46 protein-coding genes, 1 tRNA gene and 1 riboswitch are annotated in these 42,738 nt (G+C 69.9%); of the genes, 21 read left to right on the top strand and 26 right to left on the bottom strand.

From position 1 onward, the window contains the following. Positions 1–111: 111 nt before the first annotated feature. Positions 112–948 carry a dimethylargininase gene (ddaH, locus tag Vau01_RS45765; protein ID WP_204006722.1) on the bottom strand — a complete coding sequence of 279 codons (837 nt, stop codon included), beginning with the start codon at positions 946–948 and terminating at the stop codon, positions 112–114. Positions 949–1,010: 62 nt separating this feature from the next. On the opposite strand from ddaH, the gene Vau01_RS45760 reads away from it, so the two are divergent. The 3 genes from Vau01_RS45760 (at position 1,011) to Vau01_RS45750 (ending at position 4,278) form a co-directional block, all read left to right on the top strand. Beyond that, positions 1,011–1,442, top strand: coding sequence for an Lrp/AsnC family transcriptional regulator (locus Vau01_RS45760; protein WP_204006719.1), 432 nt, complete (start codon positions 1,011–1,013; stop codon positions 1,440–1,442). Positions 1,443–1,485: 43 nt separating this feature from the next. After that, complete coding sequence (locus tag Vau01_RS45755) at positions 1,486–3,396, top strand: beta-propeller domain-containing protein (protein ID WP_239152377.1); 1,911 nt, start codon at positions 1,486–1,488, stop codon at positions 3,394–3,396. A gap of 126 nt (positions 3,397–3,522) precedes the next feature. Further along, entirely contained in the window at positions 3,523–4,278 is a 756-nt protein-coding gene (locus Vau01_RS45750; RefSeq protein WP_204006717.1) for a hypothetical protein, read from the top strand. 4 nt (positions 4,279–4,282) lie between these two features. Here Vau01_RS45750 and Vau01_RS45745 read toward each other — a convergent pair whose 3' ends face one another. The 3 genes from Vau01_RS45745 to mobA form a co-directional block, all read right to left on the bottom strand. Then, the gene (locus Vau01_RS45745; RefSeq protein WP_373320409.1) at positions 4,283–5,395 is read right to left on the bottom strand and encodes a T3SS (YopN, CesT) and YbjN peptide-binding chaperone 1; all 1,113 of its coding nucleotides are present in this window, start codon (positions 5,393–5,395) and stop codon (positions 4,283–4,285) included. A 180-nt stretch (positions 5,396–5,575) separates the two neighbouring features. Further along, positions 5,576–5,824 (bottom strand): DUF6457 domain-containing protein, encoded by a 249-nt coding sequence (locus Vau01_RS45740; protein ID WP_204006715.1) that lies wholly within the window; start codon positions 5,822–5,824, stop codon positions 5,576–5,578. Next, positions 5,821–6,513 carry a molybdenum cofactor guanylyltransferase gene (gene mobA, locus Vau01_RS45735; RefSeq protein WP_444546051.1) on the bottom strand — a complete coding sequence of 231 codons (693 nt, stop codon included), beginning with the start codon at positions 6,511–6,513 and terminating at the stop codon, positions 5,821–5,823. The genes Vau01_RS45740 and mobA overlap by 4 nt, the downstream gene beginning before the upstream one ends. A 458-nt stretch (positions 6,514–6,971) precedes the next feature. Here mobA and fdhD point away from each other — a divergent pair, with 458 nt between their 5' ends. Next, positions 6,972–7,823: a formate dehydrogenase accessory sulfurtransferase FdhD gene (fdhD, locus tag Vau01_RS45730; protein ID WP_204006711.1), complete on the top strand. Its 852-nt coding sequence runs from the start codon at positions 6,972–6,974 to the stop codon at positions 7,821–7,823. Here the strand turns inward: fdhD and Vau01_RS45725 are convergent. Then, a complete protein-coding gene (locus tag Vau01_RS45725; protein ID WP_204006709.1) occupies positions 7,807–8,832 on the bottom strand; it encodes a DUF4192 domain-containing protein in 1,026 nt (341 codons plus the stop codon). The two genes, fdhD and Vau01_RS45725, sit on opposite strands and share 17 nt — an antisense overlap. 80 nt (positions 8,833–8,912) lie before the next feature. Beyond that, entirely contained in the window at positions 8,913–9,431 is a 519-nt protein-coding gene (locus tag Vau01_RS45720) for a GNAT family N-acetyltransferase (protein WP_204006707.1), read from the bottom strand. An 81-nt stretch (positions 9,432–9,512) separates the two neighbouring features. Between Vau01_RS45720 and Vau01_RS45715 the strand changes: the two genes are divergently transcribed. Further along, complete coding sequence (locus tag Vau01_RS45715; RefSeq protein WP_204006705.1) at positions 9,513–10,946, top strand: hypothetical protein; 1,434 nt, start codon at positions 9,513–9,515, stop codon at positions 10,944–10,946. Here the strand turns inward: Vau01_RS45715 and Vau01_RS45710 are convergent. Beyond that, entirely contained in the window at positions 10,920–11,810 is an 891-nt protein-coding gene (locus Vau01_RS45710) for an NAD(+)/NADH kinase (protein WP_204006703.1), read from the bottom strand. The genes Vau01_RS45715 and Vau01_RS45710 overlap by 27 nt on opposite strands. Next, positions 11,807–12,853, bottom strand: coding sequence for an SPFH domain-containing protein (locus Vau01_RS45705; protein ID WP_204006701.1), 1,047 nt, complete (start codon positions 12,851–12,853; stop codon positions 11,807–11,809). Before Vau01_RS45705 ends, Vau01_RS45710 begins: the two co-directional genes overlap by 4 nt. Positions 12,854–12,926: 73 nt before the next feature. On the opposite strand from Vau01_RS45705, the gene Vau01_RS45700 reads away from it, so the two are divergent. Beyond that, entirely contained in the window at positions 12,927–13,589 is a 663-nt protein-coding gene (locus tag Vau01_RS45700; protein ID WP_204006700.1) for an NUDIX hydrolase, read from the top strand. Here Vau01_RS45700 and Vau01_RS45695 read toward each other — a convergent pair. Together Vau01_RS45695 and Vau01_RS45690 are read right to left on the bottom strand one after the other, a co-directional pair. Next, positions 13,562–14,170, bottom strand: a complete 609-nt coding sequence (locus Vau01_RS45695; protein WP_204006699.1) for a GNAT family N-acetyltransferase — start codon at positions 14,168–14,170, stop codon at positions 13,562–13,564. The two genes, Vau01_RS45700 and Vau01_RS45695, sit on opposite strands and share 28 nt — an antisense overlap. A 9-nt stretch (positions 14,171–14,179) precedes the next feature. Next, positions 14,180–15,037, bottom strand: coding sequence for a hypothetical protein (locus Vau01_RS45690; protein ID WP_204006698.1), 858 nt, complete (start codon positions 15,035–15,037; stop codon positions 14,180–14,182). 227 nt (positions 15,038–15,264) lie between these two features. On the opposite strand from Vau01_RS45690, the gene pdhA reads away from it, so the two are divergent. The 4 genes from pdhA to Vau01_RS64830 all read left to right on the top strand — a co-directional run bounded on the left by pdhA (position 15,265) and on the right by Vau01_RS64830 (position 18,964). After that, positions 15,265–16,404 carry a pyruvate dehydrogenase (acetyl-transferring) E1 component subunit alpha gene (gene pdhA / locus Vau01_RS45685; protein ID WP_373320408.1) on the top strand — a complete coding sequence of 380 codons (1,140 nt, stop codon included), beginning with the start codon at positions 15,265–15,267 and terminating at the stop codon, positions 16,402–16,404. Continuing rightward, positions 16,401–17,372, top strand: coding sequence for an alpha-ketoacid dehydrogenase subunit beta (locus tag Vau01_RS45680; protein WP_204006696.1), 972 nt, complete (start codon positions 16,401–16,403; stop codon positions 17,370–17,372). The genes pdhA and Vau01_RS45680 overlap by 4 nt, the downstream gene beginning before the upstream one ends. A gap of 14 nt (positions 17,373–17,386) precedes the next feature. Further along, positions 17,387–18,730: a dihydrolipoamide acetyltransferase family protein gene (locus Vau01_RS45675; RefSeq protein ID WP_204006695.1), complete on the top strand. Its 1,344-nt coding sequence runs from the start codon at positions 17,387–17,389 to the stop codon at positions 18,728–18,730. A 105-nt stretch (positions 18,731–18,835) separates the two neighbouring features. Next, positions 18,836–18,964 carry a hypothetical protein gene (locus Vau01_RS64830; protein WP_275424020.1) on the top strand — a complete coding sequence of 43 codons (129 nt, stop codon included), beginning with the start codon at positions 18,836–18,838 and terminating at the stop codon, positions 18,962–18,964. 1,181 nt (positions 18,965–20,145) lie between these two features. On the opposite strand, the gene Vau01_RS45670 is transcribed toward Vau01_RS64830, so the two are convergent. Further along, on the bottom strand, positions 20,146–20,328 hold the full coding sequence (locus Vau01_RS45670) for a hypothetical protein (RefSeq protein WP_204006693.1): 183 nt from the start codon (positions 20,326–20,328) through the stop codon (positions 20,146–20,148). 273 nt (positions 20,329–20,601) lie between these two features. Then, on the bottom strand, positions 20,602–21,003 hold the full coding sequence (locus Vau01_RS45665) for a hypothetical protein (protein WP_204006691.1): 402 nt from the start codon (positions 21,001–21,003) through the stop codon (positions 20,602–20,604). Between the two features lie 505 nt (positions 21,004–21,508). Between Vau01_RS45665 and Vau01_RS45660 the strand changes: the two genes are divergently transcribed. The 3 genes from Vau01_RS45660 to trhA all read left to right on the top strand — a co-directional run bounded on the left by Vau01_RS45660 (position 21,509) and on the right by trhA (position 24,264). Continuing rightward, positions 21,509–21,760 (top strand): LppU/SCO3897 family protein, encoded by a 252-nt coding sequence (locus Vau01_RS45660; protein ID WP_204006689.1) that lies wholly within the window; start codon positions 21,509–21,511, stop codon positions 21,758–21,760. Beyond that, the gene (locus Vau01_RS45655) at positions 21,757–23,559 is read left to right on the top strand and encodes an NHL domain-containing thioredoxin family protein (protein WP_204006687.1); all 1,803 of its coding nucleotides are present in this window, start codon (positions 21,757–21,759) and stop codon (positions 23,557–23,559) included. The genes Vau01_RS45660 and Vau01_RS45655 overlap by 4 nt, the downstream gene beginning before the upstream one ends. An 81-nt stretch (positions 23,560–23,640) precedes the next feature. Further along, positions 23,641–24,264, top strand: a complete 624-nt coding sequence (gene trhA / locus Vau01_RS45650; RefSeq protein WP_204006727.1) for a PAQR family membrane homeostasis protein TrhA — start codon at positions 23,641–23,643, stop codon at positions 24,262–24,264. Positions 24,265–24,307: 43 nt separating this feature from the next. Here trhA and Vau01_RS45645 read toward each other — a convergent pair whose 3' ends face one another. Continuing rightward, a complete protein-coding gene (locus tag Vau01_RS45645; protein WP_204006685.1) occupies positions 24,308–24,583 on the bottom strand; it encodes a DUF6458 family protein in 276 nt (91 codons plus the stop codon). Positions 24,584–24,716: 133 nt separating this feature from the next. Here Vau01_RS45645 and Vau01_RS45640 point away from each other — a divergent pair, with 133 nt between their 5' ends. Next, positions 24,717–25,223, top strand: coding sequence for a SixA phosphatase family protein (locus Vau01_RS45640; RefSeq protein WP_204006683.1), 507 nt, complete (start codon positions 24,717–24,719; stop codon positions 25,221–25,223). 4 nt (positions 25,224–25,227) lie between these two features. On the opposite strand, the gene Vau01_RS45635 is transcribed toward Vau01_RS45640, so the two are convergent. Beyond that, positions 25,228–27,087 carry an acyl-CoA dehydrogenase gene (locus Vau01_RS45635; RefSeq protein ID WP_204006681.1) on the bottom strand — a complete coding sequence of 620 codons (1,860 nt, stop codon included), beginning with the start codon at positions 27,085–27,087 and terminating at the stop codon, positions 25,228–25,230. A gap of 100 nt (positions 27,088–27,187) precedes the next feature. Next, complete coding sequence (locus Vau01_RS45630; protein ID WP_204006679.1) at positions 27,188–28,297, bottom strand: PP2C family protein-serine/threonine phosphatase; 1,110 nt, start codon at positions 28,295–28,297, stop codon at positions 27,188–27,190. Positions 28,298–28,491: 194 nt separating this feature from the next. On the opposite strand from Vau01_RS45630, the gene Vau01_RS45625 reads away from it, so the two are divergent. After that, positions 28,492–28,842, top strand: coding sequence for a hypothetical protein (locus tag Vau01_RS45625; protein WP_204006677.1), 351 nt, complete (start codon positions 28,492–28,494; stop codon positions 28,840–28,842). 188 nt (positions 28,843–29,030) lie between these two features. Here the strand turns inward: Vau01_RS45625 and Vau01_RS45620 are convergent, their stop codons facing one another. From Vau01_RS45620 to Vau01_RS45610, 3 genes are all read right to left on the bottom strand, one after another. Then, positions 29,031–29,207 carry a hypothetical protein gene (locus Vau01_RS45620; protein WP_204006675.1) on the bottom strand — a complete coding sequence of 59 codons (177 nt, stop codon included), beginning with the start codon at positions 29,205–29,207 and terminating at the stop codon, positions 29,031–29,033. Positions 29,208–29,555: 348 nt separating this feature from the next. Beyond that, a tRNA-Gly gene (locus Vau01_RS45615) sits at positions 29,556–29,626 on the bottom strand. A 9-nt stretch (positions 29,627–29,635) separates the two neighbouring features. Beyond that, positions 29,636–30,121, bottom strand: coding sequence for a pyridoxamine 5'-phosphate oxidase family protein (locus Vau01_RS45610; protein WP_204006673.1), 486 nt, complete (start codon positions 30,119–30,121; stop codon positions 29,636–29,638). Positions 30,122–30,198: 77 nt separating this feature from the next. Between Vau01_RS45610 and dcd the strand changes: the two genes are divergently transcribed. Next, a complete protein-coding gene (dcd, locus tag Vau01_RS45605; RefSeq protein ID WP_204006671.1) occupies positions 30,199–30,780 on the top strand; it encodes a dCTP deaminase in 582 nt (193 codons plus the stop codon). Position 30,781: 1 nt separating this feature from the next. Here the strand turns inward: dcd and Vau01_RS45600 are convergent, their stop codons facing one another. The 5 genes from Vau01_RS45600 to Vau01_RS45580 all read right to left on the bottom strand — a co-directional run bounded on the left by Vau01_RS45600 (position 30,782) and on the right by Vau01_RS45580 (position 36,155). Continuing rightward, positions 30,782–31,702 (bottom strand): C40 family peptidase, encoded by a 921-nt coding sequence (locus Vau01_RS45600; RefSeq protein ID WP_204006669.1) that lies wholly within the window; start codon positions 31,700–31,702, stop codon positions 30,782–30,784. Between the two features lie 51 nt (positions 31,703–31,753). Then, positions 31,754–31,895, bottom strand: a riboswitch (cyclic di-AMP (ydaO/yuaA leader). A gap of 88 nt (positions 31,896–31,983) precedes the next feature. Beyond that, positions 31,984–32,433, bottom strand: coding sequence for a LamG-like jellyroll fold domain-containing protein (locus Vau01_RS45595; RefSeq protein WP_204006667.1), 450 nt, complete (start codon positions 32,431–32,433; stop codon positions 31,984–31,986). A 331-nt stretch (positions 32,434–32,764) separates the two neighbouring features. Then, positions 32,765–33,748, bottom strand: a complete 984-nt coding sequence (locus Vau01_RS45590; protein WP_204006665.1) for a C40 family peptidase — start codon at positions 33,746–33,748, stop codon at positions 32,765–32,767. 95 nt (positions 33,749–33,843) lie between these two features. After that, on the bottom strand, positions 33,844–34,860 hold the full coding sequence (locus tag Vau01_RS45585) for a hemolysin family protein (RefSeq protein WP_373320406.1): 1,017 nt from the start codon (positions 34,858–34,860) through the stop codon (positions 33,844–33,846). Beyond that, complete coding sequence (locus Vau01_RS45580) at positions 34,860–36,155, bottom strand: hemolysin family protein (RefSeq protein WP_204006725.1); 1,296 nt, start codon at positions 36,153–36,155, stop codon at positions 34,860–34,862. The genes Vau01_RS45585 and Vau01_RS45580 overlap by 1 nt, the downstream gene beginning before the upstream one ends. A 130-nt stretch (positions 36,156–36,285) precedes the next feature. Between Vau01_RS45580 and Vau01_RS45575 the strand changes: the two genes are divergently transcribed. Further along, complete coding sequence (locus Vau01_RS45575; RefSeq protein WP_204006661.1) at positions 36,286–36,516, top strand: hypothetical protein; 231 nt, start codon at positions 36,286–36,288, stop codon at positions 36,514–36,516. A 13-nt stretch (positions 36,517–36,529) separates the two neighbouring features. Here the strand turns inward: Vau01_RS45575 and Vau01_RS45570 are convergent, their stop codons facing one another. After that, the gene (locus Vau01_RS45570) at positions 36,530–38,641 is read right to left on the bottom strand and encodes a (Fe-S)-binding protein (RefSeq protein WP_204006659.1); all 2,112 of its coding nucleotides are present in this window, start codon (positions 38,639–38,641) and stop codon (positions 36,530–36,532) included. 90 nt (positions 38,642–38,731) lie between these two features. Continuing rightward, positions 38,732–38,995, bottom strand: coding sequence for a cell division protein CrgA (locus Vau01_RS45565; protein ID WP_204006657.1), 264 nt, complete (start codon positions 38,993–38,995; stop codon positions 38,732–38,734). 100 nt (positions 38,996–39,095) lie between these two features. Between Vau01_RS45565 and Vau01_RS45560 the strand changes: the two genes are divergently transcribed. The 4 genes from Vau01_RS45560 to Vau01_RS45545 all read left to right on the top strand — a co-directional run bounded on the left by Vau01_RS45560 (position 39,096) and on the right by Vau01_RS45545 (position 42,083). After that, positions 39,096–39,899, top strand: coding sequence for a DUF881 domain-containing protein (locus tag Vau01_RS45560; protein ID WP_204006724.1), 804 nt, complete (start codon positions 39,096–39,098; stop codon positions 39,897–39,899). Between the two features lie 67 nt (positions 39,900–39,966). Next, complete coding sequence (locus Vau01_RS65430) at positions 39,967–41,160, top strand: class E sortase (protein WP_373320404.1); 1,194 nt, start codon at positions 39,967–39,969, stop codon at positions 41,158–41,160. A gap of 3 nt (positions 41,161–41,163) precedes the next feature. Beyond that, a complete protein-coding gene (locus Vau01_RS45550) occupies positions 41,164–41,433 on the top strand; it encodes a hypothetical protein (RefSeq protein WP_204006653.1) in 270 nt (89 codons plus the stop codon). Between the two features lie 2 nt (positions 41,434–41,435). Further along, positions 41,436–42,083, top strand: a complete 648-nt coding sequence (locus tag Vau01_RS45545) for an aminodeoxychorismate/anthranilate synthase component II (RefSeq protein ID WP_204006651.1) — start codon at positions 41,436–41,438, stop codon at positions 42,081–42,083. A 5-nt stretch (positions 42,084–42,088) separates the two neighbouring features. Here the strand turns inward: Vau01_RS45545 and Vau01_RS45540 are convergent. Further along, positions 42,089–42,738: PASTA domain-containing protein (locus tag Vau01_RS45540; protein ID WP_204006649.1), on the bottom strand; the 650-nt coding region annotated here is incomplete at its 5' end.

Here is a 42,738-nt window from a genome sequence, read left to right as displayed (position 1 = left end):
ATGAGCGCCGCACCACCGAGACGGACGACCGTGAAAGAGATTCTGGTCATCGGGTTCCCCCTTCCTGGTGCGGCGGGTGTACCCGAATGTCGCAATACCTAATCGCTGAAACTAGGCCGATCGCAGCTCCGCGATGCAGCAGCGGACGCTGCCGCCGCCCTTCTTCAACTCACCGAGCTCGACCGGCACCGGCTCGTACCCGGCCGCGCGCAGTTTCGCCGCGAGCCCCGTCGCCTCGCTGTTCAGGACCGCGTGGCGGCCGTCGCTGATCAGGTTCAGACCGAACGCGAGCGCGTCGTCCTCGTCGGCGATAACGGCGTCGGGGAACGCGTTGCGCAGGATCTGCCGCGTCGGCGCCGTGAACGCACCGGGGAAGTAGGCGACCGTGTGGTCGTCGAGGGCGGCGAGCGCGACGTCGAGGTGGTAGAACCGCGGGTCGCTGAGGTGCAGCGACAGCACCGGACGCCCGAGCACGCTCTGTGCCTCGGCGTGCGCGGCCGGATCGGTGCGGAACCCGTGTCCGGCGAGCACCAGCCCACCGAGCCGGCCGGGCAGGTAGGCGAAGTCGCCCTCGCCCTCATTGATCACGGTCGGCGCAACGTATCGCCAGCCCTGTTCGAGATAGAAGGCGCGATGGCGGTCGGCCTCCGCCGACCGCTGCGGGTAGCGGAACCTCGCGCCGTAAACGACACCGTGGACGCTGAACGCGCCGTTCGCCGCGTACACCATGTCGGGAAGCTCCGGCCCGGGCGGCAGGACGTGCACCGTGTGGCCGAGCCCGAGCAGGGTGTCGCGCAGCACCGTCCACTGCTTGACGGCCAGTTCGACGTCGACCGGCGTGCCCGGCGCCATCCACGGGTTGATCGCGTACCCGACCGCGAAGTACTCGGGCGGACACATGAGATATGTCCGCTTTCGAGGCTTACGCTCCACGACTCTCACGATCACAAACGGTAAGTTGACGGCGGTGGTCTTGATAGCCGGGAATCTTGCGAGGCAGGAGCGGTTCGTTGCGTGTTGACGACATCGATCAGCGGATCATTGCGCTGTTGCAGGAGGATGCCCGCTATTCGTATGCGGAGATCGGCTCGCGGGTCGCGCTCTCGGCGCCGGCCGTGAAGCGCCGGGTCGACCGGTTGCGGGCCGGCAAGGTCATCCGCGGATTCACGGCCGTCGTCGACCCGGTGGCGATCGGGTGGACGACCGAGGCGTTCGTCGAACTCTTCTGCACCGGCCGCACCAGCCCGGCCCAGTTGTCGGCGGCCGCGAAACGGCATCCGGCGGTGGTCGGGCTGTTCACCGTTTCGGGTGAGGCCGACGCGCTGGTGCACCTGCGGGCCGCCGACATCGCCGGCCTGGAGCAGGCGCTGGAACGGCTGCGCGCCGAGCCGTTCGTCACCTCGACGCGGAGCATGATCGTGCTGTCCCGGCTGATCGACTGAAATTCGCCGGGAACCCGCTCCCGGTCCGCCACGTCGTAGGGACATGAAGCGTCACGCAGTCACCGTGTTGGCCGCGGCGGTGTGCCTGGTGGCCGCCGGATGCACGTCCGACAAGCCCCCGGCCTCCGAGCGGCCGGTCGACACCGGTGCGGAGTTCCGGTTGGCGTCGTACGAGAACTGCGACGCCGCCCTCGAAGGCCTTCGGGAGGCCGCGCGGAAGAACGTGGCGGCGTGGGGCATGCGGTATTCGCACAACTTCGAACCCGCCCAGGCGACCCGGGCCGACTCCGCGGCCGGCGCGGCGGACTCCGCGGCGGGTGCGCGGGAGGCCGCAGGCGCGAAGACGGCGACCGGCGAGTCCGGCGGCTACTCCGGAACGAACAACCACGAGGCCGGTGTCGACGAGCCCGACCTGGTCAAGACCGACGGCAAGCGGATCGTGACGGTCCAGGCCGGCGTCCTCCGGGTGGTCGATGCGGTGACGCGGGCGCAGGTCGCCCGGGTGGTCGTCGCCTCCGGTCAGCAGAGTGACTACGACCTGGGCGAACTGCTGATCAACGGCGACAAGGTGCTGCTGATCGGCTCGCGCTACGGCGGGATGTACCGGGGCAACCCGGCGACGCCGCAGGTGACGCTTGTCGACCTGGCCGGCACCCCGCGCGTGATCGGCCGGTTCGCCCTGACCGGTTCCGTGGTCGACGCGCGGCAGGTCGGCTCGACGGTGCGGGTCGTGGTGAGGTCGAGCCCGGAGATCGACATGCCCAGCGACACGGGCACGCCGGAGGCGTACCGGTTGGCGCTGCTCAAGGCGATCGGCGAGGCCGACCTGGCCGACTGGCTGCCGGCGTACTCGATCGACGACAACGGATCAGTTTCCACCGGCCGGATCGACTGCTCGCGGGTGGCGCACCCGACCGACTTCACCGCGGCGGCGATGCTCACCGTGCTCACGTTCGACCTGGCCCGCGACACGATCGGCAACGGCGACCCGCTCACTGTCGCGGCCGACGGCGACACCGTGTACTCCAACGGCCCGAGCCTCTACGTCGCGAACGACCAGCGCTGGCGCACGATGAGCCGCGCCGAGGACGGGTCGACCGCGCTGCAGCAGCGCACCGAGCTCTACAAGTTCGACACGTCGAAGCCCGGCCGGCCGGCGTTCGTCGCCGGTGGCGCGGTCGACGGGTGGCTGCTGAACCAGTACTCGATGTCGGACTGGAACGGGCACCTCCGCGTGGCGACCACCACCGGCACCACGACGTGGGGCGGCACCGGCGCCAGCGAGTCGACGGTGTACGCGCTGCGGCAGGACGGCCGCCGGCTTTCCGTCGTCGGCAAGGTCGGCGGGCTCGGGAAGGGCGAGCGCATCTATTCGGTGCGGTTCGTCGGCCCCACCGGCTACGTCGTGACGTTCCGGCAGACCGACCCGCTGTACACGGTCGACCTGCGCGATCCGACGAAGCCGACGGTCACCGGCGAACTGAAGATCACCGGGTACTCGGCCTACCTGCACCCGGCCGGCGACGGGCTGCTGCTCGGCATCGGGCAGGAGGCCAGCGAGCAGGGGCGGGCGCAGGGAACGCAGGTCTCGCTGTTCGACGTCCGCGATCCGGCCGCTCCCAAGCGTCTCGCGCAATATCACGTACGGGGCGCGCATTCCGAAGCCGAGTTCGACCCGCACGCGTTCCTGTACTGGCCGGCGACCGGCCTGCTGGTGGTGCCGCTGACCGGGAAGGGCGGCGGCGACCGGGTCGGCGCCCTGGCCCTGAAGGTGACCGGCACCTCGATCACCGAACTCGGGTTCATCGCGCATCCGGCGACCGACAACGGTTACCCGGCGATGATCCGCCGGTCGCTGTTCATCGACGGGACGCTGTGGACGGTGTCACCGCAGGGCCTGCTCGCCAGCGACGCGGGCACCGCGGTCCAGCGGGCGTGGGTGCCGTTCACGTAACTCCTTCGGGTCTTTCCGGCCTCGCGAACCACCCGTTCGCGTGAAACCTCCGAGCTGAACTCACACCCCGGCAGGAACGGTGGTCACCTCGATAAGCGACATTCGGCTAAAAACGGGGGGAACCGGATGGACTTCGAGCTGGCCAACAATCGTGGACGCACACCGCCGGGAATGGCACTGGCCGCCGCTGCGATCGTCGCCGCCGGCGTCACCGGGATGGCCGTCGCCGGTCTCACCTGGGCGCTCGATCGGCCGGCCGGGACGCCGCACGACGTGGCGGCGGTCGGACCGACACCGTCGCCCTCGGCCACGTCGCCCATCGACACGCCCGGCTGGGCGGAGGCATTGGGGCTGCCGGCGCCCGCACCGGTCACGTCTGGCGGGGACGCCGTGCCGGTCGACGGGGTGGGACCGGCGGCCCGGCCCGTGGTGCCGGGAACGGAGGAGGCGACGCGTCGGGCCGCTGCTGCTCGGCGTCCCGTTGCCGGACCCACCGCGTCCGCCGTCCGCTTGACGCCGACCGCGACCAACGCGGCGGCCGCACCGGCGCCGGCCCCGACCTCTGCCTCTTCTTCTGCCGCTTCCGATCCTGGCGCTGCTGATCCCGGCGCCGCTGATCCTGGCGGTGCTGGTGATCCCGGCGCTTCCGATCCTGGCGCCGCTGATCCCGGCGCTGGTGATCCCGGCGTTCTTGATCCTGGTCTCGCCGATCCCGGTGCCGATGACCCGACCGCGACCGAGACGACCGCGCCGGACACGGATCGCCGGAACTGGGAGGCGCCCCGCCGCCAGTGGCGTGACCAGCCCAGGCAGCAGCCGGCCGACCCCGCACCGTGGAACGGCCCGTTCGGTGACTTCCCGCGCCTGTTCCCGTGGGGCTGACCGGCTACAGGTACATGCCGGTGCGCTCCTCCGCCGGGCCCGACGACTTCTCGGCGTCGCCGTAGAAGCGCTTGCCGCCGAACTCGCCCTGGAGGCGGTCGTCGAGTTCGTCGGCGAGGCCGGTCATCACCTGTACGGCGAGCATCAGGTGCGACGCCTGGAAGTCGCGACCCATCACCGGCACCGAGGCCCAGACCGTATCGTTGCTGCAGTACAGCCGGCCGATCGGCATGCGGTTCGTAAGCTCGGAGAGCTTGCGGTAGAGCCGTTCGGTCGGCTCGATCTCGGTGAGCACCGGCGAGAAGACGTCGACGAGCGGCGGGTTGTCGCGCACCCGCACGAACACCATCGCCGATCCGGCCCGGATGCCGATGTCGCCGTCGGCGTCCACCTGCAATTGTTCGGGTTTGGTCTTCAGGAGCTTGGCGACCACGAGCTGAACCCGCTCGGCCAGCGGCAGCAGCACCGACGGATCGGCCAGCAGCCCAGCCGTATCGTCGGCCGGGTCCGACCCGGTCGCCTCGGTCTCGGTGTCTGAGTTTTCCGCTTCCGGCGCCGCCCCTTCCGAAGCGGTGACCGCGGGCGGAGGAAGCGGTCCACCGAGCACCGCCCGAGCGGTGCCGAGCGCCGGCAACTCGACCGGCGTGGCATCGGCACCGGTGACGGCGTAGGTGAGAAACGCCGGGTGCGGCGCCCCGTACACGTCCCGCATGGTGCGGGTGACCACCACGGCGAGCGTCGCCGCGTCGACGAGCGGCAACTGCAGGCCGAACGAGTCGCCCGACCCGTCCACCACCCCCGGCGGCGACCAGCCCAACGCCACCAGGTCGCCCACCGCGGCCCGGCTCAGCCGGTAGGCCACCGGCAACCCGGAGTTCCCGACCGCGAAGGCCGTGAAGTTCGTCTTGCTGGCCGTGACGTCGACCGAGTACACGGCGTCGTCGGTGCCCGAAGCCGTCGGGTCGAGCGTCAGTTCGACGCTGGCACCGGCCGGCAACACGGGAAGGGCGGCCGCGAGGGAACGGCCGAACTCCTGCCACGCCTCCCCGACCTTGGTTCGCAGGTCGGCCGTCAGGTCGTTGAGGAGCGCCGCCTCGGGTAGGCCGCCACCCACCAGGGCCGAATCGGTTCGGGTCTGGCCAGACGGCGCCGGATCGGTCGTCACGCCGCCCACCCTACGATGCCCACCCACCGCCGAGACGACGCGTGTACCCCGCGACCTCAGCCACCACCCGACGCGTCCGCGCCGTGGCGCTGCGCAAGCCCGCCGCCGCGGCGACGTGTGTACCCCGCGACCTCAGCCACCACCCGACGCGTCCGCGCCGTGGCGGTGCGCAAGCTCGATCAATGCCCCGGTGGCCTCGGCCAGCGAAGCACCCCGCCCGACCGCGAGCCCCACCAGGTAAGCGGACACCGGCGCCCCGGGCCGCACCGTGTTGTGGGCAACCTCACGCGCAAGATCGAGGACCAGTCGCTGATCATCGGTCGGAAGTGCGTCGAGGCCGAGTTCGGCTGCCGCCAATGCGGCCCACTCGTCCAGGGTCACGTCAGTCTCCGTTCGGCGTCGGCCAGATCGGCAGGGGTGTCGCAGTCGTACCACGGTGGCCGCCTCCCACCACCGACCGGCACGCCAACCACCCGCAACGGCGCGACAAGCTCCCGCATCGCCCGCCCACCAAGCGGACCGCTGGCCGCGAGCGCGGCGAGGCGCTCACTGAGCGCCGCCGATCGCCAGACCCCACAAAGCCACTGCCGCCGCCCACCATCATCGACGAACACCGCCCCATCATGATCACCGAGCGCGAGAAGGAGCGCCTCGACGGCTTCTTGGGTGAGCAGGGGGAGATCCGCCGCAAGCACCACCACGACATCGGGTTCCGCCGTGCCAGGCCCTGCCGTGCCAGGCCCCGCCGTGCCAGGCCCCGCCGTGCCAGGCCCCGCCGTGCCAGGCCCCGTCATGCCTGTTCCCGCCGTGCCTGTTCCCGCCGTGCCGGCGGCGAGTTCCGCGAGTCCCGCGGCCAGGGCCGCGACCGGACCACCACCCGCCGGCTCCTCCTGGATCACCCGGACGCCCGGCGGGACGATCAACCCGAGCGAGCCCGGCCCGACCACCACCCGCCCATCGGCATCGTCGACGGCCGCCAGAACCCGCGCGAGCATCGGCGTCCCACCAACGGCGAGAGTGGGCTTGGCCGCTCCCCCAAGGCGGCGCCCCGCTCCCCCCGCCAGAACCACCACGCCGAACCGGGTCATGACGGCTCCCCACTTCGTGGTGACCCGCCCTGACGGGGAGGGCTCTCCGCGCTGATGCCCTCGCACAGGTGCTCGGTCATACGCCCACCGTAGGCCCGCCCGCCCCACGCCGCCCCGACACCGGCGAGCGCACGACACCCACGCATCATCGGCTCGCGGGACCTCCAGCCGGTGGGTGAAGTCCATCCTGTGATCCTGCGACGTTGTTGCGGGCAAATCAGACATAAAAGAGCGACAACGTCGCAACGTCCCATGATCTTGAAGGCTCTACCCGGCGAGACCGGGTGCTTCCGAACGACAGCGGACGCGCGTAAATGCCCAGCCGGGCCATCAACACGGACCAGGTTTCCCGCAAGATCCAATCAGGACTCCAAGACTGCCACGAGGACAGTTGCCGAGCCCCGAATCGCGATCGTGAGAGAAACGCATACGCTCGACCGATGGGACGCGTAACCGCCCGCCGGCGCATCACCCGCGTCGACCTGGATTCGCCCCAGCCGCGACTGACGAGGCCCGACACGCTGGCCGCGGAGGAACCGCTCGAGATCCGGGTGGGGCCGGCCGGTGCGCGGCGGCCCGCGTTAGCGGTCACCATGCGGACGCCGGGCAACGACATCGACCTGGCGATCGGCTTCCTCGTGACCGAGGGGATCATCGCCTCGTCGGACGACGTCGTGACGGCCCAACTGTGCGCCGGCGACAACGAGCCGAACACCTACAACGTCGTCGACGTGGCGCTCGCGCCCGGCGTGGCGCCGCCCAGCACCGATCCGGCGCGGCATTTCTACACCACCTCCTCGTGTGGGGTCTGCGGTAAGGCGAGCATCGACGCGGTGCGGGTGCGGTCGCGGTACGACATCGCCGCCGATCCGGTGACCGTGGACGCCGAGGTCCTGACCTCGCTGCCCGACACGTTGCGGGCGGCGCAGAAGGCGTTCGACGCCACCGGCGGGCTGCACGCGGCCGGCCTGTTCACGCCGGGCGGCGAGTTGGTGTGCGCCCGGGAGGACGTGGGTCGCCACAACGCGGTGGACAAGGTGGTCGGCTGGGCGGCTCGCGCCGGCCGGCTGCCGGCCACCGGGCATGTGCTGATGGTCAGCGGACGGGCCAGCTTCGAGCTGGTGCAGAAGGCGACCCTGGCCGGGGTGCCGGTGCTCGCGGCCGTCTCGGCACCGAGCACGCTCGCCGTTGAGCTGGCGGCGGAATCGGGACTGACGCTCGTCGGGTTTCTCCGCAGCCGCGTGTTCAACCTCTACAGCGGCGAGCACCGAGTCGTCATGCCGCCTCGCTGAGGCGGGGTGCCCGCCGCCGGCGGCGAGGTGCCGCCGGCATGTCGTCGAGGGCTGACGGCGGAAAACCGCGGCGCAGGGCGTGCAGCAGCAGGTTGGCGAGGCGATACGACGGGTCGGCCGCCAGTGCGCGCTCGGCGGCGACAACGGCCAGGACGCCGTCGCCGGACCGCCACGCCACCAGGGCCAGCAGTGTCGCGGGCGCCGGAACGTAGCGGAGCGGCACCCGCCGAACCACGTCTAGCCAGATCTTCGCGTGCTCGGGCACCGTGGGGCCGGACAGGATGCGGGCCCACGTGTCGTCGCGGATCAGGACGTCGGCCAGCAGGACCGCCAGCCACGCGATCTCGTCATCGTCGAGCCGGCCGCCGTTCATGTACCGCTCGAACGCCTGCCGGACGGCCACCCGCGCCGCCGCCTTCAACCCGCGCTGACCGCCCGACAACCGGCCGATCCGTTCAAGCGCACGGGCGATTTCCGGCTCGATGCCCGCACCCGCGACGGGATCGAGGGTTGCCGCGAGCGCCGCACGATCGGGATGGACGACGAGGCCGGCGAACGTCGCGCCCGCCGCGGCACCGGTAACGGCGGGATCGAACGGCAGGCCCTCGGGCGGGCAACAACCCGGGTCGTCGCACAGCAGGTTCCAGTACCGACCCTCGTCGGCGCGCAGGATGTCGACGACCGGCAGGCCGCGCCGCGTAAGTTCGCCGTGCACCGCGTCGGCCAGCGGCAGGAACCTGGACGCCGTGCCGTACCCGATGAGCCCGATGCCGACCGGGCCGTCGCGCTCCGCGGCCTCCCTCGCCGGAAGGCTCCGCGCGGTGGTCTTGACCAGGTACCTCGCCAGGTCGTCGACCTCGTCGGGCGGCGGTAGGTCGACCCGGACCTGGAGAACGACATGTTTCCCGTGGAACACCAGCAGCACGAGGCTGTTGGTGGGCTGGAACCCGAGCAGGTACGGCACCGCCGCGAGGAGATCGGCGTGTGAGCGGAGAGCGAGATTTGGCATGAGCCAAGGCTTGCGGAGCCGACCCCGCGAAGGGAACAGTCAATTCCCGCCTGTGGATAACGGCGAGTTATCCACAGGGCCTAGCAACGGAAGTCGCGGTCGTGCAGACTTGGGCCCGGCTGGAGGTCGTCCGCCCGTCCATCCAGTCGCATCGCCAAGGTGACGTTGGTGAGAACGTCGAAACCCGCCGCATTCAGGCAGTGGATCGCCTCCACATTGCGCCAGGCCGGCGAGATGGTCAGTTCACGAAGTTCCCTCATGCGGGCCTGCTCAGCCACGTGAGACAGCAACGCGCGCCCGATTCCTTCACTGCGACGGCCCCCGGCCACCACCACCGGGTCCACCGCACCACCGGCATCACCCAGGACCAGTCCGATCAGGCCCACGACCCCGTTGTCGTCGGCCACCCACATCCCTGCGAGGTCGAGACGTGTGAGGTACTCCTCGAACCCGGCACCCGGATCGCTGCCGTCATGGCCGCCGTAAAACTCCCACTGCTGCTCCACCAGTTCGGCCCACAACCGGCGGCAGGCGTTGTGATCGGCGGCCCGGTACGGGCGAACACCGACCGCAAGGCGCGGAGCGAGAGTCTGCGTCATGTTTTCATGCTGGTGGCCGCCGACGCTCCGCGTGGCCGATTGGCCCGAACTGCACCAGGGTTGCGACGTAGACTCGCGCGCATGCCCACCCCCGAGGCAGCAGACGACGGCGACAGGCCCGCCGAAAACGGCAGCATGCCTGCCGAAGGCAGCGGCTCAGCCGAAAACGGCGGCCCCGACGGAAACGGCAACCCCGACAACGGCAAGAACGACAACGGCAAGAACGACAACGGCAAGAACGACAACGGCAAGAACAACGGCGACGGCAACAGCAGCGAGCAGGACAGCGGCAGCGAGCAGGACAGCGGCGACAGCGACAAGAACGGTGGACGCGGCTACCACGACGTCCCAGCGCAACGGCTGGCTGCCGACCTCGCCGCGTCCCGGTACGAACTCTTCCTCTCCGTCGCCGGTGACCTTGACCGGGTCGGCACCGCCTACGATGCGGAACTCGTCGTGTCGACGATGCTCGGTGCCGCCTACGCGATCGCCGACGGGAACCGGGGCGCCGTGCTCACCGAGACCACCGAGGGCCTGCGCGAGCACCTCGCCCACCGGCACACCCGTCCCGCGGAGCTGCTGAAAGCCGTCCTCGCGACGCACGACACCGGGGGTCACACGCGTCCCGCGCCGCCGGCTGACCCGCCGAGCTGGGTGGAGCAGCTTGACACGGTGCGGCCCACCGGCTCGCACGCCTTCGGCGACCGTGGCGGCACACAGGTCACCTACCTGGCCTCGTTCGCCTATGCCGAGCCGACCGCGGGGGGTCCCGAACACGTCGTCGCCGCGGTGGTCGACCACGATCTCGGCCACGTGCGTGACCTGTTCGTGGCGGCGCCGGCCGGTGCGCTTCTGGCCCAGCTCGAAGCGGCGGCGGCAACCGACCCGACGATGCGGATGGACGAGGTCGACCCGGGCGAGTTGCGCGGCGTCGTCGAGCGTTACCTCGATGCCACCGACGCGCTCGCCGAGTTGCCCGAGGCGCGCTCGCTCACGAGCGACCGCGCGCTTGCCGCGCAACGGTTGCGGCTGCTGCCAGAGCCGGAGGAGTTGCTCACGGTCAAGGACTTCCTGGTCGCTCCCGAGGCGGCGCGCATCGCGAAGTCCGACGGGGAGTCGCGGGACTTCGCGTTGAAGCTCATCAGTGGTTTCGCCGCGAGCGATCCGTTGCGGTGGAACCCCGACACGGTCAAGGAATTTCTGCTGGACTGGTTGCCGGCGCAGGCCCTGCTCGACCGCGCCGACATCGAGATAGTCCCGCGGGTGCTCTCGGCGTGGGTGCGGTGGGCCGGCCGGATGAGCGGGCTACAGGCCCGCGAGGTGGCGCAGAACGTCGCCGCGGTAGCCACGAACCGCGCCGAGTTCGCGGAGCGGGCCCGGAGCGGGTCGCACCGCAGCGAAGCGGCCACCGCGATGATCGAACTGCTCAAGGACGGCGTCGACCTCGACGACGAGCAGGCCGTCGCCGACTGGCTGACCGGCTACAACCTACGAGGCGACAACCAGGCTGAGTGACCGGTCGGAGAGCCCGATGCGCACCCGCTGCCCCCACGACAGGTCCAGGTGATCGGGCTCCAGCCCGTCGGCGAACACCACGAGTTTCTCGCTCTCACAGGTGATCTCCAACCGCTGGTCGCCGGTGAGCCGGCCGGCCACCGCCGACACGCCCGTGGCCGGCGACGACCACGCCTCCCGCACGAACCAGCACAGGGCCGCCTCGTCGGGCTTCGGCAACTCCGGCGGGTTGCGCACGGCGCGGGCGATCGACCCGCACCAACCGGTGGCGCCGGTGCCGGTGCCCACCACCACACCCGATGACGACTGCCGTTCGCGCTGACCGTCCGGTGTGGACAGTACATACCGGCTCGACTGGTGCGTCGTGTGTCCACAGTAGACCTCGTTGAGCCCGGCCAGTTCCTGCCCGTCGTCGAGCGAGGCGGTCACCATCGGCCGCTGCGTCACGGCCAGCATGCGGCTCCGAAGCATGCCGGCCACCGCCGACGGCTCGTGCTGGACCAGCACCCCCGGGATCACCCCACGGGAAGGATTGACGCCGATGACCGGCTGCCCGTCGAGGTACTTCGCGACGTTCGCCACCAGGCCGTCCTGGCCAACGGCGATCACCACGTCTTCCGGGCCGAACAGGAACCGCGGCAGGTCGGCCCGGTCGACCCGGCCCTGCCGCCAATCGGGCGGGATCGCCGACCCGACGGCGGTGAGCGCCCGCCGCTGCGCCTGGTGCCGATCGTCCACATCGGACAGATCGCGCCCGCGCTGACGGAGGAAGTACGCGGCGGCCGCGCGGGTGCCGTGGCGGGCGAGAAGCTCGTCGAGCTCGCTGCGCCGCGACACGACGACCGCGCGAGGGGCGAGAGTCATGAGCTGAACCGTCCGATCAGTTTCGTCAGGACGTCGGGCGTGATGGTGAGTTCACCGATCTGCGGCGGGTTGGCGGCGAGCTTCTCCAGCGCGATCGCGTACAGCACCTCGGCCGGCATCTCGCGATAGGCCCCGAGCCGGGCCACCTCCGTCTCCGCCGACGCCAACCCGACCGCCCGCACGCCGTCGGCCCGGGCCGAATCCTTGGCCCGCTCGGTTTCGGCGGCGAGCCGCGACCGCTCCAACGAACCCTGGCTCGCCACCAACTTCGCCGCCGAATCCAACTCGGCCACCCGGCGATCGTTGGCGCCCTTCTGCTCCACCAGTTGCTGCTCGCGACGGGCGAGTTCGATGCGGCTCTGCAACTCGTTCTCGGCGATCGCCCGCTCCTGCTCGACGGCCACCGCGCGCCGCGCGTACGTGGCCCGGTCGGCCTCCTGCTGCACGGCCTCGCGGGTGGGCGTCTGCAGCGCGCGTTCCAGGTCGGGCTCCGGCCGGATCGCGACCACCCGCGACGACACGACCGTCACACCGGTCTCGACCAGCCGCGGATCGTCGGCGAGCGCGGCCGCCAACGCCGACCGCACCGGCGCGATGCCGGCGGTGAGCGCCCCGTCGCCTCTTTCGGCGACAGATCGGCTGCTGCCTGTCAATGGCAGGCGGCTCAACAGGTCGAGCGCGGGCTGCTGAGCCAGCTCGGCGAGCAGCGTGGCCACCTGGTCGAGCGGCTGGCCGCGCCACTCACCGCGCTGCGGGTCGATCGCGAAGTCGAGCCGCTCGGCCGCGAGCCCCGGGTCGCTGAGCCGGTAGGTGACCGTGGCCTGCACGGTGACGTCGGCGAAATCGGCCGTACGCGCGTGGAACAGCAGCGGCAGCTCGCGATCGTCGACCGGAACCTCGGACAGCACCGCCGTCAACGGCCGGTACCAGAACGACTGGCCGACGCCCTCGTGCCGGACCCGGCCGCGCACCGTGTGCCGCACGAACGTCGTCGGCTCCCCGCGCAGGTGACGGAGGAAGAACCGCCTCGTGATGTCGGCCATGTCCACCCTCGCCCTCTGTTATCGTCACATCGACGATATCCTCGACCGACCTTTATCGTCAAGGTGGTGATAAGTGGTGGACGTCGCAGTCGACCTCGTTGTGCTGACCATTCGCGGCGGTGAGTTGTGCACGCTGCTGATCCGGCGCGGCGTCGCGCCGCACAAGGGACGGTGGGCGCTGCCCGGCGGATTCGTGCTCGCCGACGAGGATCTCGCGGCCGCCGCCGGGCGCGAGCTCCGCGAAGAGACCGGCGTCGCGTCGGTCGCCGGTCATCTGGAACAGCTTCGAACGTATGGCGCGCCGCGTAGAGATCCGAGGGGACGCGTGGTGAGCGTCGCCTATCTCGCGCTGCTACCGGACCTGCCCGTTCCGACGGCCGGCTCCGACGCCGCGGTCGCCCACTGGCGGCCGGCGCACACGGCCACCCGCCTCGCGTTCGACCACGACACCATCCTCCGCGACGGCATCGAACGCGCCAGCGCGAAGCTGGAGTACACCTCGCTCGCCGCGGCGTTCTGTCCGCCGGAGTTCACGATCGCCGAACTCCGCGCGGTCTACGAAGCGGTCTGGGGCACCGACCTCGACCCGCGCAACTTCCATCGCAAGGCGACCACCACCGACGGCTTCGTCAAGGCCACCGGCCGGCGCCGCGCGCAGGCGGCGGGCCGTCCCGCCGAGCTCTTCCAGCGGGGGGACGCCGAGGTGCTCTACCCGCCGCTGCTGCGACCGAGGTAGGTGCCACCGGGATCCGACGACACCGCGATCGGCTCGAAGCCGAGCCGTTCGTAGAACGCCCGCGCGTCGACGTTCTTCGGGTCCATCGAGAGGTGGAACTTCTCGATCCCCCGGCTCACCAGCTCGCCGCGGAACGCGTCCATCAGCTTCCGGCCGAGGCCCTGGCCCTGGTAGCCGGGCAGCAGGTCGATGTGCAGGTGCGCCGGGTACGGGGCCAGGTCGTCGTGCACCATCCGGGCCGGGTTGTACATCAGCTCGCGGATGAGACTCTCGAAGTCGGTGACCTCGGCCGGCCGGCCGGCGTGCCGCGGCGCCACCAGCGGCAGCCAGGTGGTCTGGAACCAGCCGGCGAACGCGGCCGTGTCGGCGGTGCCGAGGATGTATCCGACCGCCCGGCCGCCGTCGTCGGCCACGAACGCGAGCAGCGGGTCGTAGACCAGGTACGGCTCGGCGAACGTGTCGGGCAGCAGCGCGGTGTCGGTCATGCTGCCGCGGGCGTCGCGTCCGGTGTGCCCGGTGAGAATGCAGATCTCCCGGAGCGTGTCCAGATCGGTCGGCTCGTATCGGCGTACATGGGCCACGCCGGAACACTAGCCGACCTTGATACCCAGCCCTTCCAGCACGTTCTCGATGAAACCGGAGCCGGTGGAGCCGCCGGAACCGCTCGACCCGCCGGAACCCGAGCCGGAACCATGGCCCCCGGAGCCGGTGGAGCTGCCGGAGTCGTGGCCGGAACCGGAACCGGAACGCGAACCCGAACCGCCCGGACCGCCGGGGGCGGGCGCGGCCGCCTGGCCACCGGAACCGTGATCATCGTCCGACGGCTCGTCGGGTCCCACGTTCTGGTCCGTCGCGGTCGCCGGGGGGACGCTCACGGCGTCACCGGAACTGCCGGGACCCGCCGGAGCGCCGGCGGCCGGAACACCGCCAACACCGACAGCCTGGGCCCCGCCGGAGCCGGGCCCGGCGGCGACGGAACCGGCCGCGGTGGCACCGGCCGCGGTGCCCGCGGCCGGGGTCGGGCAGGGACTCGACTCGGGCCGCCGCCCGGCGGGGACCGCGCCACCGGCCAGGCCGTCCGCGGCGGACGGCGCGGCGCCGCCCGACACGCCGCCCTCGGGAGCGACGGCCGCGGGCGGATGCGGCGGCGCGATGTGCGGACCCGGCGCCACGACGACCGGCTGGCCGCCATCGGCGCGATAGCCGTCCGGAGGCTCTTCGTAACGCAGAGCCGCGCGCCCGGCGAGGAGCACGACCAGCGTCGGCAGCGCGGTCAGCGCGATGAGCAGGCCGACCGCGATCCAGGCCCGGCGGCTCGGCGAGCGGACCGGCGCCTTGTGCGTCGCCGGCGAGTAGGACGTCCGGGCGGCGGAGAGCGCCGCCTCGATTACGGGATGTGACCTGACGCTCGGAGTGGCGTCCTCGGGTGCGCGCGGGGGGAGGGGCACGCTGACTCCAACGCGGATATACCGGGGTCGGACGCGAACATGAGATTCCTTGAACGTCTTGCCCGTGGTTCCGGGGCAAAGTAATGCGAGACTGGACGCGGCGGCACCGGGGCCGCGGCCTTCGCACACCCTGCGTGGCTCGGCGCCGGCGTCCACTCCCGCCGCGAGCGCCACCCCGATCGGGCGGAGCGCGCGGCACCACCCCGCTGCGCGGCAGGGTCACCCCACTGCCGTTGCGAGACACGACAGGGAGAACACGAATGGCCAAGGGAGGTCCGGGGCACGACCCCGACTTCGTACAACTACTGAACGCCGACGGCGAACGGGTGGAACACCCCGAGTACTCCGTCGAGTTCACCGACGAGGAGTACCGCGGCCTCTACCGCGATCTCGTCACCGTCCGCAAGCTCGACGCCGAGGCCACCGCCCTGCAGCGGCAGGGTGAGCTGGGCATCTGGGCCAGCCTGCTCGGCCAGGAGGCCGCCCAGGTCGGTTCCGGCCGGGCGCTGCGCCCGCAGGACATGGCGTTCCCGACCTACCGGGAACACGGCGTGCTCTACTGCCGCGGCATCGACCCGATCATGCCGCTGGGCCTGTTCCGGGGCGTCGACCAGGGCGGATGGGACTCCCAGGCGTTCAAGTTCCACATGTACACGATCGTGATCGGCGCGCAGACCCTGCACGCCACCGGCTACGCCATGGGCATCACCATGGACGGCAAGGTCGGTACAGACGAGGGCGAAGCGGTCATCGCGTACTTCGGCGACGGGGCCTCCAGCCAGGGCGACGTCAACGAGGCGTTCGTGTACTCGACGGTCTTCAACGCGCCGGTCGTGTTCTTCTGCCAGAACAACCAGTACGCGATCTCCGAGCCGCTCGAACGCCAGACCCGCGTGCCGCTCTACCAGCGCGCCAACGGCTTCGGCTTCCCGGGCGTTCGGGTCGACGGCAACGACGTGCTCGCCACCTATGCGGTCACCCGCAAGGCCGTCGACCAGGCCCGGCACGGCCAGGGTCCGACCCTGGTCGAGGCCTACACCTACCGGATGGGCGCGCACACCACGAACGACGACCCCACGCGGTACCGCATCGCCAGCGAGGTCGAGGCCTGGCAGGCCAAGGACCCGATCAAGCGGATGCGTCTCCTGCTTTCGAACGAGGGCATGGCAGATGACGCGTTTTATGCGGATTGCGACGAATCTGCCGCTGCGCAAGCGCAGGATCTGCGCGAACGGGTGCTGGCGATGCCCGACCCGCAGCCGCTGACGCTCTTCGACAACGTCTATCCCGGTGGCTCACCGGAGCTCGACGAGCAGCGCGAGCAGTTCGCCGCCTACCAGGCCTCGTTCGAGGGGAGCCACCGATGACCACCACGCTGGGTAAAGCCATCACCCTTGGCCTGCGCCGCGCCCTCGAGAACGACGACAAGGTCATCATCATGGGAGAGGACGTCGGCAAGCTCGGCGGCGTCTTCCGCATCACCGATGGCCTGCAGAAGGACTTCGGTGAAGAGCGCGTGATCGACACCCCGCTCGCCGAGTCCGGCATCATCGGGACGGCGGTCGGCCTCGCGATCCGCGGCTACCGCCCGGTGTGCGAGATCCAGTTCGACGGCTTCGTCTACCCCGCCTACGACCAGATCGTCTCCCAGGTCGCGAAGATGTACTACCGGTCGCAGGGCCGGGTGACGATCCCGATGGTGATCCGGATCCCGTTCGGCGGCGGCATCGGCGCGGTCGAGCACCACTCCGAGTCGCCGGAGGCGTACTTCGCGCACACGGCCGGCCTCAAGGTCGTCGCGTGCTCCAACCCGAACGACGCCTACTGGATGCTCCAGCAGGCGATCACCAGCGACGACCCGATCGTGTTCCTGGAGCCGAAGCGGCGGTACTGGGAGAAGGGCGAGGTCGATCTCGACGCACCCGCTGGGCCGCTGCACGCGTCGCGCGTCGTGCGGCCGGGCACCGACGTCACGGTCGTCGCCTACGGCCCGATGGTGCGCACCTGCCTCGACGCGGCTGCCGCCGCCGACGAGGACGGCCGCTCGATCGAGGTGATCGACCTGCGCACGATCTCCCCGCTCGACCTGGAGCCGGTGTACGAGTCGATCCGCCGCACCGGCCGCTGCGTGGTGGTGCACGAGGCGCCGTCGAACCTCGGTATCGGCGCCGAGGTGGCCGCCCGGGTCACCGAGAAGTGCTTCTATTCCCTGGAGGCGCCCGTCCTGCGGGTCACCGGCTTCGACACGCCGTACCCGGCGTCCCGGCTCGAGGAGGACTTCCTGCCCGACCTCGACCGGGTGCTCGACGCCGTCGACCGCTCGTTCGGGTTCTGAGGGGGGTTCACACGATGACGCGCATCAAGGACTTCGCGCTGCCCGACCTCGGTGAGGGCCTGGTCGAGGGCGACATTCTGAAGTGGCTGGTGTCGGTCGGCGACACCGTCACCCAGAACCAGCCGATCGTCGAGGTCGAGACCGCGAAGGCGGCGGTGGAGATCCCGGCGAAGTGGCCCGGCCAGGTCACCGCGATCCACTGCTCGGAGGGTGACACGGTCGCGGTCGGCACGCCGATCATCTCGATCGACACCGACCCGGGTGCGGGGCCGGTGCCGTCGGCGGCGGCGCTGGCCGCGGTCGACGTGGCCGGAGACGCGCCGGTGGAACCGGGGATGACCGGTAGTCCGGCACCGAACGCGGTGCTGGTGGGGTACGGACCGCGGGCGGGTGCGGTGAAACGCCGTCCCCGGTCTTCTGCCGTTGCCCCTGCCGCTGCTCCGGTTTCTGCTGCTCCGGTTTCTGTTGCGCCGGCGCCAGTTGTGGTTTCGCAGGCCTCGGTCGCCGTGCTGGCCAAGCCGCCGGTGCGGAAGCTGGCCAAGGACCTCGGGGTCGACCTGACCACCATCACGGGCACCGGGCCGGCGGGCTCGATCTCGCGCGCCGACGTGCTGGGCGCGCAGGCTGTGCCGAGCGTCACGCCGGCAATCGACGAAACCGCCCGTGAGCAGCGCATACCCGTCAAGGGTGTCCGCAAGTTGACCGCCGAGAACATGGTCGCGAGCGCGTTCACGGCGCCGCACGTGAGCGTGTTCAACACGGTCGACGTCACCCGCGGTATGCGGGCGCTGGCCCGGCTGCGGGAGCAGCGCGAGTGGCGGGACGTCCGGATCTCGCCCCTGCTCCTGGTGGCGAAGGCCGTGCTCACGGCGCTGAAGCGGCACCCGATGATCAACTCGTCGTGGGCCGGCAACGAGATCGTGGTGAAGAACTACGTCAACCTCGGTATCGCCGCTGCCACCGACCGCGGGCTGATCGTCCCCAATATCAAGGACGCGCAGGCGATGCGCCTCCGCGAACTCGCCGACGCCATGAACGCCCTGGTCAGCACGGCTAAGACGGGCAAGACGACACCGGCCGACATGTCCGGCGGCACGTTCACGATCACCAATGTGGGCGTGTTCGGCGTCGACACCGGAACGCCGATCCTGCCCCCGGGCGAAGCGGCGATCCTGGCGGTCGGCTCGATCCGCGACGCGGCCTGGGCCCACAAGGGCAAGATCAAAGTGCGTCAGATCACCACGCTCAGCCTGTCGTTCGACCACCGCATCATCGACGGCGAGCAGGGCTCCAAGTTCCTACACGACGTCAGCGGATTCCTCAGCGATCCGGAGGCCGCACTCCTGTCCTGGACCTGAACCGCAACCGAATATTCGTCGGGGTGTGCGGCGCGTCACCTTCAAATCGTTGGAATATCCCCGCCTCTACGCCGTTAACTAAGGTGTAGAGGAAGGGATCCCATCATGAGCATCGTCCAGCGTTACCGCGTCCGCCGCGACGCCAACCGCCGCCGTGCGGCCATCGCCCGCGCGATCAACACGTACCCGTCGCACGCCCTGCGCCAGGAACTCGAGGCGATGGCCTCCCGGTGACCGGCCGGAACCGACGACACCTGAAGAGCACCACCGATCACGGCCCGACCGGCCCCGCCGGTCGGGCCTCTTGCATCAGCTCGGGTTTTCCGAGATCACCCGGGGCACGGTGGGGTTTTGCAGGGGACGTGTGGGCAGCGGGTAGGTTGTGCTGATGCGACCGAGGAGGCGCGCATGACGGCCGAGACCCACGAGCCAGGCGAATCCACACCGCCGACCGACGGACCGCCCCCCACGCGGGCCCGCGCTTCAGTGCCGCCCCCGAACCGGGCCAGCGGTTCGGTGTACGGCACCCCGGCCAGCCGCCAACCAGACCCCGACGATGACGACGAGCCCCGCTTGGGCCCGTTCCCTCCGTCCGGGCCGGTCGCACCGCCGTCGGCGTCGCCCACCTCCGGGCCACCCACTTCCGGGCCACCTGCACCACCGCCCGCCGGCACGGCCGCATTCCCGCCGCCACCGGGGGGCTCGGCCGCATTCCCCGCGCCACCGCCCGGCACGGCTGCGTTCTCCCCACCGCCCGGCACGGCTGCGTTCTCCCCACCGCCCGGCACGTCCGCGTTCTCCCCGCCGCCGGCGAGCGCGTTCCCGCCGCCAGCTGGCGCGACCGCGTTCCCGCCGCCGGCCGGTGCGATGCCGCCCTCACCGGCGCCCAACGAGTCGGCGCCGTTCCCGCCGCCGCCCGCGGCGGGCGCGACTGGGTTCGCGCCGGGCTCGGCCGCACCTATCTCCGGGCCGGCTTCGGGACCACCAGCGCCGCCGTCCGCCAGCGCGCCGTCATCGGGTCCGCCGTCGGAAACGCCGTTCGGCGGCGCGCCGTCATCGGGAGCGCCGTTCTCGGGGGCGCCGTCGTCGCCGTTCGCGAGCCCGCCATCATCAGGGCCGCCGTTCGGCGGTGCGCCGTCATCGGGGGCGCCGTCGTCGCCGTTCGCCAGTGCGCCGTCATCCGGGCCGCCGTCGGCGCCGGCCTTTGAGGCACCGGTCTTTGAGGCACCGCCCGCCGGTGGGTCGCCGTTCGAGTCGCCTGCGGGGGCTTCGCCGTCTGGGGCTTTGGGTGCGCCGTTCAGCGCTCAGCCGCCGCCGGCAGAACCGCCTGCGGCACCGCAGTTTCCCCCGCCGGCCGGAGCGCCGCCGCTGCGTCCGGCTGGGGCGGGACGGGCCAGCGTGCCGGGGCCGACGGTTTACGGCTCACCGGCGTCGGCGGGTGGATCGCCAGCGGCACCGGCAAACCCGGTCACCCCGAGCAGCCCCGCCGCACCCGGCAGCGCATCCGTGCCCGGCAGCGCATCCGTGCCCGGCAGCGCATCCGTGCCCGGCAGCCCTGCCGTGCCTGGCAGCGCGTCCGTTCCTGGCGGCGCGTCCATCCCCGGCAGCCCGGCCGTGGCAAGCCAGCCGGAATCGGCTGCCGGTGTCTACGGGCGGCCGCCGGCGTCCAGCCCGGCGCGGGGTGCGGTCTACGGCCGGCCCAGCCAGCCGCCGCCCGACGACGAACCTGACACGCCGGAGCCCGGTTCGAGCTTCGGTCAGCCGGGGACGGCCTTCGGCGCGCCCGCCCCGGACTTCGGGCAACCCGGCGCTGGTCGACCCGGCGCGGGATTTGGGCAGTCCGCTCCCCCGTCGGGGGCGGGTGCTCGGGGCTACGAACCCGGTGGCGTACCGGGTCCGGCGGGGTCGTTCCCGGGGTTCCAGCCGGTTGGTTCCCCGGCTGAGGCGGAGCGGACTCCGCCGGTGTCGTCCGGGCCGCCGTCGTACCAATCGCCGCCGGCCGGTGACGAGTCGGCGTTCGGCGCGCCGCCGGCCAGCGGGCCGCCCGCCGGATTCGGTGCGGCGCCCGCCAGCGGAGCAGGGTTCAGCGCACCACCGGCCAGCGGCGCAGGATTCAACGCACCGCCCACGAGTGGCGCGGGGTTCAGCGGGGCAGCGCCGGCCAGCGGCGCGGGATTCGACGCACCGCCCGCGAGTGGCGCAGGATTCAGCGCACCACCGGCCAGCGGCGCAGGGTTCAGCGCACCGCCGGCCGGCGGCACAGGATTCGGCACGGCAGAATCGGCCAACGAATCAGCCTTCGCAGCCCCACCCGCCAGCGGAGCAGGCTTCGGCACGGCAACACCGGCCAGTGGCGCAGGATTCGGCACGGCAACACCGGCCAGTGGCGCAGGGTTCAGCGGCGCGGCACCAGCCAGCGGAGCAGGATTCGGCACCGCGGCACCCGCCAGCGGCGCAGGATTCGGTGCAGCACCGGCGAGCGGACCAGGCTTCGGCACGGCAGCACCCGCCAGCGGCCCCGGCTTCGGCACGACGTTCGGAGCACCGCCCGGCGGTGGCGCGGCCCCGGCCAGTGGACCACCGTCACCGTATGGAGACTCGGCGTTTGGCAACGAACCGGCTTCGGGGCCGCCCGGATTCGGGCATGCCTACGGTGACGCGCAGCAGCAGCAGGGCGGCGGCGTCTACGGCGCACCCACACCGGCGACAGGGACGAGAACAGGGACATCGTCCGGCGGCAAGAAGAAACTGCTCATCATCGGGCTGATCGCGGCCGCGGTGATTCTGCTCTTGGCCACGGGTGGGTTTGTCGCGTTCAGGGTGCTCGGCAGCTCCAACAATTTTGCCGTCGGGTCGTGTGTCAAGCAGGACGGCAACGAGGCGAAGCAGGTCGACTGCAGCGAGAAGGGCGCCTTCTCGGTTGTCTCCAAGGAGACCAAGCGGGAGGACTGCGCCGACCAGGCCCAGCCCTTCGTCCTCATTGAACGCGACGGCAAGACCGAAGTGCTGTGCCTGAGCCCGAAGAAGTGAGAGTCAGGGCACCGGAGCTCAGGGGACGCGGCTGGCTCAACACGGGCGGGCGGGCGCTCGAACTGAAGGACCTCAGGGGCCGCATCGCGATCCTCGACTTCTGGACGTTCTGCTGCATCAACTGCCTGCACGTGCTCGACGAACTGCGCCCGCTCGAAGAAAAGTACGCCGATGTGCTCGTCGTCATCGGCGTGCACTCGCCCAAATTCGAGCACGAGAAGGACCCGGTGGCGCTCGCCGCCGCCGTGGAGCGGTACGGCGTCACCCATCCCGTGCTCGACGACCCGGACCTTGACATGTGGCAGCAGTACACCGCCAAGGCCTGGCCGACGCTCTCGGTCGTCGACCCCGAGGGCTACGTCGTCGCGTCGATGGCCGGGGAGGGCCACGCCGAGGGCCTCGCCCGCATGATCGATCGGCTCGTCGAGGAACACGAGCGCAAGGGAACGCTGGTCCGCGGCGCCGGCCCGTACGTGCCACCCGCACCGAAAGAAACCGAACTGCGGTTCCCCGGAAAAGCGATAACCATAGGAGACGCGTTTCTCGTAGCCGATTCAGCTCACCACAGCCTCGTGGTCTTCGACAGCCACGACGAGAAGGTGATCCGGAGGATCGGCGATCGGGAGCGGGGTCACGTCGACGGGCCGGCCGAGCAGGCCCGGTTCAACGAACCCGGCGGCATGTGCCAGCTTCCCAGGAGCGTCGCCGACGTCTGCGGCTACGACGTGGTGGTCGCCGACACCGTCAACCACCTGCTCCGGGGAGTGAAGCTCGACACCGGTGAGGTGAGCACGGTCGCCGGCAGCGGCAGTCCGTGGCGGTCGAGCGTCGACTTCGACGCCCATGACGCGCTCGCCGTCGACCTGTCCTCGCCCTGGGACCTGGCCTGGTACGACGACCTCGTCATCGTCGCGATGGCCGGGATCCACCAACTGTGGTGGTTCGACCCGATCAAGCGCACCGCCGGCGTGTACGCCGGAACCACGGTCGAGGCCCTCCGGGACGGCCCGCTCCAGGAGGCCTGGTTCGCCCAGCCGTCCGGGCTGTCCGCACAGGGCGACCGGTTGTGGATCGCCGACTCCGAGTCGAGCGCCCTGCGCTACGTCGAGAACAAAGAGGTGCACACCGTCGTCGGGCAGGGGCTGTTCGACTTCGGGCTCGTCGACGGGCCGGCCGCCGAGGCGCTGCTGCAACACCCGCTCGGCGTGCTCGCGCTCGACGACGGAACCGTGTACGTCGCCGACACCTACAACGGTGCCGTGCGGCGGTACCGCGACGGACGGGTCGACACGGTGGCGACCGGGCTGGGCGAGCCGAGCGACCTGGTGCGCGCTGCCAACGGCGACATCTTCGTCGTGGAGTCGTCGACCCATCGGATTTCGCCACTCGTGGTGGCCTCAACGCGTCATATTGATTCTTCCCGGATGCGGACCGAGCGGCCCGCGACCGCCTTGACCACCGGATCTATCCGGCTCGAAGTTATCTTCGAGCCGGCGCCCGGCCAGAAGCTCGACGTCTCGTACGGCCCGGCCACGCGGCTGGAGGTGTCGGCGTCGCCGCCGGAACTGCTGGCCGCCGGCGTGGGCGTGGGCGAGGACCTGAGCCGCGAGCTGGTGCTGCGGCCGGGCACCGGTGTGCTGCAGGTCACCGCGCAGGCCGCCACGTGCGACGCCGAGGCCGAGCATCCCGCGTGCCACCTCACCAGACAGGACTGGGGCGTGCCGATCGAGGTGGCCGACGGTGGCGCCGAAAGGCTGGCGCTCGTCCTGCGTGGGTTGGACGTCGGACACCATTCATAGGCGAGAAACCTACGGTGCCGTAACCTGGGAAGGGTGACCGCTCCGACCCGTCTACGCCCGACCGACCTGGGAAAACCCCGCATGCGGGGGTGGCTGCACGCGTACGCGTTCGGTGTCGCGGCCATCGCCGGTGTGGTGCTGTGCGCGCTCGCGGCGACCAGGCCGGGGCCGGGCGCGATCATCAGCTGTGTGATCTACAGCATTACCGTGTGCCTGCTGTTCGGCACGAGCGCGCTGTACCACCGCCGGGTGTGGTCCCGGCGGATGTACCCGATCATGCGCCGGCTCGATCACTCGATGATCTTCGTATTCATCGCGGGGACGTACACGCCGTTCGCGGTGCTCCTGCTGTCGCCCGGTGCCGCCACCACGATCCTGGCGATCGTGTGGAGCGGCGCGCTCGCCGGCGTCGCCCTGAAGCTGGTCTGGCCGAACGCGCCGCGCTGGGTGTCGGCGCCGCTGTACATCGCGCTCGGCTGGGTGGCGGTGGCCGTACTGCCCGGCATCTACAGCGGTGGCGGGGTCACCGCGTTGGTGCTGCTCATCGCCGGCGGCGTGTTCTACACGGTCGGCGCGGTGTTCTACGCGCTGCGCAAGCCGAACCCGTGGCCACAGGTGTTCGGTCACCACGAGTTCTTCCATGCGTGCACGCTGGTGGCGGCGCTCTGCCACCACATCGCGGTCTACTTCGCGCTCTTCGCATGAAGAAAGGCCGGCTCCACAGGGAGCCGGCCTTCATCAAATTCACTCAGTAGCGACGCTCGGTGTACCGGCGCTCGACCACCTGCTCGCCGTCCGGGGTGATGTACCGATCGGTCGTCGCCGCCGCGGGCGGGGCCGCCACGATGCGGCGCCGGCGCGAATTCCACACCCAGAGGGTGAGGACCATTCCCGCCAGGCCGGCAAGAATGAGAACCCAGCCGACCACGTTGATGTCCAACCAACCGCCCAGGTCGGTGTCCTTCACCGCGAAGGCGAGGATTGCGCCGATGACCAGCAGGGCGATGCTTCCACCGATGCCCATTTGTATCCTCCTGTCGTCATCGGCCGACACGCTCGGCGATGACCCGTGCGGCCAGTGACCGCTGACTTAAGGTGAACCGATATCGAGGGGGATACCCCGCCGGTCCGCGGCTCAATCAGGCAGGCTGAATTCGATGACGGTGCGCACGCTGGTGTTGCTCAGGCATGCCAAAGCCGCGAACCCGGAGGGCGTGGCCGACCACGACCGTCCGTTGACCGCCCGTGGGCACGCCGACGCGTCGGCTGCCGGGGCCTGGCTGACGTCGCGGAACCTGCGCCCGCAGCGCGTGCTCTGCTCGACGTCCCGCCGCACCCGGGAGACCTGGCACTCGGTGCGCGTCGCGCTCGGAGACGCGGGGATCGCCCCCGATCTCGTCCTCTCGCCCGAGCTCTACTCGGCCGGAACGATCGCGATGCTGGAGCTCATCCGGGCGATGTCGCCCGACGTCGGTGTGCTCATGGTGGTCGGGCACAACCCGACCGTCTCGATGGTGTCGGTGCTGCTCGATCCCGGCACCGAGGTGGAAGAGGGGCTGCGCACGGCCGGGATCGCGGTGCACGTGGTCGACGGGGAGTGGACGGACTTCGGCCCGGACCAGGCACCGCTGTCGGCGGCGCACACGGCCCGGGCCTCTGTCTGACGCTTTAGAAGGCCTCTTCCGGAATCTCCATCGCGTCGAGGTTCGTGCCCTCGACGATGCGGCGGTCGCTGGCCAGCCGGGGCAGCACCTCGCGGGCGAAGAACCGCGCCGCGGCGATCTTGCCTTCGTAGAACGCCTTCTCGCTGGGCGACTGCTCCTGCGTGAGCGCCTGCAGCGCGACGTCGGCCTGCCGCTGCAACAGCCAACCGACGATGACGTCACCGAGGGCGAGCAGGATGCGCCGGCTCGCCAGGCCGACCTTGTACAGCGCCTGCGGTTCGCCACCCATCGCCTCGCCGAACCAGCCGGTGACGGCCTGCATCATCCCGTCGATCTCACCGAGCGCGGCGCCCAGCGCCAGCCGCTCCTCCTTCAGCTGACCGTTGCCGGCCTCGGCCTCGAGGAACTGCTTGATCTCGCCGGACAGGTGATTGAGGGCGACGCCCTGGTCCTTCACGATCTTGCGGAAGACCAGATCGAGGGACTGGATCGCGGTGGTGCCCTCGTACAGCGAGTCGATCTTCGCGTCGCGCACGTACTGCTCGAGCGGGTAGTCCTGGAGGAATCCGGAGCCGCCGAACGTCTGGAGCGACTCCTGGCTGAGCAGTTCCGAGGCCCGCTCCGAGCCGCAGCCCTTCACCAGTGGCAGCAGCAGGTCGTTGACCCGGTCGGCCAGGTCGGCCGTCACCTCGTCACCCTCGTGCTTCGCGGTGAAGGCCTTGTCCTGCCAGCTCGCCGTGTACATGACGAGCGCCCGCAGGCCCTCGGTGTACGACTTCTGGAGCATCAGGCTTCGGCGTACGTCGGGGTGATTGGTGATCGCGACGCGCGGGGCCGTCTTGTCGGTGGACCGCAACAGGTCGGCACCCTGCTTCCGGGTCTTCGCGTACTCGAGCGCGTTGCGGTAGCCGGTCGACGCGGTGGCGATCGCCTTGGTGCCGACCATCATGCGGGCGTTCTCGATGATCAGGAACATCTGACGGATGCCCTGGTGCACGTCGCCGAGCAGCCAGCCCTTCGCGGGTACGCCGTGCTCGCCGAAGGTCATCTCGCAGGTCGTGGAGACCTTGATGCCCATCTTCTTCTCGACGTTCGTCACGAAGACGCCGTTGCGCTCCTTCAGGTCGCCCGTCTCCGGGTCGAAGTGGAACTTCGGCACGACGAACAGCGACAGGCCCTTGGTGCCCGGGCCGCCGGCACCCTCGACGCCGACCGGACGGGCCAGCACGTAGTGGATGATGTTGTCGCTCAGGTCGTGCTCGGCGCTGGTGATGAACCGCTTGACGCCCTCGATGTGGTACGAGCCGTCGGGCTGCGGGACGGCTCGCGTGCGGCCGGCACCCACGTCGGAACCGGCGTCGGGCTCGGTGAGCACCATCGTGGCGCCCCACGCCTTGTCGATGAACAGCTTCGCCCACTGCTTCTGCTCGTCGTTGCCCTCGGCGAAGAGGATGTTGGCGAACTCGGTGCCGGACGCGTACATCCACACCGGGGCGTTGGAGCCGAGGATGAGTTCGGCGAGCGCCCACCACAGCATCCGCGGCGCCGGGGTGCCCCCGATCTCTGGGAACAGGACGCCCAGCCGCCAGAACTCGGAGCCCATGAACGCCTCGTACGACTTCCGGAACTCGGCCGGCATCGTGACGCTGTACGTGGCCGGGTCGTACACCGGCGGATTGCGGTCGCCTTCGGCGTAGGAGGCGGCGAGGTCTTCCCGCGCCAACCGCTCCACCTCGGCGAGCAGGCTGCGGGCCGTTTCGGCGTCAATCTCCGGGTACGGCTCGCGGCCGAGGTACTGCTCGGCGCCGAACACCTCGAACAGATTGAACAGCTGATCCCGCATGCTGCTCTTGAAGTGAGTCATCGCTGCTCCCTCTTGCCTACTGGGCGGTAGCCATGACCATATTACTTGCCAGTAACCCCCGGGTCTGTCATCCCCGTGACTGATTTCACACGCTTTGGCTTTACTCGGGGGTGCCGAGCTCCCAACTGGGGACGTTCACCGGCGCCGGCTTGGCGCTGGTGCCGACGTACTCCATCAGCACCAGGGCGATGTCGTCGTCGAGGCGGCCGCGGACCCACTCGACCAGCGCGCTCTCCAGCGACACCAGCCCGTCCGACACGTTGCCGTGCCCGACCAGTCCCCAGGCCCGCTCGGCGGTCGGGAAAAATTGGCCGTCACGTCGCGCCTCGGCCAGGCCGTCGGTGTAGAACAGCAGCCGATCGCCGGGTTCCAGCCGCTCGATCCGCGGGCAGGCGTCGGGCTTGAAGCCGAGGGGCGGCGAGTTCGACGCCGGCTCCAGGGGGATCACCTCGCCGCGGCGCAGCAGGAGCGGCGCCGGATGCCCGCAGTTGACGATCGTGATCGAGCCGCCGCGCTCCTCGACGAACGCCGCGGTCACGAAGTCTTCGTCGCCGACCGCCCGGGCCACCGCCCGGTCCAGGTCCGCGACAAGGTCGAGCAGGTTGTCCCGCTCATAGGCGACGTGACGGTACGAGCCCAGCACCGTGCTGGCCAGGCGCACCGCGTCGAGCCCCTTGCCACGCACGTCGCCGATCACCATGCGCATGCCGAACGGGGTGTCGAGCGCCTCGTACAGGTCACCGCCGATGTCGGCCACGGCCGTCGCCGAGATGTACCGCCCGGCGACCACCAGCGACCCGACCTGCCCACCGATCGGGCGCAGCACGGCCTGCTGGGCCACCGAGGCAAGCTTGGACATCTCGGCGAGCCGCTCGGTCTGGCGCTGACGCACCGACCCCACCAGCGCGGCGATCGCCGTGGCGATGACCACCCCGCCGACGTTGATGACCCGCGCGGTCATCGACCCGGCGGCGTCCGGCCAGGCGAACGTCACCCCGACCGCGGTGGCGACCCCGCCGACCGCCAGCACGTCACGCCACGACGCGAACGCGGCGGCCAGGAACGGCGCGGCGGCCAGCAGTCCGATGAAGTTCGCCTGGGCGCCGTCGGCCACCTCCACCGCGATCACGATCGCGAGCAACGCGAAAGCCACGCCGAGACCGGCGCGGGCGGTGGAGTCGGGCGGGCGCTTCATGTCGCGAATCAGCATGCCACCTCAGTGGCCCATGGCTGCTCGCACGATCGGCCGATCGTCTGTGGTTTCAGGCGATTTCATGGATGCCAGGCGGCTCGGAAACCGTGCCGGAATCGTCGAGCAACCAAGTGCGAACATCGATGCACATGAAGACGCCCTGACCATCGCCGGGGCTGTTATAAAAACGAGATCTACGGCACACTTGCTCCATGGCGGACCCCCTCGCGGACGTTGTGCGCTTGACCCCCGTCCCCAGAATCGGGGATCTGTTCATCGACGCCCGCGGCGACGGCCGCGCGATGCGGGTCAGCCTCCACCCCGACCGAGCCATCGCGGTCGTGTCACTGTGGTCGTCGAGCACCTGCCGCGCGTCGTTCCAGCTGCCACTGGAGGACGCCGCCCGCCTGGCCGAACTGCTGAGCCCGGCTGGCGCCGCGATCGACGCCGCTGCCGATGCAGATGCCGAGGCCTTTGAGGCTGATCACCCGTACCCCGGCCTCGCCGACACGCTCCACATCACGGGATCGATCGTGCCGCCGGGCCTGTCCCAGGCTTCCTGACGTCGCTCGCTCGCAGCTCTCGTCCGTCCTCGCCGGATCTTGGAATCTGGTTGTCGTCATGGCGGCTGCCATGGCAGCAACAAAGTTCCAAGATCAGCGAACGCTGTTTCGAATCAGCCGCAGGCGCCCGATCAGCGTCAGTTCGCCGGCGTCGGCGCCTCGCCAGAACTCGAAGACGCGTGTCTCGATCAGGCTGAGGGCTTGCCGTAGTAGCGGCGAACCTCTTCGTCATGGCGCGCCAACTCGGCGCGGAACTCGGCCCTCTCCTCCGGACTCATCTCCGGCAGGCGGTCCCACCCCATCGCGATACGCAGGCGCTCGGCATTCGGGCTCGGCGCGGCGGACTCCGGCGTCGGCTGGCTCATAGATGGAAGGTACCGACGCCTCTGAGTGCTCGGTGACCTCGAAACGGTCGCCCCCATCGACCAGGGCCCGGTGAATGTGACACTCCCCCACCCTGACCGTCCCGTCTGCCGTCGACTCACCTGCAAGGGAACGGTCCGGCGTCGGGGCCGCCATCACCATGAAACTGTGACAGACCGCCGAACGCTTACGGCCCGGCGGCAGCTCTCGTCGAGCGCTCCTGCGAGAAAGAAGGGCGAGGGCTTGGAAACCCTGAGGGGCACGCAGGGGGCACGCCAGCGGACTAGAGATCAAAAACGAACAAGGCCAAGGTCGCGGAATCCGCTTCTGACCTAGGCCTTCTTCATGAGAGCGGGTGAAGGGAATCGAACCCTCACTGTCAGCTTGGGAAGCTGATGTTCTGCCATTGAACTACACCCGCGAGCGGCCACTACTGTACCGAATCGACCGCTCGTGGTCGACTCTGTACCCCTGGCGGCGCGCGCCACACTTCTCGGGACGCGGCCGGCGTGCCGCTGTGGTGGACGGCCACCGCTACTTCCACGGTCAGCTCGAACAGCCACCAGTCGACCGAAGGGGCGGCTCGCATTGCCGCGCCCAGGCGGGCGACCAGGCCGGGGTCGACGACGCGGCTGGCTCGGCCGGCCAGGTAGGCGTCGTCTTCGGAGCGGTCGGACGGGAAGGTGTGCAGGGCGTAGCGGCCGTCGCGTTCCAGGTCGTCGCGTTTGGGGGAGCGCACGATGAAGCAGTACAGCCGGCCCTCGTGGACCACCGGGGAGACGGGGTGTACGCGGGGACCGCCGTCGGCGCGGACGGTGGCGAGATAGCCGAGACCGGGACCGTACTGGTGGAGCAGGTCATGGACGACCGCGGCGAGACTCGGCGCCGCGGAAGCGAATTCGGACCATTGGACCACCCATCAACAGTATCGAACACCAGTACGAAGTGTGCCCGGAACGATGAGCGACACCCCGGAGAAGTACGCTGCCACGCATGCTTCTCTCCGACCGCGACCTCATCGACGAGCTCAAGGCCGGCACCCTGCTCCTCGAACCGTTCGATCCGGCGCTGGTGCAGCCGTCCAGCATCGACGTGCGGCTCGACCGCTTCTTCCGGGTCTTCAACAACCACCTGTACACCCACATCGACCCGGCCGAGCAGCAGGACGACCTCACGGCGATGGTCGAGGTGGGTGACGGTCAGTCGTTCGTTCTCCACCCGGGCGAGTTCGTGCTCGCGTCCACGCTTGAGGTCATCACGCTGGGCGACCAGCTGGCCGGACGGCTGGAGGGGAAGTCGAGCCTGGGTCGGCTCGGCCTGCTCACCCACTCCACCGCCGGCTTCATCGACCCGGGCTTCTCCGGCCACGTCACGCTGGAACTGTCGAACGTGGCGAACCTGCCGATCCGCCTCTGGCCCGGCATGAAGATCGGGCAGCTGTGCATCTTCCGGCTGTCGTCGCCGGCGGAGCACCCGTACGGAACAGAGGTGTACGGCTCCCGCTACCAGGGCCAGCGCGGCCCCACCGCAAGCCGGTCATACCTCAACTGGCGGGTCTGGCCGACGGACCGGTAGGTCAGCCCGGGCGGCCGAACCCGGCGATCGGACCGTCGTCCATGCGCTTCATGCGGACGACGTCGCCCGAGGTCGGCGCGTGGAGCAGCCAGCCGTTGCCGACGTACATGCCCATGTGGTGCAGGTCGCCGTAGTAGAAGACCAGGTCGCCCGGTCGCAGTTCCTCGCGGCTGACCCGCTTCGTGTCCTGGTACTGCCACTGCGTGTAGTGGCGCAGGTTCACCCCGGCGGCCTTCCACGCGAACATGGTGATGCCGGAGCAGTCGAACGAGCCGGGACCGGTGGCGCCGAACACGTACGGCTTGCCGATCTGCGCACACGCCGTGCGCGCCGCGACCGAGGCGGGGCCGCCCGGGTACGTCGCCGGGCACGGGGCGGGCTGGAGGTTGCCCTTGCCGCCGGTAGTGCCGAACGCGGCCAGCCGCATGTCGTTCAGCTTCTTGATCTCCGCGTCGATGCCCGCCTTGCGCTTCGCGAGATCGGCCTCCTGCGTGGCCAGCTTGGCCACCAGTTGGTCGAGCGGCAGCTTGACCTCTTCGTACTGCTTCTTCAGCGCCAGCACCTGGGCGAGCGCGTCCTCCTGCTTACGGGCCAGCGACTCGAGGCGGACGAGCCGGTCGCCGAGACCGTCGGAGGAGCGGCTGGCGAGCAGCGCGTTCAGCGTGCTGGCGCGGCCGGTCTTGTACTCGTTGACGGCCAGCTCGGCGACCTTCGACCGGGCGCCGTCGATCTGCTCCTGCAGCGGCTGGATCTGCTGCTGCAACGCGTCGACCTTGGCCTTGTTGGCCGCCAGGTCGGACTGGACCTTGTTGTGTTCCTCGATGACCGGTTCGAGCTGGTTCCACTGCGCGTCGATCTGCTTCTCGATGTCACTCGTCGAGGGTTCGGCGTGGGCCTGAACACCCAGTGACAACGCGAGCATCGAACCAAGTACAGCGGCGGCAAGGACGCGCAATCGCACGTGCGGTGTCGCTCCCTCTTCCGTGACCGCCTACCGGGTTAGCTGACGGATTCGGGCGGGAAGATTCGCCCTACCATCGCTGACGCGACGGATTCACCCCATTGATGCTGGTGGGTCCCCGGTTCTCCGAAGGAAGATTCGGCGGTGCCGGGCGGCGCACCCGAGGGGCGGGCGCTGACGTCCGAGCCGGCCAGACCACGCTAAGTGTCCGAGCGGGCAGTCGCAAGGGCTGGGAGGGAGATCTATCCCCCAATCACGACGAAAACGTCATCGATCGCGCCGTGGAACTGGTCGTTGTTCGGGCTGAGTCCCTTGCCACCGATGCGAAGCGGGTCACTGTTCACAATGGACAGTGACGCGGGGACCCGTGTCCGCCCCAGAATCGTGCCGTCGACGGCGATCGAAAAATCGGAACCCGTTCGTACGCACTCGATTCCGTGCCACCAGCCGTCGGCGACAGAGCCGCGCGCGGTGACCACGAAGATCCGCGAGGAGCCCGTTCCGACCAGTACGCAACTCGGTTGCCCGGCCACCCCGTCGACCTGCAACTTGAACTGTCCGTGACCGCGCGAGAACCCCTTCTGTAGGACGTTCTCGCCGGCGTCGGTGTCGTCGGCCTCCATCAGCACCGCCGCCCCGAAGCGCACCGGACCCGTTCCCGGATTCGGAATTTCGCGCGACTCCAGCACCACCCGCGGGCAGCTGCGACCAGCGTAGATCCGGCACCGCGGCGGGAACCGCACCGCCTGTCCGGTGTCGCGCGCCTCGGGGCGCACCGCTCCCCCGGCGATCGCCGACACCGCGAGGTCACCGCCGAGGCTCTCCCCCTCGAACGGAAAACGAATCTCGGACCGGGTCGGGCCGGGAGAAGCGCTGGGGGACGCGGCGACAACCGTGGTCTCGACAGCAGCGTTGGCGAGGTACGTCGCGGTTGAACCCGCGACAACCCCGCCAACGACGACAGCTATCAGCAATCGATGACGCAAGCCCATAAGTGGATTATGGGCGATTTGACCCCAACTGCTACTTAGGCCGGCCGTACCCGACGATCGAACTGTCGTTGCTCACGTTCTTCATCTTCACCGGCACACCGGCCCGCGACGCATGGATCATCTGCCCGCCACCGGCATACATGCCGACGTGGCTGGGATTGCTGCTGTTGTAGAAGAAGATCAGGTCGCCCTGCTGGAGCTGGTCCTTGGTGATCCGCGTGACCGCCCGCCACTGGTCGGCCGCCGTACGCGGCAACGACTTGCCGGCCGACTTCCACGAGTACAGCGTCAGGCCGGAGCAGTCGTACCGGTCGGGCCCCTCGGCGCCGTACAGGTACATCTTTCCGAGCTGCGCGCACGCCGTGCGGAGCGCGGTTCCCCCCGCGCCACCCGCAGTGATCGCGGGACACGACCCCGTGGAGGCACTCGAACCGCCGGTGCCACCGCCACCACCGAACAGCTCGCGCTGCTTCTTCTCCAAGGCGGCGACCTGGGTCTCGATCTCCTTCTTCTTCGCCGCCAGCTCGGCCTCGTGGGCCGCCTGCTGCGCGATAATCTGGTCGAGCGCCTTCTTGTCGTTGCGGTACCTGTCGACCGTGTCGGCGACGCCGCTCACCGAGTTGCGCTGGTTGCGCGCGAGCACCTCGAGCTGCGTCAGCGTCTGCGCCGTGTCGTTCGCGTCCTTCGACCCGAGCAGCGCGTTGATCGCGCCCATCCGGCCGTTCTTGTACGCCGAGACGGCGATCGACTTCACCGATAGCATCGCCTCGTCGACCTGCGCGGCGAGCGGCGCCAACTGCTGTTCCAGCGCGGCGGCCTTCGCCCGGCTCTGCTTCAGTTCCTCGTTGACCTTGTTGTACTCCTCGATGATCGGTTCGAGGATGCGGAACTGCGCGTCGAGTTGTGCGTCAAGTTCTGCCGCGGTCGGGTCGGCATGTGCGTGAGTTGCCGTGCCAACTCCGACGGCGAGGGTCATCAGACCCACGACCGCCACTCGCAGCAATCGACGGATCACGTAAATGTCTCCTCACCGGTCGAAAGCAAGCGCACAGAACCGTGGAGACGATAGTGAATTGATCTCGTCCAAGCAACCCGGGATCGATTCAGCAATCACGTGGAAACAGAGGGTGTTCCCACGACCGCCATCAATACATCGTCCAATGTGACAACGCCCAACGGAGTTCGCGCCTCGCTGACGAGCATCATGTGACGACGCTCCTTGCGCATCGCCAGCAGCAGCTCAGCGAGGGTACGGTCGCCCGCGACCACCGGCAGCGGACGGATCAGTTCGGGTGGAATCGGCTCCCGCCGCTGCGCGCCGACGATGCCGAGAATGTCCTTGACGTGCACAAAACCCAGAACCCGTCGAGTGGCTCTTTCCACAACAGGGAACCGGGACCACCCCGTACGCGTAGCGAGTACCTCGAGCGACGCCGGCGAAACGTCGGCGGTGACCGTCGTGACCGAACTCCACGAACGCATCACGTCGAGCGCCGTGCTGTTGTTCAACGCGAGCGCACCGGTGATCCGGGCGTGCTCCGACGCGTCGAGCAGCCCTTCCGTGCGCGCCTGCGACACCAGCCCGGCCAGTTCCTCGGCCGTGAAGACGGTCTTCACCGCGTCGGTCGACTCGATCCGCCAGATCCGCAGGATGACCTTCGACAGCCACTTCAGCGCCTGCAGCAGCGGCTTCGTCGCCAGGCAGAAGCCGTACAGCAGCGGGCCGAGCCAGACCACCGCGCGTTCCGGCCCGGCCAGGGCCAGGTTCTTCGGGACCATCTCGCCGACCACGGTGTGCAGATACACCACCACGGCCAGGGCGAGCACGAACGCGACCGGATGCAGCGCGGACTCGGGCACGCCGATCGCGTGGAACGGCTTCTCGAGGAGGTGCGCCAGCGCCGGCTCGGCGATCGCGCCCAGGCCGAGCGAGCAGATCGTGATGCCGAGCTGGGCGCCGGCGATCATCAGAGGAATCTCGTTCATCGCGCGGAGCGCCATCCGGGCCCGGCGGGACGTTTCGGCCCGGGGTTCGATGATCGTTCGACGGGACGCGATGAGCGCGAACTCCGAGCCGACGAAGAACCCGTTGCCCAGCAGCAGCACCGCGGTGACCAGCAGCGGAATCACGACGACTCCCGGCGGGTGACCCGAACCTTTTCGACCCGCCGGCGCACGACCTCGACGACCGTGAACTCCCAGTCGCCCTCGACCACGGTCTCGTCCGGCGCCGGAATGTGCCCCAGCCGCGCCATGAGGAACCCGGCCAGCGTCTCGTACGGCCCGGGCGGCAGGCGGAACCCGGTCAGCTCGGCCAGTTCGTCCTCGCGCAGCACGCCGTCGACCAGCACCGGCTCGACGAGCGGGTGGCCGAGCAGCGCCGGCGGCTCCAGGTCGGGCGCGAACAGGTCGTGCGTGGTCTCGACCGGGTCGTGCTCGTCGTCGATCTCGCCCACGAGCTCCTCGACGAGGTCCTCGATCGTCACCACGCCGTCGGTGCCGCCGTACTCGTCGACGACGATCGCGAGGCCGGCGTCCGCCGCGGTCAGGGCCGCGAGCACGCGGTCGAGGTCGAGACTCTCCGGGACGAAGACGGGCTCGCGCGCGACCGCGGCCACCGCCGTGGTCGACCTCTTCGCCGGGGGGACGCCGAGCGCGTCGATGACCGTCGCGACGCCACGGACCTGGTCGAGCGTCTGGACGTACACCGGGAACCGGCTGTGACCCGTGCCCTGCGCCTGCTCGATCAGTTCGGCGACGGTGTCCTCGGTGCGCAGGCCCACGACGTCCACCCGCGGGGTCATCGCCTCGGCGGCCCGCTTGTCGCCGAACCGGATCGTGCGCTGCAGCATCACGGCGGTCTCGGTGGGCAGGGCGCCGGCCTGCGCGGAGATCGCCGCGAGCAGCCCCAGTTCCTCGGGCGACCGGGCGCTGGCCAGCTCCTCCTGCGGCTCGACGCCGACCCGGCGCACCAGCCAGTTCGCCGACCCGTTCAGCACGATGATCAGCGGGCGGAAGACCTTCGAGAAGATCCGCTGCGGGCCGGCGGTCCTTCGGGCCACCGGCATCGGGCGGGCGAGCGCCGCGTTCTTCGGCACCAGCTCGCCGAAGAGCACCGAGAACAGGGTGGCGATCGCCAGCGCCATGAAGTGGCTCGCGCCGCCGAACACCGGATGGATCAACTCGGCGATCGCCGGCTCGGCGAGGTAACCCGTGAGCAGCGCGGTGATCGTGATGCCCAACTGCGCACCGGAGAGCTGGAAAGACAACTCCCGCAGTGCCCGGCGTACCGTCCGGGCCACCCGGTCGCCGCTCTCGGCGAGCCGGTCGATCTCCGCCCGGTCGACCGTGACGAGCGAGAACTCGGCCGCCACGAAGGCCGCATTGGCCACGGTGAGCAGGACGAACGCGAGGAGCGGCAGCAAGGTGCTCAGTAATGCGGCGTCGATCGTCGTCTCACCTTCATGTCGGTGACATGAGCGTAGCGGCTACCCGAAGAATGATCGTGGACGCGATATGCTCGTGCACCCGAATGCCGTCCATGGAGATTTTATGGACAACGCTCTGATGCTGATTGTGGCGCTCCTCGTCGGCCTGTGGGTCGGCGGTAGTTTCGCGCGCTTCAACCGCTCACGGCGTGACCTGAGGGGCACCAAGAGCCTGATCCCCGGGCTACGGAAGCGGCGCAACGCGGCCGGCCTGCACAGCCTTCGCGCCGGGTTGCTGCTGCTCGGAGTGGTCTTCGTGTTCTTCCTCGGGCTCCGGGCCGCCGGCCGCATCTGACCGGCCGGCGCCGCTACTCCTTGATCGACCGGAGCAGCACGGTGGCCACGTCGACCACCTCGACGTTCTCGTCGGCGGCGCCGCTCGCCTTCTTGCCGGTGACCCCGTCACCCAGCATCGTGAGGCAGAACGGGCAGCTCACCGCCACCGTCTGGGCATTGGTCGACAACGCCTCCTCGACGCGCTCGACGTTGATGCGCTTGCCGATGCGCTCCTCCATCCACATGCGGGCGCCACCGGCACCGCAGCAGAACGAGCGCTCGGCGAACCGGGGCATCTCGGTGACGCCGGTCTCCGTGGCGACGGCGCCCAGCACCTCGCGGGGCGGGGCGAAGACCCGGTTGTGCCGGCCGAGGTAGCACGGGTCGTGGTAGGTGAGGCCACCGTCGAGCGGCTTGACGGGCGTCAGCTTGCCGGTGCTGACCAGCTGGGATAGCAACTGGGTGTGGTGGATGACCTCGTAGGTGCCGCCGAGCTCCGGGTACTCGTTGGCCAGCGTGTTGAAGCAGTGCGGGCACGAGGCGACGATCTTCTTGACGCCGACCTCGTTGAGCGTCTCGACGTTCTGCTGGGCCATCATCTGGAACAGGAACTCGTTGCCGATGCGGCGGGCGGGGTCGCCGGTGCACGTCTCGCCGTCGCCGAGGATCGCGTACTTGACGCCGGCCTCGTGCAGCAGCGTCGCCACCGCGCGGGTGGTGCGCTTGGCCCGGTCTTCGAATGCGCCGGCGCAGCCGACCCAGAACAGGTACTCGAAGTCCTCGACCGCACCAGCGCGCGGCACCTCGAAGTCGAGGCCCTTGGTCCAGTCCTCCCGGGCCGACTGGGCGGCACCCCACGGGTTGCCCTTGTTCTCCAGGTTGCGCAGCATCGTGCCGGCCTCGGTCGGGAAGTTCGACTCGATCATCACCTGGTAGCGCCGCATGTCGACGATGTGGTCGACGTGCTCGATGTCGACCGGGCACTGCTCGACGCACGCGCCGCAGGTGGTGCACGACCACAGCACGTCGGGGTCGATGATGCCGTTCTCCTCGGCGCCGCCGATGAGCGGGCGGTCGGCCTCGGCCTTCGCCTCCGCCGACACGCCGTCGAGGTTGTCGCCGGCCAGCAGGTAGGGGGCCTTCGCGTAGGCGTGGTCGCGCAGGCTCAGCACCAGCAGTTTGGGTGAGAGCGGCTTGCCGGTGTTCCAGGCCGGGCACTGGGACTGGCACCGGCCGCATTCCGTACAGGTGGTGAAGTCGAGCAGGCCCTTCCACGTGAACTGCTCGACGGAGGCGACGCCGAACGTGTCCTTCTCCGGGTCGGCCTCTTCGAAGTCGAGCGGCTTACCGCCGGACATCATCGGCTGCAGCGCGCCGAGTGCCGGCTTGTCGCTGGCCGTCCGCTTGAACCAGATGTTCGGGAACGCGGTGAACCGGTGCCAGGCGACGCCCATGGTGATGTTCAGCGAGATCGTGATCAGCCAGGCCATCGAGATGACCAGCTTGACCATCGCGACCAGCGAGATCGCCGCGTCGCTGCCGGGCAGCACCTGGCCGAGCCCGTAGGTGACCGGGGTGGCCCAGGCCGGGTACTCGCCGTGCCCGGCGGCGAACTTGAGACTGCGTATCAACATTCCGCAGATCAGGACGCCGACGATCGTGTACTCGACGTAGTACGCCTGCCACATGGTGGAGCCGAGGAACCGGGACAGGCCCTTCGCGCGGCCGGGCAGGTTACGCAGGCGCACCAGGATCAGCGCGACGATCCCGAGCAGCCCGAACACGCTCAGCCACTCGGTGACCATGCCGTACGGCGCCCAGCCGCCGAGCAGCGGCAACTTGCCCTCGGCGCTCACGACGTCGAAGTACGCCTCGACGACCAGCAGGAACAGCACCAGGAACGAGACCATGACGAACCAGTGCGCCAGCCCGATGCCGCTCCACTTGAGCATGCGGGTATGCCCGAGCGTCTCCCGCAGCATCGTCGCGGTGCGCTGGCCCTTGCCCTCGAACCGCTGGGCCGGGACCGGCTGGCCGAGCCGGATCACCTGAACCATCTGACGAACGGCACGAACCGCCAGCACGACCGCGATGATCGTGACAAGGGCGGCGATGACGGTCGCCACGACCTGGACCGGCCCCATTGGTACGCCTCCGTAAGCCCGTGAGCCTGATTCGACGAGCTTAGGGGTTGCTACCGGCTGGTAACCGACGCAGTGGCAAAGTCCACTGCGTCACCGCCACTTGGATAGGACTCCCAACGCGGCGACCATCGCGCTGAACCCGACCGCCAGGTTCCAGTACCGCCAGGAGTTCACCGGGTAGGCGCCCTGGGACAGGTAGAACGTGACCAGCCACGCGATGCCCACGACGATCAGGGAGACCGCCAGCGCGGGCACCCAGACCGGGCTCGGCTTCTTGGTCGTCGTCGCCTGGGTGGGCCGCAACTCGGCCGGCGGCGTGTAGACCTTCTTCTTGCGTACGTTGGACTTCGGCACTGCGTCTCCAAGGAGGGGCTCGGGCGGGCACCCCCGCGGTGCGAGAATGCTGTTTGACAAGCGTAGTCAAGCCGGCGCGCGGCGACAGGTTGGGGGCGTGGTGGAGTACACATCCGGTGCCGTTTCGTGGTCCGGAGCGTTCCGCCGCGCCTGGCTTGGCCTGCGCCGACGCACCAACCGCCGACGCGGGTGGTCGTTACTGGTTCCCATTGTGGCCCTTCTCGCTGGTCTTTTGGTCACGACCACCGCAAATACCGCAGCGGGTACCGAACTTCGCAATGACCGCAGACCGGAATTGACCAACCTGATCGAAAAGCGCCAACAGGATGTGTCCGCCGCCGAGGCGCGGGCCGACCGGCTGCGGCGCGAGGTCGAGAATCTGACGGGTCAGGTTGGCAACACCGACACGGGCGTCGCCGCCCAGCAGGGCGACGCGGCGCGGCGCGAGGCCGCCGCCGGGCTGACGGCGCTGCACGGCCCCGGCGTCACCGTCCGGATGGACGACGCACCCAGGCGGCCCGACGGTACCCGTCCGGCCAATGCCAGCGCCGACGACCTGGTGGTACACCAACAAGACGTGCAGGCCGTGGTGAACGCGCTGTGGGCCGGTGGGGCCGAGGCCATGATGATCATGGGCGTCCGCATCATCGCCACCAGCGCCGTCCGCTGCGTGGGCAACACGCTCCTGCTCGACGGGCGGGTGCACTCTCCACCGTTCGTGATCACGGCCATCGGAGACGCGAACCGCATGCAGCGTGCACTCGACGAGTCGGCCGGCGTGCGCCTGTTCCGCAAGGCGGCCGTCGACTTCGGGCTCGGCTACGAGGCCCGGGTGGAGGGAGACGTCACCGTGCCGGCGTACCACGGCTCGCTGGCGCTGCCGGCGGCGAAGGTTCCGGCATGATCGCCGTAGCGCAGCGAAGGCGAGCATGCCGGGGGCTCTTGCCTTTCGGATCCGAAGGCAGCACAGCATGACGGAACGGGCCACCGAGCGCGGGTGGTTCGACTCGAGCCCGCACACGCCCGCCCACGCGGCGCCGGACGACGAGGTGGGCTCGATCGACGCGGAGCCCACGATCGCCCTTCCCCGGCCCGAGATCCGGCCCGAGATCCGGCCCGAAGTCCACCAGGCCGAAGTCCGGCCCGGGATCCGGCCGGATTTCGTCGCCGGCACCCCGTCGGCTACCTCCGTTCCGGTGGAGATCACCCCCGAATCCGGCAATGACCCACGCGGGCCCGTTCCGGTCGGCAAGGATGAAACCGGAACAGCCGACGCGACCGCCACGACCCTGCTACCGGTGGTGGTGCCCGACGACCGCACCGCGATCATCCCGCGGCTGCACGGCCGGGGTGGGCTCCGGGTCGCCGAGACGGCCGAGCGCAACAGCGCCGACGACGGGCGTCCGGCGCCGAAAGGGGTCCGGGTCATCGCGTTGCGACCGGTGCAGACCGCAGACGGTTACAGGAGCGTGTACTCGGAAGTGACCCGTACGACGCCCGCCACGGTGGTTCGCACAGTCGCCCGGGGAACCGGCGAGCTGTTGATCACGCTCGGCCTCATCGTGCTGCTGTTCGCGGCCTACGAAGTCTGGGGCAAGGCCGCGATCGTCAACGCCGAGCAGAACAACCTCGACAAGCAGCTCGCGCAGGAGTTCGCCAACCCGCAGCCGTCGTCCGGGCTCGGCCAGGCCGCGCCGCCGCCGCTCGCCGGCGACGCGCTGGCCCGGCTCTACATTCCGAAGCTCAACAAGAGCTGGGTCGTGGTGCAGGGGGTGACCCAGAAGGACATCCGGTACGCGCCCGGCCACTATCCGACCACGGCCATGCCCGGTCAGATCGGCAACTTCTCGGTGGCCGGACACCGCAACCGCGCCATCTTCTGGGACCTCGACCAGTTGAAGGTCGGCGATCCGATCGTGGTGGAGACGGCGCAGACGTTCTACGTGTACAGGGTCACCCAGAGCCACGTGGTCCTGCCCACGGCCGTGCAGGTGGTGGCGCCCGTGCCGAATCAGCCGGGAGCCAGGCCGACCGCCGCAATGCTGACGCTGACCACCTGCAACCCGAAGTTCAACAACTACCAACGCCTCATCGTGCACGCGCAACTCGACCCCGGGCGCACCATGCAGCGGTCCGCGGGCCGGCCGGCGGAGATCGGTGGCTGACCCGTGTACTCGTGGATCTGGCGGAAGCTGCCGTTCGGCGTCCCCGGAAAGATCATCGGATCGTTGCTGCTGGTGACGCTCGTGGTGGCCGCGTTGTGGTTCAAGGGCTTCCCGCTCGCCGAGCCGCTGCTGCCGTTCGACGACGTGAACGTCACCGATCAGGGCGGCGATCCGGGCGGCGGCGTCGGCACCGACCCGTCGGGGCAGATTCCGGGCGACGAGCACGACCTTCCATACTCGACGGAGTCGAACCAGCCCTCACCGGGAAGGTAGCCGTGCGCGTCCTCGTCATCGACAACTACGACTCGTTCGTCTTCAACCTCGTGCAGTACCTCGGCCAACTCGGGGTCGAGTGCGAGGTGCGGCGCAACGACGAGATCTCCGTGGCCGACGTCGGCCGCCTGCGGCCGGCCGGGGTCCTGCTCTCACCGGGCCCGGGGACGCCGGAACGCGCCGGCATCTGCATGAAGGTGATCGAGGAGTACGCGGGGCAGGTACCGATCTTCGGCGTGTGCCTCGGGCACCAGGCGTTCGGCGCCGTGTACGGCGGGGTCGTCGACCGGGCACCCGAACTGCTGCACGGCAAGACGTCGCTGGTGCACCACACCGGCGCCGGCGTGCTGGCCGGGCTGCCCAGCCCGTTCACCGCCACGCGGTACCACTCGCTCGCCGTCGAGGAGAGCACGTTGCCGGCCGAGATCGAGGTCACCGGGCGCACCGAGACCGGCATCGTGATGGCGATGCGGCACCGCACCCTGCCCGTCGAGGGTGTGCAGTTCCATCCCGAGTCGGTGCTCACCCAGGGCGGCCACCTGATGCTGGCCAACTGGGTCGCCGCGTGCGGTCTTCCGGCGGCGCTCGACCGGGCACCCGACCTCGCGGCGGAGGTCGAGGCGCGCCGGCTCGGAGCGTTCGCTGTCTGACGCGGTCAGGTTCCGGTGCTCGCCGACGACGACGGCGGGTTGCTCGGGCCTGGGTTCTGGGTCGCCTTCTGCCCGATCACCACGGTGATGGTGGCGTTCGTGAACGCGACCTGGTTGGCATTCGGGTTCTGGCTGATGACCTTCTTGACCTCGTCCTGGTCATTGGTGTCCTGGAGAGTGACCTTCAGCTTGTCGCCGCTGAACCCGGCCAGCGCCAGCGCCTGCCGTGCCTCGCTCTCGCTCTTTCCGACGAGGTTGGGCACCTTGCGCTGGTTGAACTTCGAGGTGTTGACGGTGATCGTCGCGTTGGGGTCGACGGCAGTGCCCGCGCCCGGTGAGGTGCTGACCACGGTGTCCTTGGGCTCGGCGCTGTCGACCTGCTGGTAGGTCCACCTCAGGCCGGCTGCGGCGAGAGTCTTCTCGACGTCGGCCTTGGACTTGCCGAGAAGATCGGGCACGGTGACCTTGTTGGGCGGCAGGCACACCTCGAAGGTGACCTCGGAGCCCTCGGAGACCTTCGAGTTCGCCGCTGGCGTCTGCTTCACGACCTTGTTGAGGTCGGCCGGCTGGCAGTCCTTGGCCTGCTGCTGCGTTCCGGTGAGACCTTCCTTGCTCAGCAGGTCGATCGCCTCGGCCGCGGTCTTGCCGGTGACGC

The sequence above is a fragment of the Virgisporangium aurantiacum genome (genome assembly GCF_016863635.1).
Classification (GTDB): Bacteria; Actinomycetota; Actinomycetes; order Mycobacteriales; family Micromonosporaceae; genus Virgisporangium; species Virgisporangium aurantiacum.
The sequence above is the reverse complement of the archived record's forward strand: the minus strand, read 5'-3'. Positions and strand labels throughout refer to the sequence as shown.

Bases quoted from the DNA above. Each gene is read 5' to 3' on its own strand.
- Vau01_RS45755 (WP_239152377.1), top strand. From the start codon at position 1,486: ATGAAGCGTCACGCAGTCACCGTGTTGGCCGCGGCGGTGTGCCTGGTG.
- Vau01_RS45750 (WP_204006717.1), top strand. From the start codon at position 3,523: ATGGACTTCGAGCTGGCCAACAATCGTGGACGCACACCGCCGGGAATG.
- fdhD (WP_204006711.1), top strand. From the start codon at position 6,972: ATGGGACGCGTAACCGCCCGCCGGCGCATCACCCGCGTCGACCTGGAT.
- Vau01_RS45725 (WP_204006709.1), bottom strand. From the start codon at position 8,832: ATGCCAAATCTCGCTCTCCGCTCACACGCCGATCTCCTCGCGGCGGTG.
- Vau01_RS45720 (WP_204006707.1), bottom strand. From the start codon at position 9,431: ATGACGCAGACTCTCGCTCCGCGCCTTGCGGTCGGTGTTCGCCCGTAC.
- Vau01_RS45715 (WP_204006705.1), top strand. From the start codon at position 9,513: ATGCCCACCCCCGAGGCAGCAGACGACGGCGACAGGCCCGCCGAAAAC.
- Vau01_RS45710 (WP_204006703.1), bottom strand. From the start codon at position 11,810: ATGACTCTCGCCCCTCGCGCGGTCGTCGTGTCGCGGCGCAGCGAGCTC.
- Vau01_RS45705 (WP_204006701.1), bottom strand. From the start codon at position 12,853: ATGGCCGACATCACGAGGCGGTTCTTCCTCCGTCACCTGCGCGGGGAG.
- Vau01_RS45680 (WP_204006696.1), top strand. From the start codon at position 16,401: ATGACCACCACGCTGGGTAAAGCCATCACCCTTGGCCTGCGCCGCGCC.
- Vau01_RS45675 (WP_204006695.1), top strand. From the start codon at position 17,387: ATGACGCGCATCAAGGACTTCGCGCTGCCCGACCTCGGTGAGGGCCTG.
- Vau01_RS64830 (WP_275424020.1), top strand. From the start codon at position 18,836: ATGAGCATCGTCCAGCGTTACCGCGTCCGCCGCGACGCCAACCGCCGC.
- Vau01_RS45670 (WP_204006693.1), bottom strand. From the start codon at position 20,328: ATGGACGCGCCGCCAGGAACGGACGCGCTGCCAGGCACGGCAGGGCTG.
- trhA (WP_204006727.1), top strand. From the start codon at position 23,641: ATGCGGGGGTGGCTGCACGCGTACGCGTTCGGTGTCGCGGCCATCGCC.
- Vau01_RS45645 (WP_204006685.1), bottom strand. From the start codon at position 24,583: ATGGGCATCGGTGGAAGCATCGCCCTGCTGGTCATCGGCGCAATCCTC.
- Vau01_RS45640 (WP_204006683.1), top strand. From the start codon at position 24,717: ATGACGGTGCGCACGCTGGTGTTGCTCAGGCATGCCAAAGCCGCGAAC.
- Vau01_RS45635 (WP_204006681.1), bottom strand. From the start codon at position 27,087: ATGACTCACTTCAAGAGCAGCATGCGGGATCAGCTGTTCAATCTGTTC.
- Vau01_RS45630 (WP_204006679.1), bottom strand. From the start codon at position 28,297: ATGCTGATTCGCGACATGAAGCGCCCGCCCGACTCCACCGCCCGCGCC.
- Vau01_RS45625 (WP_204006677.1), top strand. From the start codon at position 28,492: ATGGCGGACCCCCTCGCGGACGTTGTGCGCTTGACCCCCGTCCCCAGA.
- Vau01_RS45620 (WP_204006675.1), bottom strand. From the start codon at position 29,207: ATGAGCCAGCCGACGCCGGAGTCCGCCGCGCCGAGCCCGAATGCCGAG.
- dcd (WP_204006671.1), top strand. From the start codon at position 30,199: ATGCTTCTCTCCGACCGCGACCTCATCGACGAGCTCAAGGCCGGCACC.
- Vau01_RS45600 (WP_204006669.1), bottom strand. From the start codon at position 31,702: ATGCTCGCGTTGTCACTGGGTGTTCAGGCCCACGCCGAACCCTCGACG.
- Vau01_RS45575 (WP_204006661.1), top strand. From the start codon at position 36,286: ATGGACAACGCTCTGATGCTGATTGTGGCGCTCCTCGTCGGCCTGTGG.
- Vau01_RS45570 (WP_204006659.1), bottom strand. From the start codon at position 38,641: ATGGGGCCGGTCCAGGTCGTGGCGACCGTCATCGCCGCCCTTGTCACG.
- Vau01_RS65430 (WP_373320404.1), top strand. From the start codon at position 39,967: ATGACGGAACGGGCCACCGAGCGCGGGTGGTTCGACTCGAGCCCGCAC.